The organism is Paraclostridium sp. (genome assembly GCF_051657365.1).
Lineage (GTDB): Bacteria > Bacillota > Clostridia > Peptostreptococcales > Peptostreptococcaceae > Paraclostridium.
The window spans coordinates 1-52,501 of record NZ_JBOFKN010000081.1; the positions used below are offsets into that span (position 1 = coordinate 1).

At 27.9% G+C, this 52,501-nt stretch carries 47 protein-coding genes and 2 other annotated features; of the genes, 35 read left to right on the top strand and 12 right to left on the bottom strand.

Going from position 1 to position 52,501, the window contains the following annotated elements:
- Nucleotides 1-273: 273 nt before the first annotated feature.
- From ACRCYC_RS05540 to ACRCYC_RS05595, 12 genes are all read left to right on the top strand, one after another.
- Nucleotides 274-1,665: a C40 family peptidase gene (locus ACRCYC_RS05540; RefSeq protein WP_438618108.1), complete on the top strand. Its 1,392-nt coding sequence runs from the start codon at nucleotides 274-276 to the stop codon at nucleotides 1,663-1,665.
- Between the two features lie 155 nt (nucleotides 1,666-1,820).
- Nucleotides 1,821-3,998: a hypothetical protein gene (locus ACRCYC_RS05545; protein ID WP_438618109.1), complete on the top strand. Its 2,178-nt coding sequence runs from the start codon at nucleotides 1,821-1,823 to the stop codon at nucleotides 3,996-3,998.
- 111 nt (nucleotides 3,999-4,109) lie between these two features.
- Nucleotides 4,110-4,526, top strand: coding sequence for a SoxR reducing system RseC family protein (locus tag ACRCYC_RS05550; protein ID WP_438618110.1), 417 nt, complete (start codon nucleotides 4,110-4,112; stop codon nucleotides 4,524-4,526).
- A gap of 121 nt (nucleotides 4,527-4,647) precedes the next feature.
- On the top strand, nucleotides 4,648-5,517 hold the full coding sequence (locus ACRCYC_RS05555; protein WP_438618112.1) for a methionyl aminopeptidase: 870 nt from the start codon (nucleotides 4,648-4,650) through the stop codon (nucleotides 5,515-5,517).
- A gap of 72 nt (nucleotides 5,518-5,589) precedes the next feature.
- A complete protein-coding gene (locus ACRCYC_RS05560) occupies nucleotides 5,590-5,976 on the top strand; it encodes a hypothetical protein (RefSeq protein WP_438618113.1) in 387 nt (128 codons plus the stop codon).
- Between the two features lie 120 nt (nucleotides 5,977-6,096).
- The gene (locus ACRCYC_RS05565) at nucleotides 6,097-6,729 is read left to right on the top strand and encodes a YitT family protein (protein WP_438618114.1); all 633 of its coding nucleotides are present in this window, start codon (nucleotides 6,097-6,099) and stop codon (nucleotides 6,727-6,729) included.
- Between the two features lie 138 nt (nucleotides 6,730-6,867).
- Entirely contained in the window at nucleotides 6,868-8,868 is a 2,001-nt protein-coding gene (locus ACRCYC_RS05570; RefSeq protein WP_438618115.1) for a penicillin-binding transpeptidase domain-containing protein, read from the top strand.
- 34 nt (nucleotides 8,869-8,902) lie between these two features.
- Nucleotides 8,903-9,697 carry a Cof-type HAD-IIB family hydrolase gene (locus tag ACRCYC_RS05575; protein ID WP_438618116.1) on the top strand — a complete coding sequence of 265 codons (795 nt, stop codon included), beginning with the start codon at nucleotides 8,903-8,905 and terminating at the stop codon, nucleotides 9,695-9,697.
- Nucleotides 9,698-9,776: 79 nt separating this feature from the next.
- Nucleotides 9,777-9,986: a hypothetical protein gene (locus tag ACRCYC_RS05580; RefSeq protein ID WP_438618118.1), complete on the top strand. Its 210-nt coding sequence runs from the start codon at nucleotides 9,777-9,779 to the stop codon at nucleotides 9,984-9,986.
- A gap of 183 nt (nucleotides 9,987-10,169) precedes the next feature.
- Complete coding sequence (gene gap / locus ACRCYC_RS05585) at nucleotides 10,170-11,207, top strand: type I glyceraldehyde-3-phosphate dehydrogenase (RefSeq protein ID WP_438618120.1); 1,038 nt, start codon at nucleotides 10,170-10,172, stop codon at nucleotides 11,205-11,207.
- A gap of 160 nt (nucleotides 11,208-11,367) precedes the next feature.
- The gene (locus ACRCYC_RS05590) at nucleotides 11,368-11,820 is read left to right on the top strand and encodes a CBS domain-containing protein (protein WP_438618121.1); all 453 of its coding nucleotides are present in this window, start codon (nucleotides 11,368-11,370) and stop codon (nucleotides 11,818-11,820) included.
- A gap of 133 nt (nucleotides 11,821-11,953) precedes the next feature.
- Complete coding sequence (locus tag ACRCYC_RS05595) at nucleotides 11,954-13,531, top strand: hypothetical protein (RefSeq protein WP_438618123.1); 1,578 nt, start codon at nucleotides 11,954-11,956, stop codon at nucleotides 13,529-13,531.
- Between the two features lie 50 nt (nucleotides 13,532-13,581).
- Here the strand turns inward: ACRCYC_RS05595 and ACRCYC_RS05600 are convergent, their stop codons facing one another.
- Both ACRCYC_RS05600 and ACRCYC_RS05605 read right to left on the bottom strand, forming a co-directional pair.
- Nucleotides 13,582-14,232, bottom strand: a complete 651-nt coding sequence (locus ACRCYC_RS05600) for a hypothetical protein (protein ID WP_438618124.1) — start codon at nucleotides 14,230-14,232, stop codon at nucleotides 13,582-13,584.
- A gap of 137 nt (nucleotides 14,233-14,369) precedes the next feature.
- Complete coding sequence (locus ACRCYC_RS05605) at nucleotides 14,370-15,461, bottom strand: AI-2E family transporter (protein WP_438618125.1); 1,092 nt, start codon at nucleotides 15,459-15,461, stop codon at nucleotides 14,370-14,372.
- A 143-nt stretch (nucleotides 15,462-15,604) separates the two neighbouring features.
- On the opposite strand from ACRCYC_RS05605, the gene cspBA reads away from it, so the two are divergent.
- From cspBA to ACRCYC_RS05625, 4 genes are all read left to right on the top strand, one after another.
- Nucleotides 15,605-18,916: a bifunctional germination protease/germinant receptor pseudoprotease CspBA gene (gene cspBA / locus ACRCYC_RS05610; protein ID WP_438618126.1), complete on the top strand. Its 3,312-nt coding sequence runs from the start codon at nucleotides 15,605-15,607 to the stop codon at nucleotides 18,914-18,916.
- 22 nt (nucleotides 18,917-18,938) lie between these two features.
- Nucleotides 18,939-20,624, top strand: a complete 1,686-nt coding sequence (gene cspC, locus ACRCYC_RS05615) for a bile acid germinant receptor pseudoprotease CspC (protein WP_438618127.1) — start codon at nucleotides 18,939-18,941, stop codon at nucleotides 20,622-20,624.
- Nucleotides 20,625-20,681: 57 nt separating this feature from the next.
- Nucleotides 20,682-20,879, top strand: coding sequence for a CDIF630_02480 family spore surface protein (locus ACRCYC_RS05620; RefSeq protein ID WP_438618128.1), 198 nt, complete (start codon nucleotides 20,682-20,684; stop codon nucleotides 20,877-20,879).
- 181 nt (nucleotides 20,880-21,060) lie between these two features.
- Nucleotides 21,061-22,170, top strand: coding sequence for a hypothetical protein (locus ACRCYC_RS05625; protein ID WP_438618129.1), 1,110 nt, complete (start codon nucleotides 21,061-21,063; stop codon nucleotides 22,168-22,170).
- Nucleotides 22,171-22,363: 193 nt separating this feature from the next.
- On the opposite strand, the gene ACRCYC_RS05630 is transcribed toward ACRCYC_RS05625, so the two are convergent.
- Nucleotides 22,364-22,759 (bottom strand): hypothetical protein, encoded by a 396-nt coding sequence (locus ACRCYC_RS05630; protein ID WP_438618130.1) that lies wholly within the window; start codon nucleotides 22,757-22,759, stop codon nucleotides 22,364-22,366.
- Between the two features lie 138 nt (nucleotides 22,760-22,897).
- Nucleotides 22,898-23,131 (top strand) — a binding site (T-box leader).
- A 57-nt stretch (nucleotides 23,132-23,188) separates the two neighbouring features.
- Between ACRCYC_RS05630 and asnS the strand changes: the two genes are divergently transcribed.
- Entirely contained in the window at nucleotides 23,189-24,589 is a 1,401-nt protein-coding gene (asnS, locus tag ACRCYC_RS05635; protein WP_438618131.1) for an asparagine--tRNA ligase, read from the top strand.
- Between the two features lie 174 nt (nucleotides 24,590-24,763).
- Nucleotides 24,764-25,339: a DUF3867 domain-containing protein gene (locus tag ACRCYC_RS05640; RefSeq protein WP_438618132.1), complete on the top strand. Its 576-nt coding sequence runs from the start codon at nucleotides 24,764-24,766 to the stop codon at nucleotides 25,337-25,339.
- Nucleotides 25,340-25,372: 33 nt separating this feature from the next.
- Here ACRCYC_RS05640 and ACRCYC_RS05645 read toward each other — a convergent pair whose 3' ends face one another.
- Together ACRCYC_RS05645 and ACRCYC_RS05650 are read right to left on the bottom strand one after the other, a co-directional pair.
- Entirely contained in the window at nucleotides 25,373-27,520 is a 2,148-nt protein-coding gene (locus ACRCYC_RS05645; protein WP_438618133.1) for a YhgE/Pip family protein, read from the bottom strand.
- A gap of 202 nt (nucleotides 27,521-27,722) precedes the next feature.
- Nucleotides 27,723-29,102 carry a YjiH family protein gene (locus ACRCYC_RS05650; RefSeq protein ID WP_438618134.1) on the bottom strand — a complete coding sequence of 460 codons (1,380 nt, stop codon included), beginning with the start codon at nucleotides 29,100-29,102 and terminating at the stop codon, nucleotides 27,723-27,725.
- Between the two features lie 85 nt (nucleotides 29,103-29,187).
- Nucleotides 29,188-29,399: a binding site (T-box leader), on the bottom strand.
- 161 nt (nucleotides 29,400-29,560) lie between these two features.
- On the opposite strand from ACRCYC_RS05650, the gene ACRCYC_RS05655 reads away from it, so the two are divergent.
- Nucleotides 29,561-30,121 (top strand): hypothetical protein, encoded by a 561-nt coding sequence (locus tag ACRCYC_RS05655; protein ID WP_438618135.1) that lies wholly within the window; start codon nucleotides 29,561-29,563, stop codon nucleotides 30,119-30,121.
- Between the two features lie 236 nt (nucleotides 30,122-30,357).
- On the opposite strand, the gene ACRCYC_RS05660 is transcribed toward ACRCYC_RS05655, so the two are convergent.
- Both ACRCYC_RS05660 and ACRCYC_RS05665 read right to left on the bottom strand, forming a co-directional pair.
- Nucleotides 30,358-32,274 carry an ABC-F family ATP-binding cassette domain-containing protein gene (locus ACRCYC_RS05660; RefSeq protein WP_438618136.1) on the bottom strand — a complete coding sequence of 639 codons (1,917 nt, stop codon included), beginning with the start codon at nucleotides 32,272-32,274 and terminating at the stop codon, nucleotides 30,358-30,360.
- A gap of 105 nt (nucleotides 32,275-32,379) precedes the next feature.
- Entirely contained in the window at nucleotides 32,380-32,673 is a 294-nt protein-coding gene (locus ACRCYC_RS05665) for a hypothetical protein (protein WP_438618137.1), read from the bottom strand.
- 182 nt (nucleotides 32,674-32,855) lie between these two features.
- Between ACRCYC_RS05665 and ACRCYC_RS05670 the strand changes: the two genes are divergently transcribed.
- Nucleotides 32,856-33,737: a YegS/Rv2252/BmrU family lipid kinase gene (locus ACRCYC_RS05670; RefSeq protein ID WP_438618138.1), complete on the top strand. Its 882-nt coding sequence runs from the start codon at nucleotides 32,856-32,858 to the stop codon at nucleotides 33,735-33,737.
- A 96-nt stretch (nucleotides 33,738-33,833) separates the two neighbouring features.
- Nucleotides 33,834-35,036, top strand: coding sequence for an alanyl-tRNA editing protein (locus ACRCYC_RS05675; protein ID WP_438618140.1), 1,203 nt, complete (start codon nucleotides 33,834-33,836; stop codon nucleotides 35,034-35,036).
- A 20-nt stretch (nucleotides 35,037-35,056) separates the two neighbouring features.
- Here the strand turns inward: ACRCYC_RS05675 and ACRCYC_RS05680 are convergent, their stop codons facing one another.
- A complete protein-coding gene (locus tag ACRCYC_RS05680; RefSeq protein ID WP_438618141.1) occupies nucleotides 35,057-35,701 on the bottom strand; it encodes a Crp/Fnr family transcriptional regulator in 645 nt (214 codons plus the stop codon).
- A gap of 85 nt (nucleotides 35,702-35,786) precedes the next feature.
- A complete protein-coding gene (locus tag ACRCYC_RS05685) occupies nucleotides 35,787-36,656 on the bottom strand; it encodes a LysR family transcriptional regulator (protein WP_438618143.1) in 870 nt (289 codons plus the stop codon).
- A 209-nt stretch (nucleotides 36,657-36,865) separates the two neighbouring features.
- Here ACRCYC_RS05685 and ACRCYC_RS05690 point away from each other — a divergent pair, with 209 nt between their 5' ends.
- The 10 genes from ACRCYC_RS05690 (at nucleotide 36,866) to ACRCYC_RS05735 (ending at nucleotide 47,179) form a co-directional block, all read left to right on the top strand.
- Complete coding sequence (locus ACRCYC_RS05690) at nucleotides 36,866-38,239, top strand: hypothetical protein (protein WP_438618144.1); 1,374 nt, start codon at nucleotides 36,866-36,868, stop codon at nucleotides 38,237-38,239.
- Between the two features lie 48 nt (nucleotides 38,240-38,287).
- A complete protein-coding gene (locus ACRCYC_RS05695; protein WP_438618145.1) occupies nucleotides 38,288-39,796 on the top strand; it encodes an acetyl-CoA hydrolase/transferase family protein in 1,509 nt (502 codons plus the stop codon).
- A gap of 318 nt (nucleotides 39,797-40,114) precedes the next feature.
- Entirely contained in the window at nucleotides 40,115-41,785 is a 1,671-nt protein-coding gene (locus ACRCYC_RS05700) for an acyl-CoA mutase large subunit family protein (protein WP_438618146.1), read from the top strand.
- Nucleotides 41,786-41,797: 12 nt separating this feature from the next.
- Nucleotides 41,798-42,199 carry a cobalamin B12-binding domain-containing protein gene (locus ACRCYC_RS05705; protein ID WP_438618147.1) on the top strand — a complete coding sequence of 134 codons (402 nt, stop codon included), beginning with the start codon at nucleotides 41,798-41,800 and terminating at the stop codon, nucleotides 42,197-42,199.
- Between the two features lie 12 nt (nucleotides 42,200-42,211).
- On the top strand, nucleotides 42,212-43,147 hold the full coding sequence (gene meaB / locus ACRCYC_RS05710) for a methylmalonyl Co-A mutase-associated GTPase MeaB (RefSeq protein WP_438618148.1): 936 nt from the start codon (nucleotides 42,212-42,214) through the stop codon (nucleotides 43,145-43,147).
- A 21-nt stretch (nucleotides 43,148-43,168) separates the two neighbouring features.
- A complete protein-coding gene (mce, locus tag ACRCYC_RS05715; protein WP_438618149.1) occupies nucleotides 43,169-43,579 on the top strand; it encodes a methylmalonyl-CoA epimerase in 411 nt (136 codons plus the stop codon).
- Between the two features lie 28 nt (nucleotides 43,580-43,607).
- On the top strand, nucleotides 43,608-45,155 hold the full coding sequence (gene mmdA, locus ACRCYC_RS05720) for a methylmalonyl-CoA decarboxylase subunit alpha (protein ID WP_438618150.1): 1,548 nt from the start codon (nucleotides 43,608-43,610) through the stop codon (nucleotides 45,153-45,155).
- Nucleotides 45,156-45,169: 14 nt separating this feature from the next.
- The gene (locus tag ACRCYC_RS05725; protein WP_438618151.1) at nucleotides 45,170-45,562 is read left to right on the top strand and encodes an OadG family protein; all 393 of its coding nucleotides are present in this window, start codon (nucleotides 45,170-45,172) and stop codon (nucleotides 45,560-45,562) included.
- Nucleotides 45,563-45,583: 21 nt separating this feature from the next.
- On the top strand, nucleotides 45,584-45,961 hold the full coding sequence (locus tag ACRCYC_RS05730; protein WP_438618152.1) for a biotin/lipoyl-containing protein: 378 nt from the start codon (nucleotides 45,584-45,586) through the stop codon (nucleotides 45,959-45,961).
- A 66-nt stretch (nucleotides 45,962-46,027) separates the two neighbouring features.
- Nucleotides 46,028-47,179 carry a sodium ion-translocating decarboxylase subunit beta gene (locus tag ACRCYC_RS05735; RefSeq protein WP_438618161.1) on the top strand — a complete coding sequence of 384 codons (1,152 nt, stop codon included), beginning with the start codon at nucleotides 46,028-46,030 and terminating at the stop codon, nucleotides 47,177-47,179.
- Nucleotides 47,180-47,249: 70 nt separating this feature from the next.
- Here ACRCYC_RS05735 and ACRCYC_RS05740 read toward each other — a convergent pair whose 3' ends face one another.
- Nucleotides 47,250-47,516 (bottom strand): DUF1294 domain-containing protein, encoded by a 267-nt coding sequence (locus ACRCYC_RS05740; RefSeq protein ID WP_438618154.1) that lies wholly within the window; start codon nucleotides 47,514-47,516, stop codon nucleotides 47,250-47,252.
- Between the two features lie 94 nt (nucleotides 47,517-47,610).
- A complete protein-coding gene (locus ACRCYC_RS05745) occupies nucleotides 47,611-47,796 on the bottom strand; it encodes a hypothetical protein (protein ID WP_438618155.1) in 186 nt (61 codons plus the stop codon).
- A 227-nt stretch (nucleotides 47,797-48,023) separates the two neighbouring features.
- Between ACRCYC_RS05745 and ACRCYC_RS05750 the strand changes: the two genes are divergently transcribed.
- Genes ACRCYC_RS05750 through ACRCYC_RS05765 form a run of 4 tightly spaced genes read left to right on the top strand, consistent with a single transcriptional unit; the run spans nucleotide 48,024 to nucleotide 52,034 of the window.
- Entirely contained in the window at nucleotides 48,024-49,217 is a 1,194-nt protein-coding gene (locus ACRCYC_RS05750; RefSeq protein ID WP_438618156.1) for an SIS domain-containing protein, read from the top strand.
- 26 nt (nucleotides 49,218-49,243) lie between these two features.
- On the top strand, nucleotides 49,244-50,119 hold the full coding sequence (locus tag ACRCYC_RS05755) for a tagatose bisphosphate family class II aldolase (protein WP_438618157.1): 876 nt from the start codon (nucleotides 49,244-49,246) through the stop codon (nucleotides 50,117-50,119).
- On the top strand, nucleotides 50,082-51,035 hold the full coding sequence (pfkB, locus tag ACRCYC_RS05760) for a 1-phosphofructokinase (protein ID WP_438618158.1): 954 nt from the start codon (nucleotides 50,082-50,084) through the stop codon (nucleotides 51,033-51,035). Before ACRCYC_RS05755 ends, pfkB begins: the two co-directional genes overlap by 38 nt.
- Before the next feature lie 24 nt (nucleotides 51,036-51,059).
- Nucleotides 51,060-52,034: an N-acetylglucosamine kinase gene (locus ACRCYC_RS05765; protein ID WP_438618159.1), complete on the top strand. Its 975-nt coding sequence runs from the start codon at nucleotides 51,060-51,062 to the stop codon at nucleotides 52,032-52,034.
- Between the two features lie 30 nt (nucleotides 52,035-52,064).
- On the opposite strand, the gene ACRCYC_RS05770 is transcribed toward ACRCYC_RS05765, so the two are convergent.
- A partial coding sequence (locus ACRCYC_RS05770) for a helix-turn-helix transcriptional regulator (protein WP_438618160.1) occupies nucleotides 52,065-52,501 on the bottom strand: 437 nt, incomplete at its 5' end.

Consider the following 52,501-nt stretch of genomic DNA (forward strand, 5'->3'; position numbering starts at 1 on the left):
TGTATTTATCTAATTTTGTTTATTTTTTTTATAAAAATTTAATATATGTATTAAAAATGACATTAAAATAAGTTATAATATAAAATATACGAGGAAAAATAGACTAAATATAGAAAAATATACATAAATTCACAAAAAATTCATATTGAAAGTATAAGATGTATATGAAATAAAAATATATGAGATTGATGTGATTTAAAGGTTACAAAAAAAATACAAATTTTGAAAATTTTTTAATAATTAGTATAGGTGATAAATGAAGGGAGATTAAGTATGTTTGATAGAAAAATTGCAACAGCTGTATCGGTAACATCATTAGGTATAGTACTATCAGGAACAGCTGTATTTGCTGATACAAAAACAGGAACAGTAACAGCTAGTTCATTAAATATAAGAAGCGGGCCATCAACTAGTTACTCAGTAGTAGGTAACGTTTATAAAGGAAATACATTACAAATATTAGAAACATCAAATGGGTGGTATAAAGTAAAATTATCAAATGGAAAAATTGGTTGGGGAAGTGGAAAATACATAAATGTATCAGGAGATTCAAACTCAAATACTTCATCAAATGGTAAAACAGGAACAGTAACAGCAGATGCATTACATGTAAGAAGTGGACCATCAACTAGTAATAGTAAAATAACTAAAGTTTATCAAGGTCAAACTGTAAATATATTAGAAAGTTCTAATGGATGGCATAAAATAAAAACTCAAAGTGGACATATAGGATGGTCAAGTGCAGAGTTTATAAGCTTATCTGGTGGATCAAATAATGGTGGAGATAATAATAACTCAAATTCAGATAATTCATTAGCAGGAAAGAAAGCAACAGTAACAGCTAGTGCATTAAACGTAAGAAGTGGACCATCAACTAGTAACAGTGTAATAGGAACAACATATAAAGGAAATACTGTTGAGATAATTACAAGTTCAAATGGATGGCATAAAATTAAATTATCAAATGGAAAAATAGGATGGGCAAGTGGAAAATATTTAAGCACATCAGGGGATTCTAACAATGGTGGAAACACAGAAACTCCATCAACAGGAAAAAAAGCAACGGTAACAGCTAGTGCATTAAACGTAAGAAGCGGACCATCAACTAACAATAGTATAGTAGGTAAAGTATACAGAGGAAATACTGTAGAAATATTAGAAAATTCAAATGGATGGTCTAAAATTAAGTTATCAAATGGACAAGTTGGATGGGCAAGTGCTCAATACTTAAGTACATCAGGTGACTCTAACAATGGTGGAGGAGATACAGGTAACGGTGGAACAGTAAATCCAAATAAAACTCAAGCTATAATTAACTTAGCTAAAGCTCAACTTGGTAAACCATATGTATGGGGAGCAGAAGGTCCTAGTACATTTGACTGTTCTGGATTAATTTACTATGTATATGGTCAAAATGGAGTGAATTTACCAAGAACATCAAGAGAACAAGCTAATGTAGGAACAACTGTAAGTCAATCTCAATTACAACCTGGAGATTTAATATTCTCAAGTACTGATGGTAGTGGTGGAGTTAACCATGTAGGTATATATATAGGAAATGGACAAATGATACATGCACCACAAGAAGGTGATGTTGTAAAAATTACTAATTCGAATTCATCATACTGGCAAAAAACATTTGTAAAAGCTAAAAGAGTTATATAAATATTAGGTTATAGGGAGATATTTTCGTGTGAAATATCTCCCTATAATATTTTACACAAATTTAACTTAGAATTTTTAATTTATTTAAGGTAATACTATAGTGTAAAACTTAAATATAATTTATAATGAGTTTATATATATTTGGAGGTGGAGAAGTGAAGAAGAAAATATCATCTTTAGTTTTGGTTTTCATAATGCTAATTTGCATAACACCAATAGATGCATTTGCAAATAATGATAATAAAACTATTGTTATAAATATGAACAGAAGTAATTTATCAGATTTTTTAGAAATACCAACATTAAAAAATGAACTTAAAAAACGTGGATACATTGGTCTTATGAATGTAAGAGGCGATCAAGGAACAGACGATAAACGATCATATGCAAGTATAGGTGCTGGAGGAAGAGTAAATACGTATAGCGATGATTTTAAAGATTTTAAAAATTTAAATGATGAAAATAAAATTTTATATGAAAGTGCTACAGATAAAGAAGCTAAAGGTGTAAATGACACGGCTATAAACTTATCTATAAATAGTAATGTAGATAGTGGAAAATATGGATCTACACTAGGTGCACTAGGACAAACTTTAAATGAAAAAAACATGAAAGTTTCTGTTTTAGGAAATGCAGATACTGGGTTAGAAGCTAAAGATTTAAATAGAAATATAGGTGCTATGGCAATGGATAGCTATGGCAGGATAGATAGCGGAAATGTTGATGATATAAATAAAGTTAACAATAAAATGCCATTTGGATTAGGTACGGATTACAATAAGTTAAAAAGCGAGACTCAAAAATACTTAAATGAAAGTGATGTATTATTTGTAGAATTAGGAGATACATATAGATTAGATTTATATAAACAATACTTAAACGAGAATACTTATAAAGATATGGAAAAGGAAATACATAAAAATATAAATTTATATTTAAAAGATTTATTTAATAATATAGATTCAAATGATAAAGTTTATGTAATTAGTCCTTTCCCTAAAGATATAGATTATAAAAACAAAAGAAGGTTATCTCCAGTAATAAAGTTTGATGGAGAAGGAAAAGGGATATTAACATCTGCTACGACAAGAAGAGATGGTATAATTGGTAATGTGGATATTGGCGCTGACATACTTGCAAATTACAATTTAACATCTGAATATATGGTTGGTAGAGAATTAGAAACTATAAAAATGGATGATAATATAGGATTTATGACTAGTGAGTATAGCAAAATTGTCAGTATATCTAATGTAAGAAGTAGCATAATACAATTTTTCACAAATACAGTTTCAATAATATTAGTTTTAGTGGTAGCTTTATTAGCATTAAAAAAACCACTACAAAGTAAATTTAAAGAGAATTATGATAAAGTATGTAATGGATTAAAAGAAGTTTCTAAGTTTGGATTAATACTTCCCCTTGCATTTTTATTAGCTCCTATATTAAATTTAAATACACCGATTGGTATATATGTATCAATTGGAATTATAGCAATAGGTATTTATATTATAAGTAAATGGATATTCAAAGATGACATAAAACAAATTGCATTTTATGCAACTATATCTATTGTAGTAATTATAGCAGACTCTCTTTTAGGTTCTTATCTTATGAAAAATAGTATAATGTCTTATGATGCAATAGTAGGAGCTAGATACTATGGTATAGGAAATGAATATCAAGGTATAACAATAGGTGCATCTATAATGGCTATGGCTATTTTAATTAAATTTAATAAGTTACCTAAAATAATGGTACCAATAATATCATGTGTAATATTATTTGTAAGTGCATCGCCAGTAATGGGAGCTAATGTAGGATCAGCAATATCTGAAAGTGTTGCATTAATATTATTTACAATGCTTATATTTGATATAAAAATAGATTTTAAAAAGGCTATATTAATACTGTGTGGAGCAGGGGTGGTAGTTATAGGTTTTGCAGCAATAGATATATTAAGTGGATCGGAGTCTCATCTATCTTTATTTATTAATCAAATATTAGTTAGTGGACCAAGCGCTATAATAGAAACATTTGCAAGAAAAATATCTATGAATATAAAACTAATGCAAAATAGTGCATGGGTTAATATAATATATATTGGTATTTTAGGAATATTAATAATTAGAATAATTTATGGTAATATATTTAAAAAATTAATGGATAATGATATATTCTTTAAAAAGGCTTTAATAGCTATAAGTGCTGGTGCAGTAGTAACTTTACTTGTAAATGATTCAGGTGTAGTTTCAGCAGCAACAACAATGCTATACATTATAATACCATTTTTAATTATTATGATTAAAAAAATAATTTCTAAAGTGAAATAAATATAAAATAGCGTACTTAGTACGCTATTTTTTTTATAAAGTAACAATTTTCATTAATAAACCATAAAATATAATAAAGGCAAGCACTAGCCAAAAAATGGGGGAATTGTTATGAAGAAACAACAAAAAGGATTTGTTATATACTCAAATGAAAATAGTGCTGAAGTAAAAATTAATCATAATAAAAAACATGAGTTTTATTATGATTGCCAAGGAAATAAGAAACATATAGTAAGTGTTAATAATGATTTAGGTGCAAATATTGGGCAAGAAGTTTATATAGAAGTAGATACAATAAAAATTATTAAGCTGATATATATTTTTTATATACAGCCAATATTATTTACCATAATTGGAATCTTATTTGGAAACTATATATCTATGATACTAAGTCAACAGAGTTTAGTTTATAAAGTTATTTTTGGATGTATTTCATTTACAATAGCTTTGATATATAAAGATTATTATAAAGAAAAAAATAAATCTAATAAAAAATATAACTACAATATAGTAAAGATAATACAATGAATTTTCAAAATAAAACAACCTTATGATTATACTTTATAAGGTTGTTTTATTTTGAAAATTATTAGCAATTATTAACTTAACGTAGTATAATTTAATGTAGACTATGTAAGGAGATGATTTTATGAATATAAATAGAAATGATGATTGTTGGTGCAAAAGCGGAAAAAAATATAAAAAGTGCCATATGGAATTTGATGCTAAATTGGTAGAGCTAAAAAGAGCGGGATATGAAGTTCCAACACACGATATTATAAAAAATAAAGAACAAATTGAAAATATAAAGGCAAGTGCTAAAATAAATAATGAAGTGTTAGATTTGGTAGGAAAAAATATAAAAGAAGGTATGACTACAGAAGATATAAACAAAATAGTTCATGAATATACTGTATCTCAGGGAGCTACACCAGCACCTCTTGGATATGGAGGATTTCCAAAGAGTGTATGTACATCTATAAACTCTGAAATTTGTCATGGTATACCAAGTGAAGATGTAGTTTTAAAAGATGGAGATATAATAAATGTAGATGTATCAACTATATATAATGGATATTATTCAGATGCATCAAGAATGTTTATGATTGGGAATGTAAGTGAAAAAGCTAAAAAATTAGTTGAAGTAACTAAGGAATGTTTAGAAGAAGGAATAAAAGCTGTTAAACCATGGGGGCATATAGGAGATATAGGATCTGCTATACAAACTCATGCTGAAAAATATGGATATTCAGTTGTCAGAGATTTTGGAGGTCATGGAATAGGACTACAATTCCATGAAGATCCTTTTGTATTCCATTATGGAAGCAAAAATGAAGGTATGATATTAGTTCCAGGAATGATATTTACAATAGAGCCAATGATAAATGAAGGTGGATATGATTTATATATAGATGCAGATAATGAATGGACTGCGTATACAGATGACAACTCACTTTCAGCTCAATGGGAACATATGATATTAGTAACGGAAGATGGCGTAGAAATATTAGCAAAATAAATATAAGTTAATAAAAATATTAAAATTTGCATATGTATAATATTACTAGAGGGTACTTTTAAGAGGTGATTTATGGAAAATAATCAAGATAAAGTCACTAGTTCAAATAATAAAATTGTTAAATCTAGTTGTAAAAATGATAAAAAAAACTTTGGTTTATCAAATTATACATATGCAGATTATGTGATACTATCTTCTACATTAGCATATGCTATATCGGAAGAATTAAATGATGATGATTTAGATTTTTTCTTAGTGTTTTTAAGTCAAGTATCATCAGATTTAGCATTACTTAGAACTAAACGTGGGTTTGAAAAAAAAGCTAACCAGGTAAACCAATCGCAAGAACAAATTATTGTAGATGAAGCTGCAAATGAAGATATTATAAATGATATTACGGTTGAACAATTAGGAAGAAATAAAAAAAGAAAAAGAAAAAAAGTAAAGAAACTTAGATAATTTATTTAAGTTTTTTTGCTTTTTTAGGATATGAAAATTTCTGAAAATGAGTGCATTATTTTAAGTAAAGTTATATAATTAATGTAAGAGTAAAATTTAATACAAAACAGGAGTGATATTTTGCGGTCAGAGTTAAAACGTATTGGGATTATAATTATAGGGGCCACAATACTAGCATTTGGAAGTTATAATTTTAATTATCAAAATAGTATAACCGAAGGTGGAGTCTTAGGTTTATTGTTATTAATTAAGAATGTATTTGATATATCTCCATCATTTACAAGCTTGGTAATTGATTTATCTTTATTTGCCTTAGGAATGAAATTTTTTGGGAAAAAATTTTTATTATATTCAATAATATCGACTATTACATTTTCAACAACATATAATTTATTTGAAAGTATTGGATTTATAATTCCAAATTTAGAAGAAAATATGTTGATTGCAAGTATATTGGCAGGAATAGCTGTAGGAATAGGTGTAGGATTGGTTGTAAGAGGTGGAGGAGCATCAGGTGGAGATGATGTAATAGCACTTATAGGAAATAAATTTACACCACTTAAAGTTAATCATATATATTTGATAAGTGATGGAATAGTTTTATTGATGTCCCTAGTATATTTAGATTTTAAACAAATATTATTTTCACTTATAGCTGTAACGATAAGTGGAAAAATTATAAGTATTATATATAATGACAAAGATGATGAAGACAATGAAAGTAAGGATGAAAGTGAACCAGTATTAGCTTAATTAAAATAAGTACTTACATAGTAAGTACTTATTTTTTTGAAATATATAAAGGGATAAATTTAATTACTAAAAGGAGTGGTAATTTGGGTATTAGTATATAAGTAATATGACAAAAAATAAGTGGATAGGGGAGTAAGTATGAAAAAAATTAATAAAAAATTGATATTTATTAACATTGCAATTGTAATGAGTTTTACATTGTTAGTTGGATGTTCATCGAAATCTAAAGCAGAGCAAACGTTTAATGAATATGTACAATATTGGAATAAAGAAGATTTTAACAAGATGTATTCTATGTTATCAACAGACTCTAAATCAAATATAAGTAAAGAAGAATTTGTACAGGAATATGAAAAAACATATAATCTTATAAAAGCAAATGATATAAGTGTATCTAAAGAGGGGGATGTAGAAGTAGATAAAGATTTTAATGTAAAAGTATCTATGGATACTATTGGAGGTAAAATAGAATCATCTGATAGCAAAATGAAAATCATAAAAGATGATGGTAAGTATAAAATAATATGGAATGAAAGCTTAATACTTCCTCAAATGAAAAAGGGAGATAAAGTAGGTATTGAAAATGATGCATATAAAGGTAAAAGAGGAACTATATATGATCGAAATGGTAATATATTAGCAGGGGAAGGTGAATTAAAGCAAGTACAAATAAACATAAACAAATTTAATGATGGGAATGAATCAAGCAAAATAGATGAAATGGCTAATATTTTAGATATAAGCAAGGAATACATAGAAGATAAAATAGCTCAAAATAAAAATCCTGAACATGCAATCTATGTTGTTAATTTACTAGATTCAGATACAGAAAAAATTGAAAAATTACTTCAAATACCAGGAATTCAAATTATTTCAGATAAAAACGAAAGAGTTTACAATGGTGGGGAAGCTATAGGAAGTTTAATTGGATATACAGGAAATATAACAGCACAGCAACTTAAAGAAAACAAAGATAAAGGATATAATGAGTTTAGTAAAATTGGTATAGGTGGAATAGAAGAAGTATATGAAAATAAATTAAGAGCTATAGATGGTGGTAAGATATATATATTAAAGCCAGATGGTAAAAAAGATGTTATAGCGGAGAAAAAAGCTAAAAATGGAGAAGATGTAAAATTATCTATAGACCTTGATTTACAAAAGAAAGTATATGAAGAAATGAAAGGTGAAAAAGGAGCAAGTGTAGCTACTAATCCAAAAACAGGAGAGGTATTAGCTATGGTAAGTTCACCATCATTTGATCCAAATAGTTATATTACATATATAACTAAAAGTGAAAAAGCTAAATGGGAAGCAAGTTCAAACTCTCAATTAGAAAGACGATTTAAAAATGCATATTCGCCAGGATCAACAATGAAACTTGTAACAGCATCTATTGGACTTGATAATAAAGCTATAGATCCAAATAAAGCAATAGATATAAAAGGTAAAACTTGGGATGAATACAATGTAACTAGAGTTACAGATCCAGGAAGACCGGTTAATTTAGAAGATGCAACTAAATTCTCAGATAATATATATTTTGCTAAAGCAGCAGTTGAAATAGGTGGAGCAAACTTTGTAAAAGGTGCTGAAAAATTTGGTATAGGAGAAGAATTAAAATTTGGATACCCTATACAAAAATCACAAATTTCTAATAATGGAAAGTTAGATGATAAATCATTACTTGCAGCTACAGGATATGGTCAAGGACAAGTTTTAACAACACCTTTAAATATGACTATGATATATTCAACTTTAGGAAATGAGGGTGATATAATGATGCCTAAACTAGATATAACTAAACCTTCTGAACCAAAGTTATATAAAGAAGCTATAAAAAAAGAAAACCTACCTGTACTTACAAATTGTTTTTCATCTGTTATAAATGATGAAGAGGGAACAGGTCATGTAGCTAAAATTGATGGAGTTAATATAGCTGGTAAAACCGGAACAGCAGAAATAAAAAATAGTAAAGATGATACAAGTGGAACTGAAAATGGATGGTTTGCTGCTGTTGATACAGATGAGGGTAAATTGGCAATATCTATGATTATAGAGGATGTAAAAGATAGAGGAGGTAGTCATATACCTACAGCTATGGTTAAAAATGTAATGGAATATTATTATAAAAAATAAATTTAAACTTAAAATGTTAAAATTGGGAGGTTATATGAGAAAATTATTGGCATCAGATGTGGATGGTACACTTTATGTAAATCAAGTTATACATGAAAAAAGTTTAGAGTATATAAAAAAGTTTAGAGAAGAAGGGAATGCATTTTTATTATGTACAGGGCGTAACTTAGGAGGAGTAAAGCACCTTTTTCAGGAATATGATATAGAAGTAGATGGATTCATACTTTGTAATGGATCTATAGTTTTAGATAAAGATTTCAATATAATACACAACCAAAACATAGATGACGACATTATCAAAGCTTTATTTGAAGAAGCAAAAGATAATACTGTATATAACTTCTATTTTGCGGATGGTGAAAATTTGTATATTATAGATGGATATAATACACACCCAGTTATAAGTTCTGCTGATATGTCTGAAAAAATGAATGTAATAAAAATAAAGGAAGAAGATTTTTATAAAAACAAATATTGTGCAAATTTAGTAGGTATCGATATTAAAGATGAATGCATAAATAAAGCTAATGATAAAAAAACTGATATAGAAAATAAGTTCTCAGATAAAGTATCTGTATATAGAAACTTATCATTTATTGATATAGTTCCTAAAAATACTTCTAAAGGCTCTGGAATTTCTAGGGTTTTAGAAAATTATGGAGTGAAAGAAGAAAATGTATTTGTAATAGGGGATTCATGGAATGACTTGAGTATGTTTGAGAAATATAATAATTCATATACATTTACTTATTCAGAAGAAGGTCTAAAACCACATGCTAATAATATTGTAGATTCATTTTATGATTGTTTAGAAGAAGTAATGAAGTAATAAAAATCTATTTTTAGTGGAAATAGTACAAAGAGAAACATATATATAGATATATACTATTTTCACAGGGGGAATAGATTTGAAAAAAAGATATGAAAGAATGCAAATTGCGTGTAAATCCTTATCAGAAGAAGCGTTTAAGTCTTATGCAGGAAAGAAAGATTATAAGAGAGCTATAGAGTGCTACACAATATTAGCAACAAGTGTTGGAGTACCAACAGACATAGCTAAATTTTCAAAAAACATGTTAGGAAGATTAAACAAAAAAATAGAAGAAAATTCTAAATGAAAAATATTGCTTGATTTTTATCAAGCAATATTTTTTTGTCATTATATAGATATTTTTCTTGAAAGTGTTGACCTATATAACATAAAGTGTTATATATATAAGTGAGAAGTGTTAAAAAGAGTACACTAAATAAATAAATAAAACATACTATAAATTAATATATAACATGAGGAGGACTCGATAATGAAGACAAGAGTTGCGATTAATGGATTTGGAAGAATAGGAAGAATGGTTTTAAGAATAGCTAAGGAAAACAATTTTAATAATTTTGAAATTGTTGCTATAAATGCTAGAAGTGATGCTAAAACATTAGCTCATTTATTTACTTATGATTCTTCATACGGTGTATTTAGAGGAGAAGTAGATACGGATGATAAAGAAAATATTATAATAAATGGAAGTAAGATAAAGGTATTAAAAGAAAATGATCCAGAAAATTTACCTTGGAAAGAATTAGGAATAGATATAGTTATAGAATCTACTGGAAAATTCACAAAAAAAGAAGATGCACAAAAACATATAGATGCAGGAGCTAAAAAAGTAATAATAACAGCACCGGGTAAAAATGAAGATAAGACTATAGTTATGGGAGTTAATGAAAATGAATATGATAATAATATACATCATATAATATCTAATGCTTCTTGTACTACAAATTGTATAGCACCAGTAGTTAAAGTTTTAGATGAAGAGTTCGGAATAAATAAAGGATTAATGACAACTATACATGCGTATACTAATGACCAACAAATATTAGACAAAACACATAAAGATCTTAGAAGAGCAAGAAGTGCAGGTATTTCTATGATACCAACTACTACAGGAGCAGCTAAAGCTGTGGCTAAAGTTTTACCTGATTTATCAGGAAAATTAAATGGATTTGCAGTTAGAGTTCCAAGTCCTAGTGTTTCTATGGTTGACTTAGTTTGTGAATTTAGTAGAGATGTAACAGAAGAAGAAGTAAATAAAGCTTTAGAAAGAGCTTCGAAGAAAGAATTAAATGGAGTTTTAGGATATTCAGATTTACCTCTTGTATCTATAGACTATAAGCAAACATCAGAATCTTCGATAATAGACGGATTGTCGACTATGGTTAATGATGGAAATATGGTTAAAGTAGTAGCTTGGTATGATAATGAGTGGGGATACTCATGTAGAACAGTTGATTTAGTTTCATATGTTGCAAATGCAATTTTAGTAGCAAATAAAGTTAGTGCATAAAATAATTAATAAAAAGCTCACAGTAAAAACTTGCTGTGAGCTTTTAAAATATAATTAGTATATTAAAATATAATAATTTCTCTAAAAATTCATATTGTATTCATAAACAATATATATAATTTATATGAATAATATAGTTAGGCAAATTGGAGGGAAAAATATGAATATACTATTTTTTATTACGCCTAAAAGTGAAGTTAAATATTTACATGATTGCTATACGATTAGACAAGCTATTGAAAAACTAGAGGACAACAGGTATACATCTATTCCAGTTATAGATGATCAAGGAAAATATGTATCAACAATAACAGAAGGCGATATACTTTGGAAAATAAAAAACGATTTTAAAAATGAAAAATATGAGTTAAATATTGATTCGCTAGAAACCATGAGCATAAAAGATATTAATAAATATAACAACTACGAAACTGTATCTGCTAGTTCAGACATGGAAAGTTTAATAGATTTAGCTAAACATCAAAATTTTATTCCTGTAGTAGATGATCAAAACATATTTATAGGAATAATAAAACGTAGTGATATAATAGCTTACTTTAATATCAGTTTAAATTCAAAAAAAACATCAAAATCAGTAAGTAAAGTAAGTTGATTTAAATAAAAAACAGAAAATATTTCTAAATAGTTTTAAAATTATTAATTATGGTATATAATTTTAGTAAGAAATTTTATATAAAGGACTGTCACATAAAGACAGTCCTTTATATTAATAAGGAAGTGGCTTTATGAATTTTTGGAGGGAGAAAAGAAAACGGATTTATTTTATTGTGATAGCTGTGTTTATTTGCTTTATAGGGCAATATTTTCTTTTCAAATATGGAGTTATAAGTCCACTAGTAAAGGGTATAGAGTTAAGCATATCAAAAGGAAATTACATTCAAAATATAGATGAATATGTAATCAAATTAGGAGATTCTATAAAAATAAGTAGTGGAAAATACATAATTATACCACCGTATGCATCAGATCCTAAGATAGAATATAAAGCATCACATAATGATATTTTAGATGTGAAAGGCGATACTATAACGGGTGTAAAAGAAGGATATTCAGCAATTATGATAACCAAAGATGGTAGAGCTATAAGAAAAGCTACTATAAGAGTTGTAAAGCCTAAGGTTGAAAGCCTAGATGTAGCTATTGGTGACCTTAAGTATGTAGGAGATAGTTCCCCAATAGATGTAAGTGTTGATGTTGACTTTGATTTTCATGATAAAGAAAAATACACATATGAAGTATCAAATGAAGACGTTTTAAAAATAGAAGATAACACACTCAAAGCTATAGGTGTGGGAAAATCAAAACTATATATAAGATCAGGAGACAAGGTAAAAGAGTATAATTTTAATATACAAGCTAAAGTTTCTGAAATATATGTAAATGATAGTATCAATATTAGAATAGATGAAGAAAAAAATATTGATGCTAAAGTTGAAACATCACCAAAAAATTTAAAACATCCTAAAATAACATATGAGTTAGTTGGATTTAAGATGCCAATAGCAAGAGCTATAAGTTTATCAACAAGTGATGGAACTATAAAAGGTATTAGAGAAGGAACTGAAAAAATTAAAGTTACTTGTGGTGGAAAAAGTAAAATTATAACTGTAAATGTATTAAAAGAAAGTGTTGAATCTAAACAAGTACAAAATTTAGATGCAACTTCAACTATAGTTGGAGATAACTTAGAAATAACTTTAAAATGGGATTACTTAGAGGATATAGAAGACTATGAAGTATACTTAAAAAATAATTCGCTTGGAGATAAAGACTTTAGTTTATCTAAATCTGTTAAGATAAACAAAGAAGAATTAGGTAAAGATAAGAAAATAAAAACTAAAATAACTGTAAACTTAAAAGATATACAAGATCCTAATATAGATATATATGTAGTAGGAAAAAGTGAAGGTAAGTATACTCAAAAGAGTAACATTATAAATATAAGTGAAAGCTATAAAAATCCAGATAAGATAGATAATTATCAAGTTGAAAACTTATCTGCTCATGTAAATGAAGATAATAGTATTGATATTTCATGGGATAAATTAAATGAATTTGACTGCACATATAGTATTTATATTAGAAATAATATAACATCGCCTGGAGGAGGATTTGAACTTTATCAATACGGTATAAGCGACAATAATATAAAGATTCCTATTAATGAAGGTGAAGAGATAAACTTAGATGTATATGTTGTAGCAAAAACAGGAGATGCTTCAAGTCAAAACAGTAAGGTTTTAAGCATAATTAAAAGTAAACCAGAAGTTAAACCAGAAACTAAACCGGAGGAAGGTTTATAAATAAAAATAGAGTGTATGGTAAAATCCATGCACTCTATTTTATTTGTTTATTATTTTATTTTCTCTAAATAACCACTTGGATGGAAGTAATACACATTAGATGTATTTTTATCTACAAAATATCCTAAGTCAGTATCTATGTTAGGTAAAAAAACATATCCAGAAAGACCTTTATCTTTTAAACTGGTAAATGTATTTTCATCACCTTTATAGTCATATGTTAAGTTTGGATTCATATCCATTAGTATTTTTAAGGCATCCTCTTTAGTTAATGATTTTACAACTATACTTTCATCAGTAGTAGTATCAGTAGTAGGAGATGGAGTTTCAACAATTTCTAAATTAATGTTTTCATTTTCTTTAACTTCAGTGTTATTTTCACTATTTATATTATTATCAGTAGTATTTTTTTCTACTGATACATCTTTTATGCTATCGCTATTTTTATTTTTGTCATTTTGATTATTTTCATTTTCATTTGTAGATGTTGTATCTTCAATATCTACATTTTTCACATCTGTAGTTGCATTATTAGTGTTTAATGTTTCTTCAGGTTTAACATTATCTTGAGATTTTTGAGGAATACTTACAACCTGTTTATTTTGGCTTGGTTCATTATTTGCAAATACTGACTTTAAAATTGGATTAGTAAAAAATAAACCACTACATAACACACATAAAACAACAACTAATTTTTTCATATCATTCCCTCTTTTCAAATATATAAATTGTTTATATATAAATATTACCATAAATCATTTATATTATAACAGTTACATACTTGTTACTTAAGGTTACTAAATTGTAATAAAAAAAGTATGCTATTTTAGCATACTTTTTATTTAGTTATATCATTATATTTACGATCAACAAAACTTCCTAAATATATTTTTATAACTCCCATAAATGGAGCTGAAAGAATCATACCTGGGATTCCAAAAAATCCTCCACCTATAGTAACTGCCAATATAGTTAAAAATGGACTAAGTCCAAGTTGACCTCCAACTATTTTAGGTTCTATAAAAGCAATTTCAACTTGTTGGACTAATATTAGATAAATTAAAGAAAATACTGCTATGCTTGGACTGTAAAATAAGTTGATAATAACGACAGGTGTCATACCTATTACGGGACCAAAATATGGAATCATATTCATAAATCCTATTAAAATTCCAAATAGAAGTGCATATTGAGATCCTATAAAGTAAAGACCGATACTTGATATAACTCCAACTATGAATGAATCAAATATTTTTCCTGCAAAGTATTTACCTATATTATCATTTAAAGTATGTCCAAGGTTTAAAATAAATTCAGTATTTTTTTTACCGAAAGATATACAAAGTGTTTTTTTATAAAAATTGAAAAACTTTTCTTTTTCAAGTATGATATAAAAACAAATAATAAATGATAATACAAATTGCACTAAAAACTTAGATATAGAAAATGTAGTTGAGAAAATTTGACCTAAATACCCTATAAGGAGATTGCTAATTTGAGGCATAGCTGAAAACATTTTATCTCCTATTTCCTTTAATGTTTTAGGATCTACATTTTTTAGAGTATCGCCCATTTGAGTGAAAAAATCTTGAGTTTTACTTGCATAAAGTGGGAATTCATTAACAATATCTGCTAAACTGCTTATTATAATAGGTACTGTGAAAAATATGAAAGAACCTATTGCAAATATTAAAATTCCATAAGTTATAAATAGAGCATAAACACGTTTTAATTTTACCTTAGATTCTAAAAAGTTTACAATAGGCGTAAAGATATAAGCCAATACAAATGCCATTATAAATGGTGTAAGTAATGAAAGTAACAATTCAAACGTATTAAAAAAATATTTGTAGTTATCTATAAATTTTATAATTATGTAAGAAACTGCAACAGTAAGAACTACATTCAAATAAATTTTTTTGTTTTTCAAAAAAACACATCCTTTCCAAAAATTTCAATAATAAAAAATTAAATTAATATATGTATTATACAATAAAAGTATTATGAATATATATATTAATAAAAATAAAAATTAAATAAATTTGAAAAAGTACATCTTTATTTTTAAAGGGGGTGTTTTTTATAGAATATGAAGTAATAGTCAGATATAATGGGGATGTTTTATCATTATCAAAGGAACTAGGTGTGTATGTAGAACTATTAGGATACAACTATGCAATAATAACATCTAATAATTTAGAAAACATAGATATGCTACTTAATTATCCTCAAATAGAGTATATAGAAAAACCATTTATACTAACAACTCAAGATGTACAAAGTTTTTCAAGAACAGGTATAACAAGATTTAAAAGCACAAATAAATTAACGGGAAAAGGAACAATTCTTGGAATTATAGACTCTGGAATAGATTACAGGTTAGATGAATTTAAAGATGAAAAAGGAAATTCAAAAATATTATATTACTGGGATCAATCAGTAGAAGGAAACCCGCCAAGTGGTTTTAAAGATGGAACATTATATACAAATGAAGATATAAATAAAGCTATAAAAGGAGAAATTAGCATACCAATATCTCCAACGAGTACACATGGGACTCATGTATCTGGAATAGCATGTCAAATTGCAAATGAAGCTAATTTGATAGTTGTAAGAGTTGGTAAAAGATTGACGGATGTATTTTCTAAAAGTACAGAGTTCATGAGAGCTATAAAGTTTATACTAGACAGAGCTTTAGATCTAAAAATGCCAGTAGCTATAAATATAAGTTATGGAAGTAATGAAGGTTCACATAGAGGGTTATCTTTATTTGAGCAGTATATAGATGATATGTGTTCATTTTGGAAGAATAATATAGTCGTAGCAGCTGGAAATAATGGAGATAAAGATGGTCATAAAAATATACAGTTAGAAGATAAAGAAGTTGAGGTTGAATTTGTAGTTGGAGAAAATGAAAAAATATTGAATTTAAATATATGGCCAGATTTTGTAGATAATTTTAGTGTTCAATTAGTTAGTCCATCAAATGTAAAAAGCCAACAAATATCATTAACATCAGGAGAGATTAGAAATGTGTTAGGAGGTACTAGGGTAAGGGGGTATTTTTATCCAATATCACCATATTCTCTTCTAAGAAGAGTTACTATTCAGATGAGTTCAAATATTAATATTAACCCAGGAATATGGAAGTTAATATTTACACCTATTAAAGTAGTCATGGGAAATATTAATATATACTTACCAACTTCAGAGGGAATAAGCAAAGATACTAGATTTTTAGCATCAAATAAGAATTTAACGGTAACTGTACCGGGAACAGCAAGTAAAGTAATAACCGTTGGAAGTTTTAATTCCAGAACAGATACTGTATCTATTTTTTCGGGAGAAGGAGATATAGATAAAAATGTATATAAACCAGATTTATTAGCACCAGGAGAAGATATATTATCAGTACTTCCTGGAGGAAGTGTAGGTGCATTAAGTGGAACTAGTATGGCAACTCCACATGTTACAGGTGTAGTTGCACTTTTAATGGAGTGGGGAATAGTGAATAAAAATGATTTGTTTTTTTATTCCCAAAAGATAAGGGCATTTTTAATAAAAGAAGCTAAGCGTAATCCAATGTATACTTATCCTAATAATTCAATGGGATATGGAATACTTGACTTATCAAATTCAAATTTAAATGATATATCTCAATCGAATCAGGGATATGATGTTCTGTATAGAAAAAAAATTAAAAAAAAAATTAAAAATACTAGATTAGAGTTACCTAATGATTTAGTTTTTAGATTTAAAATAACTCATGGAGCAAATTTTGTAGAAGAACTTAAAGAAAAAGGTATAGATTATCCATACTATGAAATAAATGATGATGAAGTAGTCATGATTTTACCTATAAAAGATCAAAAAAAATTTCAAAAACTTTTTTCTGTTAAATCTATAAAAATAATTGAACCAGCAATAGTTATGAATCAATTAGGTAGTATCAGTAGAGGAATTGAAGATGGAGTTACAGCTAGAGAAGAAATAGGCGCAAATTTTTTACAAAACAATTCTAATATACCAATAGCAGGAAGAGGAGTTTTAATAGCTGTAATAGATTCAGGGATAGATTATTTACATGAAGATTTCATATATCCAGATAAAACATCTAAAATAATGTTTTTATGGGATCAAACAAAAGATGGAAAACCTCCTAATGGATATAAATTTGGAGTAGAGTATAATAGAGATGAGATAAATAAAGCTATCATAAATAATGATAGTAGCTTATCAAAAGATGAAGATGGAAATGGGACTATGATAAGTGGAATATGCTGTGGATTAGGAAATATAAATAGAGAATATATAGGTGTAGCACCAGATTCTGAACTTATAATTATAAAGTTAAAAAAAATAAATGGATATTATGACAATGTTGTGGTAGAAGCTGCAATAAAATATGCTTATGAAAAAGCATATGAACTTAAAATACCAATAGTAATAAATCTATCACTAGGAAGCAATGGATTAACAGGTGCAACTCAAAGTGTATTAAAGAAAGAGCCATTATTTATAAGAGGGTTATGTATTGTTGCCGCAGTTGGAAATGAAGGAAATACTCAAACTCACACTTCAGGAAAGATAAACTTTATAGGAGAAGAAAAATATATTGAAATAGAATTACTAGAAGATGAAGAATTATTAGAAATTAATATATGGATAAATAAACCAGATAAAGCAAGTGCAGCTGTTATATCTCCAAGTGGTGAAGAAAGCAAGTTTATACAAGTTTCAAGCTATAATGAAGTATCTGGATTATTTGACCTGGAAGCAACTTGGTATGTAGTAACATATACATATCCAACTTTTTATTCAGGCCAGCAACAAATAACGATAATATTAAAAAATGCTACCAAGGGTATATGGAAAATAAGATTAAAGGGAGAGTATATAACCAATGGAATTTATAATGCATATTTGCCAAATAAGGCATTAATAAAGCCGGGAACTAAATTTAGAGATTCGATACCATCACAAACTATAAATTACCCTTCAACATACAATGATGTAATATCTGTAGGAGCGTATAATATTATTGATAGGAGTATATGGGCATCATCATCTAGAGGACCTACTATAAATGGATTATCCAGACCAGATATAGTAGCACCAGGAGTAAATATAATTTCGACATATCCAGGAAATACTTATGCGACAATGACTGGAACAGCAGCTGCGGGGGCATATGTTACCGGGGCAACAGCTTTGTATTTTCAATATACTTTAGCAGATAAATATTATCCTCAAAAAGCATTTACTACTATGGTTAGAACTTATCTTCACGCAGGAGCTAAAAGAAGTCAAGATATATTATATCCTAATGAAAGTTATGGATTTGGATTTTTAGATATAAAAGGGTCTTTTGATCAGCTAAAATAATTTAAAAGGAGGAAATTTTATTTTGGAAAAATCCTATCTTATAATTTATCAAGGAAATATAGAAATAGTAGAGGATGATTTGAAAAATAATGGAATAGAAAAATATATAATATTAAATGAAAACCTGCTAGTTATATATGTACATAACGATTTTAAAGAAGCAATTTTAACTACTATCACTACTGTAGCTTGGTGGCAAAGATCATCACCTATGAGTTCTTTAATTAGTGTTACTGACAATATTGCAGCAGGTGTAAGTGTAACAGACTCAGCAGGTACAGAATATATATATAAAAATCCATATATAACAAATACAGGAAAAAACGTATTAATAGCGGTAATAGATTCTGGAATAAATTATTTACATCCAGACTTTATAAATGAAAATGGTTCTAGCAAAATTATTTCAATATGGGATCAAGAAAGCAATAAAAAAGAACCTCCAAAAGGATTGTTATTTGGAAGTGAATTTACAAGAGAAGATATAAATAAAGCTATAATTGAAAATGATAATACATTAAGTAAAGATAATATCGGAACGGGAACAATAGCTGCAGGTATATCTTCTGGAAATGGAAAGTTAAATTCACAGTATAAAGGAGTTGCAGTAGACAGTGAGTTAGTAGTTGTAAAATTAAGAGAATATAAAGATACTTATTCAGTAGGAAAAATAAATTATCAGAAGTCTGATTTCCTAGCTGGTATAAAATATGTATTGGATATAGCTAAAAAAGAAAATAAATTTATTATAATAAATTTAACTATAGCATTAACATCTAAATCAATAATAGAACTAACTATGTTAGAAACATTTAATGATATAAATGAATCAGGTGTAATTTTTGTAAGTGGAGCAGGGAATGAAGGAAATACAGATATTCATTATGAAGGGAAATTTGAAGATAAAAATAAAACACAAGATATAATTATACAAGTAGGAGAACAAATAAATTTAGATATAACATTAGTAACTAGTGGACCTGATAAAATAGGAGCATCATTAATATCTCCTTCTGGAGAATTGAGCTATCAAATTATGTATTCTCCAGAATACTATGTGTATAGAGGTAAATTTAATTTAGAAGACACTGACTATGAAATGAGACTTATATATCCATGGTTAGAATCAGCACATCAAGAGTTAGATATACGTATGTATAATATAAAGCCAGGAATATGGACTTTAAGGTTGATACCAGAATTTATTTTAGGAGGAGAATATGATATTTACCTTCCAAATAAGAATTTAATTTCTAATGAAACTAGATTCTCAGATCCAGCATCTACATCTACAATAACTATGTATGCTGCAAGTGAAAGAGTTATAACTATAGGAACTTATAATGATAAAACAGATAGTATTTGGATAGGATCATCGAAAGGACCTGTAAAAAGAAGGGGTATAAAACCAGATATAGTAGCTCCAGGAATTGATATAATATCTCCATATATAAATAATGACTACAATACGTCTATAGGCACAGGGGTTAGTTCATCTATAGTTAGTGGTGTATTAGCTATCATTATGGAATATATAAAAGATCAGTATGAATTTTATGAAGAAGCATTGTATACACAACAATTGAAAACTTATTTGATGCTTGGAGCTACTAAAAAAGACATCTATGTATATCCAAACATATCTCAAGGGTATGGAATTTTAAATTTAAAAGACACTATGGTAGCAATTGCAAATAACTTTGAATAGTATGTATTTTATAATATAGAATGTAAAAACTAATACAAAAGAAAAGAGGTGATTGCTTTGAACAATGAAAAAAAATCTAGTGCTTTGACTGGAAAAGACAATAAAAGACTAAAATCTAATAGATCTGTAACTAGTGCATCTACAGCTGCTTGGGCTGGTACTAAAGATTTAAAAAAAGAAAGTAATGTATCTATACCGTCCTTAAAAAATGTAGAAGATGCAAAAGATTGGGTAGACAATGGAAGTAGGTTATAGGAAATAATAAAAGGGTTATCTCACTAAAAATAGTGCGATAACCCTTTTTAATATAAATAAATTAATCTTAATAAAAAAGTTAGATATCTAAATAATGATTGAAATTAAGTGTTATTTGTTATACTATATATATAACAGATTATGCTTAATTTTCATTAGATTACAATTGGGAGGGCTAAAAATGAGTAATATAGCGTATTTTATAATTCTATTACCATCTATATTTTTTATGTGGATAGCTTTAGAAAACTTTGAATACATAGGAAATAAAAAATTTTTCCATGGAGTTATTATAGAAGGATTAGATATTTGTGAAAAAGAATTAAACAATATATCTAAAAAATATAAAAAAAATTTAAGAATATCGTATTTAATATTTATACTATTACTTATAGGTTTGGCGTATATTGAAAAGAATAACTTTGAGTTTATAGCTAATATTATAATTGGGGTTTATGCATTGTATATTACAACTTTGCAAATTATAAATTATTTTAAAGTTAAAAGTTTAAAAGAAAAATATATAAAAGACATTAATTACAGTGAAGAGACAATTCTAAAAAGAAAAGTAACATTAGATACTCGTATGTTAAATGAAAAAATAAAAATTAAGAATAAGTTCAAATCTATATTTATAATAATATTATTTATATCAGCAATGGCAATACTATACTTAGCAATAAATTATGACAATTTACCTAATATGATACCTACAGATTTTGAGGGAGATTCAACTCCAACAGATTATGTAATAAAAAGCTTTAAAGTAGTATTTAAGCTGGAGTTAACTGGATTTATAATGATTAGCTTATTAAGCTTTATAGGTATAACTTGTTTAGGAAATATAGCATCTATAAAAAAAGAAAAGCTAGAAAATAGTAAAGATAAAATTATTAAATATATAAATAAAATAGGCAATTCATTTGTATTAATAGTAATATCAGTACAATTTCAAACAACTTTTATACCTATAGCTTTATTTAAGGAATTTAATTTACCTATGGTAACGCTTTTAATAGCTTGGTTTTTAATAGGGGTTGGAATTATTAATATAGCTTATGCTTACATAATGTTAAGTTCATATAAAGTTAAAGAAAAAATAGATTATAGTAGAGATGATGCAAAATGGATATTTGGATATTATTACTATAATAAAGAAGATCCAAGACTTATAGTAGAAAGCAGACGTTCAGCAGGGTGGAATATAAACTGGGGAAGTTCAGGTATTAAAGGGGTAGTAGCTTCGATTTTACTATATGTAGTTTTCAATTTTACAATGTTAAACATATAAATATGATATTGCATTAAAAATATTATTAAAATATTCAAACATATAGAGGTCTTAATTTTAAAATGTGAGAAAAAATTCAATATCAAGATTTTTTATGCCATTTTGGGTTTAATGGAAAAAGTACAAATTAGTAAAAATAACTTAAAAAACTGTCACATAATAATTAAAAATTATTCATGTGACAGTCTAATTATTACTCACTTGGAACCAGTATATATTCACCTGATTTTAAATTATAATCTCTTGATATTACATTAGGGTTTTTTCTGTGAACAACCTTTCTAAATTTTTCTATATTTTCTATATCCTTATTGTAAGTTTTAATTATATCATCAAGTGTTTGACCTTGTTTAACAAAATGCTTAACAAAGTATCTATTACTCATTATTTCTTCATAAGTTTTAATATATGGAATTTTAGTGATTTGATTAAATGCAGGCACGTTTTCATTTAAGTAATTAAACGATTTATCCAAACAAGTTATATAATTATAAATACCTGATTTAATAACTTGAGAAAAAGAAGTACAGTCACTAATATTCGGACTTATAAAAAATAATGTTAATATAAATATTAATAAATATTTCAATTAATCACCTCCTATTAAGGAGTATTGATAAATATATATATGTTAAACATATTTATTAAATTAAATTTATAAAATAAAACGTTGACTTAAAAAATATAAGTTGGTATAATTTTATTAAATAATTCAAATAATACAAAAATAAAGACAGTGAAGAGAAGAGTAAGTATAAAATGTAGGCACAGCGAATTGAGGATGGTGAAAGCTCAACACGAGGTTTATACTGAAGAACATCTCGGAGTCTCTAACCGAAATATTATATATAGTAGGCTTAGACGGAAGATCCCGTTATAGATCATTAAGCAATGCTTAGCTAAGAGGCCAAATTTGGCAATTAGGGTGGTACCGCGATAGTAATAGTCTTTCGTCCCTTTATATGGGAATGAAGGGCTTTTTTTATATTTAAATTTAAAATTTATAGGAGGATACAAAATGCAAAGAGAATTTATAGAAATTAAAGAGCTTTACAGAAACAAAGAAGAGCATATCGGAAAAACTGTAAAAGTAGCTGGATGGATAAGAACATCTAGAGCATCTAAAAACTTCGGGTTTATAGAATTAAATGATGGAAGTTTCTTTAAAAATATGCAAGTTGTAATATCTGAAGACAAACTAGAAAACTTTAAAGAAATAACTAAGCTTCCAATAAGTTCATCTATACTAGTAGAAGGTGAATTAGTAGCTACAGAAGGTGCTAAACAACCTGTAGAAATACATGCAAGTAAAATAGTATTAGAAGGTGAATCAGATAGTTCATATCCACTTCAAAAGAAAAGACATACATTAGAATATTTAAGAACTATAGCTCACTTAAGACCAAGAAGTAATACTTTCTCTGCTGTATTTAGAGTAAGAAGTTTAGCAGCATATGCTATACATAAGTTCTTCCAAGAAAGAAACTTTGTATATTCACATTCTCCAATAATAACTGGTAGTGACTGTGAAGGTGCAGGAGAAATGTTTAGAATAACAACTATGGATTTAAATGATATACCTAAGAATGAAGACGGGGCTATAGATTATACAAAAGATTTCTTTGGAAAAGAAGCTAACTTAACAGTTAGTGGTCAGTTAAACGCTGAAATAATGGCTCTTGCATTTAGAAATGTTTATACATTTGGACCTACTTTTAGAGCTGAAAATTCATTTACACAAAGACATGCATCAGAATTTTGGATGATCGAACCTGAAATAGTATTTGCAGACTTAGAAGATAACATGGAACTTGCAGAAGATATGATAAAATATGTTATAAACTATGTTATGGAAAATGCTCCAGAAGAAATGGAATTCTTTAATAGTTTCATAGATAAAGGATTATTAGAAAGATTAAACAATGTAGTAAACTCTGAATTTACTAGATTAACATATACTAAAGCTGTTGAATTATTACAAGAATCAGGACATGAGTTTGATTATCCAGTTAAATGGGGAGATGATCTTCAAACAGAACATGAAAGATACTTAACAGAGCAAGTATTTAAGGCTCCAGTATTTGTTACTGATTATCCAAAAGATATAAAAGCATTCTATATGAGAATGAATGAAGATGGAAAAACTGTTAGAGCTATGGATCTTTTAGTTCCAGGTGTTGGAGAAATCGTTGGTGGTTCTCAAAGAGAAGAAAGACATGATGTATTATTAGATAGAATAAAAGAAATGAATCTTAATGAAGAGGATTACTGGTGGTATTTAGAACTTAGAAAGTTCGGAACAGCTACTCATTCAGGATTTGGATTAGGATTTGAAAGAATAATAATGTACATGACTGGTATGTCAAACATAAGAGACGTTATACCATTCCCAAGAACTCCAAAAAATGCAGAATTCTAATAAATTGATTTAAATGAAAAATAAGTCAGGTGTATGCCTGCTTATTTTTTTATTGAAAATAAACTTTGAATTAAGTATAAATATAGAGTAGATTTCATAGTGTAGACATGTAAACGGTATTAGAATATAATAGTAATAAGATTAAAAGTTAAAGGTTAATCAGGAGGTAGCGAAATGTCAGACGATAGAATAATAGATTTTAATGAGTTGAAAAACAAAGTAAAGGATTCTGATGTTGATAAATTTGAACAATATATATATACTCTTTATAACTCTGTAATGACAGGTAGTTTAAGTATGGTTGAATTTTCTAAAAAAATAATGGATTATATGGATGAAAATAATATATCTCAAGAAAAATTTGTTAACATACAAAAGAAGTTTATGGAGAGATATGGAATGGATGCTAGTGAAATAGATAGCCAATTAAGAAACTTTGGTATAGATCCTAATAATATCGATTTTAACGATATTAAAAATACTAACTTTGAAGATATAAAAAAAAGTATTGGATTTTATGAAAAATATAGTAGTGATATAAAGCCAAAAGCTTCAATTGAAACTTATATAAAAAATGACCATAACGATATAAAAATAATTATAGATCAAGAAGACGTTATTATAATAAGTAAAGGAAGTATAAATTTAGTAGATGCAGAGTTGAATGAACTGTTGCTATCGTATAAAAAGGTATTAAATAAAACTATAAATATTACGATGTGTGAAAATACTACAAAATATGATTATTAAAAAAGAGATAGGATTTATCCTATCTCTTTTTGTTTAATGTTCAGAAAGATCACTTTCACTAAATTTATTATTAAATATGCTGTAAATTTTATTTATAGGTTTCTTTAATGGTAATGCGAATATTAAAGAAATTATTATATATATAGATAAAATTATTAGATCTTTATATAATACAGGGGAGTAAATTCCACCTATGGATTCACGTAACATTGAAATTCCGTAAGTAAATGGTAGATATGGATTTACCATTTGGAAAAACTTAGGAGTAACTTCTATAGGGAATGTTCCTCCAGATCCAGCTACCTGTATAACTAAAAGGATTATACCCATAGCTTTACCCATATTACCAAATACAGATACAAGAGAGTATACTATAAATGTAAACACTATACTTGTAAATATAGAGCCTAATACAAGTAATGTTGGATCTACAGCCTTAACTCCAAGTATATATATATCTCCTAAGCTAACTATTAATGCCTGAATTATGGCTATAGCAGTAAATGTAAGCCCTCTACCAAAGTATACTTCATAAGACTTATAATCCCCATGAACTTCTGCAGATAATAGAGAAGATAATAAAAGTAAACCTACCCATAAAGATAAAACAGTATAAAATGGAGTCATAGCTGATCCATAATTTTCTATAGGATATAATTTGTTTTCTTTAACTGTAACAGGTTCTTTTAAGAAGTTCTTTTCTGTTACTATATCATTTTTAAGTAAGTTAACAAGATCAGTTAAATCATCTTCGTTATTTACTTTCTTTATTGCATCTGTAAGCTCATTTACTATTTTTTCAGCTTTAGGTAACTGTTCTTTTGCATAACTTATGCCTTCAATACCTTTAGTTGATAATTTAGAAGTTGTATTTAATATATCTTCAACTTGAGGAAGTTTTGATTCGGCATCTTCTAAAGTTTTAATTATATCATCACTAACAGAAGAACCTTTTTCAAATATATTGTTTATAGGTGCAGAAATTGAAGAATCAAAATTATTATAAATTGAAGATGTAATTGATTTTATATCATTACCTATCTTTAAAACAGAATCTAATGCACTTGATGCAGGAGTTTGACCATTTTGAATTTGATCTTTTACTACATTTAAAGAATTAATTCCTTGAGTAACTTTTGCATCTACATCTTTTAATCTATTGATAGAATCTGTTAATGGATGATTAGGTGTAAGATTATTTAACTTAGTTAAAAATTCTATTACAGATTTATTTATATTTGATAAGTTACTTAACTTACCGGATAATCTATCAGCTAAAGCCAATGCATCATCAGATCCATTATTAACAGCATTAATTAATGTGTTTGTAGTATCAACAATAGAACTAGCTACATCATTCATTAATCCTATATCATTTTTAATAACTGGAGTAATACCATTTATACTACTTTGAGAACTATTTAAAAACTCTTTAACATCAGATGATAAGCTTTTTGATTTACTTATAGTATCCTTTATTAAAGGAAGATCATTTTGCATATCTTTAACTAAATTTTGAGCTTTTAATACACCATCATAGGCTAAATCTACAGTATCATCTACATCCTTAAATTTATTTTGAATTTCGACTAATGAATTTTCTATATCAGATAACTTTGGAATCTGACCTTCAAGTTCTATTCCTAATTCATTTGAAGCTTCAAACAAAACTTGACTAACTGTTTCAACAACAGTTTGGTTTATCTGAAGTTGTATTGTTGAAGCACCTTTATCTGTTATTTTAGGAGCAATAGCATTTATTTTTTCATTTACAGTATAAATTAACTCTCCTTTTTTAACATCTGAAGTTATAAGTGAAGTTAAATCTTTTGAAAAATTACTAGGTATTTCTATAGATGCATAGTATTTACCATCTTTAACACCTTTAAGCGCTTTTTCTTTATTTACAAACTTCCAACCTAAATCATTGTTTTCTTTTAAGTTGTTTACAAGTTCATCACCTATATTTATACGTTCATCTCTAACAGTTGTTCCCTTATCGTTATTTACCACTGCTACTGATATATTACTAGTGCTACCGTATGGATCCCAAGATGCTTTTATATTAAACCATGCATATAAAGATGGTAATATACAAAGTGCGGCTACAACTATAAGTATTGCATAATTAGTAAAAATGTCTTTTATGTCTTTCTTAAATATATCGAGTATATTTCTCAATACAATATTCACCTCCAAAAGTAAGATTTCTAACGAATTTAAATTATAATGTTTTTAAAGTAAAAAGTCAATATGAAAGTAAAAAATTTATAATATAATTTTACACATATACTAATTATAACCACAAAGTATTTAATATATTAAAATAAAATATATACTAATTACAATTAAAAAGATGGCCTTATGACCATCTAATAAATATCTAACTCAATATAAGATTAGCTAATAATGTTATAATTGGTAAAGCTATTATGGTTCTAGTTAAAAACACTATAAATAGATCTTTTAAATTAAGAGGAATATCAGATTTTAATATAACAGCACCAGTTTCTGTTAAGTATAAAAGTTGAGTTATAGATAATGCTCCTATTATAAATTTAGTTAATATGTCAAATTGATCACCAGAAACCATTATAGATGGAAGAAACATATCTGCAAAACCAACTAAAACTGCGGGAGCTGCCTCTATAGCATTAGGCACATTTAACAATTTAAGAACAAAGACTATCGGTAAAGAAATCCAATTAAATATTGGTGTAAACTCTGCCACCATAAGTGCTAAAGTTCCCCAGGCCATTACAAGAGGTAGTAGTGCTAAATACATATCTATAACCGTTTTTAATCCATTTTTAAATATAGTATTTAAAGATGGCGCATTTTTAGCTCTATTTAAAGCTTTTGATAATGCAAATTCTATTACATTTTCACCTTCAGGAATTATATCTTCCTTTAGGTGAGTTATATCATTATATGTTTTATCTTTAATTTTGGATAATGGATATATACGAGGCATTATAAGTGCACAAGCAAGTGATGCTATACAAACAGTACCGTAAAATGGAACAAATAAATTCATAAGACCTAATTGGTCTGCTATAACTGTAGAAAATGGTAGTGAAACTAATGAGAAACAAACTGAGATTATACAAGCTTCTCTTGCTGTATAGAATCCTTGCTTATATTGGGTATTTGTTATCATTATACCAAGAGTACCATCTCCGAGCCAAGATGAAATAGCATCCACTGCAGAACGGCCTGGAACTTTAAAAATTTTATACATAAATTTAGATATTAAAGTTCCTACAAAATCCATAAGACCAAAATCTACTACTAAAGGTAATAGAAAACCTGAAACTAAGAATATTGCAAGTAAGCTAGGCAAAACTCCTAGAATTGTTTGACCTGTAGATTCAGATGTTACAAAATTTGGTCCGAATCCTAATACTGTCATAGAAATAAATAAAGCACCTAGTATTCTAAATAACATCCAAAAAAGAGGTACATTTAAAACACTTTTTAAAAAATCATTTTTTATTTTTATGAATTTACTAGCTATAGATAAAATAGCAGAAGTAACAATTACTACAAGAGCTATATAATCTAAATAGTTAGCAAATGATATTTTTAGTATTTCAGCTAGGAATCCAATACCAATATTTATAGAAGATACACCTTCTATAGGAACAAACTTACCATAAGGTAGCGGTATTACAAATAAAAGTAGTCCCACCAGTGAAGGTATTAAAAATTTTAAAAAATTAATTGATTTATTTTCTGTACAAATATTAATGTTTTTCTCCATAAAACAATATCTCCTTTTAAGTTAAAATTGAAAAATTATATAAATGCATTTATATTAAAAATTAAAAAAGTCCCTTGGCTAAAAGCCAAGAGACGAAATTTCCGCGGTACCACTCTGGTTGATAGAAAAGTTAATATCTATCCACTTAATCTCTTAAGGCGAGAAAACCTATAGTCATACTTAGTTTCAAACTATATTCTCCAAAGTTCTCTTCACTTAAATTTCAATGTTAAGCTTCCACCATCCTTAACTCTCTATAAAATTCATTTAAGTTACTATCTTTTTCACAGAATTTTAAATATTTAATTTATTTAATGGTAATAGAAAAATTTAAATATGTCAATGAAAAATTGAAATAATTTGAAAAATAAAACATTTTTAAATATACTATAAGAATTTAAGTATATAATTAATCATAGTATATAAAAGTAAGTATCATGTGTTTTGGAGGGATTGATTTGGATAAATATAAAAAAAATATTGATTTTTTAGATAGTACAGAATTAGAACAATTAAAAAAAACAGAATACTACTTAAGAAAAATAAGAAAAGAACAAATGAATTTCCAAAAAAATGTGAATGATTTCAAGTACAAAACACTAAAAAGTAATTTAGGATATAGTATTGATATACCAATTCATTTTGAAACAATAGACACCATAAATGATAAGTGTTTTGGAACTATTACTATAGAAAAAGAGGAAGATTTTGAGTTGTACAATATAAAGACTCAAGGTTTTTTAATAGAAATACCAAATGGATGTATAGAATTAATTTCTATAGATTCAATTTTAAAGCAGTTATTAAACATAGAAAGCATATCAGAATATAAAAGTGAAAATACAGAAGGTAAAATTGTAAAAACAAGGGCTGTAGAGGGTGTTATAAATTACATTTTATTAACTATTGGAAAAAGGGGAATATATCAATTGAAATTATCTGTAGATGAATTTTTAGAAAATAATTATAAAGATGTAATAAATAATATATTTAGCAGTTTTTGTATAACTGATTTATAAATTTAAAAAGCTATATCTTTTGAAGTAAAAGTGAAGTATGTGATATATGTGAAGAATTAAATATTACAAATAGAGCACTTTATAGATGGATTAGTAAATATAATATAAATGATATTTATGTATATAGATATCATTTATTCTTACAATCAGTTATTGGCAATAAAAGGAAAAGTTAAAAGGTCTAAGTCAAATTGAATATCAGACTCAGACCTTAGTTACTTAATTTAAAAATTATATTAAATGTTATTTTTAGTTTTTTCTATTTCATCAGCTAAATTATTTAGGTATTCCCATCGTTCATATTTGTGTTCGAGTTCTTTTTCTAAACTGCTTTTTTCATTAAGCATTTCTTGTAATTTAGTAAAATCTGTTGAATATTTATCTAAATTACTATCTATACTTTCTATTTTTTGTTCAAGAGAAGCAATATCATCATCTATACTATCAAATTCTCTCTGCTCATTAAATGTAAATTTAAGTTTTTTATTGTTTTTAGGTTTTTCTTTTTTTATTGGATTTTTAACAAATTTAGTTTCAATAACATCTATTTTAACATCTTGAGTTTCTTTGTATACTAAATATTCACTATAATTTCCTGTATATATATTAATGTTTCCTAACTCTTCGTAAGCAAAAATTTTATTGCATATTCTATCTAAGAAATATCTATCGTGAGAAACAGATATTACTACACCTGGGAACTCATCTAAATAATCTTCTAATCGATTTAAAGTTTCTATGTCTAAATCATTAGTAGGTTCATCTAAAAGAAGTACATTAGGAGCGCTCATTAATGTTCTAAGAAGGTGTAGCCTACGTCTTTCACCACCAGATAGTTTTCTGATGTGAGTATATTGCATAGTTCCATCAAATAAAAATCTTTCGCATAGTTGAGATGCGGTTATTTTTTGACCATCAGAAGTCTCTATATAATCACTTACTTCTTTTACATAATCAATAGCACGCATATCTAGATTCATATGAGAATCATCCTGAGAGAAGCATCCGATTTTTACAGTTTCGCCGATTTCAATATGACCACTGTCCGGTTGAAGTTTACCATTAAGTATATTTATAAGCGTGGATTTACCTGCGCCATTTTTACCTATAATACCAATTCTATCAATTCTAGAAAGGGCATATTCTAAATTACTTATTACCTTTTTATCTTCGAAAGACTTAGATATATCATGTATTTCTATTATTTTTTTCCCAAGCCTACTTGATGCAGTAGTTATTTCTAAATTATCTTTATTAGAGATAGTATCAGAATTTACAAGTTCATCAAATCTTTGAAGTCTAGCTTTTTGTTTTGTTGTACGGGCACGAGCTCCACGTCTTACCCAAGCTAACTCAGTTCTTATTAAACTTTGTTTTTTTTGTTCCATGCTAGATTCTAAAGATAATCTTTCCATTTTTTTTTCAAGGAATATTGAATAGTTACCTTCATAACTAAATAATTTACCTTTATCAAGCTCTATTATTCTATTAGTAACTCTATCTAAAAAATATCTATCATGTGTTATCATAAGTAATGATAAATTTTTATTATTTAAGTATTCTTCTAACCAATCTATAGTATCATTATCTAAATGATTTGTAGGTTCGTCTAATATTAACAGTTCACAAGGTGTTATAAGTGCAGAAGCTAATGAAATTCTCTTTCTTTGACCTCCTGATAATTCAGAAATTTTTTGATTGAAATTAATAACTCCAAGTTTTGTCAAGACTGATTTGGCTTCACTTTCTAAATCCCAAAGATTAAGTGCATCTATTTTATCTTGTAATTTTATTAATTCATTATTTAAAGAATCATCATAATTAAGATTTAGTTTATCTAATACTTTTTGATAATCTCGAAGAAGTTTCATTTCACTTGAAGTACCTTTAAATACTTGTTCTAAAACCGTAGCAGTTTCATCATAGTGAGGATTTTGAGGAAGATATTCTATTCTTACTTTATTAGGTTTTATTATAGTACCGCTATCAGCTTCTTCTGATCCTGCTATGATTTTAAGTAAAGTGGACTTACCAGTTCCATTTACACCAATAAGACCTATTTTTTCCCCTTCGTTTATTCCTAAGGATATATTATTAACTAGTACTTTTTCAGAGTAACTTTTGGTTATATTTTCTAATGCAATTAAATTCATGTTACCACCCTTATTATTATTTTAATTTACTAAACTATTATACCAGTTTTTAGATTATAATAGTTTAGTAAATTAAAATAAGATATAGCTTCAATAAACTATACCTTATTTTTTATGAATTTTTCTTCTTTTCTTTTTTATGTATGATCTATCAAATGTATCTATAGCTTCAGTATCTAAATTATTTTCTTTTCCCGAAAGCTTAGATTTACAAGATATTCTAATTTCAGAAGCTAATGAAAGTTCTTCTCCTAGAGCAATTAGAAAAGAACCTAATATACCTAATTCTTCATCATCATCGATTTCTTGAGATAGTATTGATGCAAATATAGCTACTAAAATCATATATTGATTTGCAAATGTATTACAGTTATCGTAATAAATTGATTTTTTAGACATAGTACCTCCTTATATAATTATAATATGTGAATAAATTATATATGTTACAATAAAAAAATTATATAAATAGGATTAAGATAGAATAAGAAGGATAAATATATAATATATTTGATTATAAGTAAAGATAATATTAAAATAGATGTGAGGCTAAACAACATACATATTGAAAAGTGGTGATATAGATGAAAAAAATTAAGTTTATATATAATCCAAACTCAGGAGATAAAAAAATAGTCTATAAGTTAGATGGTATAATAGCTAAATTTCAAAAAAACGGATATATGGTTGTTCCGTATAGAATATCTAAAGATAATACAATGGAAAAAGGGTTAGAAGATATAGCTGATAATTATGAATATATTTTAATTGCAGGTGGAGATGGAAGTGTAGATAGGTTAGTAAACTATATGAAAAAAAACAATATAGATTTACCTATAGGCATACTTCCAACAGGAACTGCGAATGATTTTGCAAATGTACTTAATATACCTTTGGACATAGATAGGGCGATAGACAAAATAATTAACTCCGATCCTACTTATATAGATTTAGGAATTATCAATGAAGATTATTTTGTAAATATAGCTAGTACAGGAATGTTTACAGATGTGTCTCAAAGAGTAGATGAAAATTTAAAAAATTCTATAGGGAGGATTTCCTATATTATAAAAGGGTTAGAAGATGCACTTCACCTTAGAAAGTTTAGTGTATCTGTGAAATCAAAAGAGTTAGAATATGAAGGAAATATGTACTTGATATTAATATTAAATGGAAGAACTGCAGGTAATATAAACTTAGCTCATTATGCAATGTTAGATGATGGATATTTAGATGTTATAATATTTAAAGCAATGCCCATACCAAGATCTATACCTCTTCTTCTTGATATTATAAAAGGAGCACCAATTGATAAGTATAATGAAATAATTTATTTCAAAACTGACGATTTGTATATAGAGTGTGAGGAAAATATAGTAACTGATATTGATGGAGAAAGAGGACCAGAATTTCCACTTCATATAAAGTGTGATAAACGAGGCATTAAAATTTTAGGAATTGAATAAAATCTAATAAACTAAAATCCACATTGATGTATATGTGGATTTTAGTTTATACTGATATATAGTATTTAGTTTTAATACAATTAAAAGGAGAAAATAATGGAAAAATTATATTATAAAGATCAATATATAAAAGACTTTACAGCAGAAGTGGTAGATGTAAAAGAGATAGATAGTAAGTTTCATATACAATTAGATAAAACGGCATTTTTCCCAGGAGGAGGAGGCCAGTTTTGTGATACTGGTAAAATAGACAATCATGAAGTAATAGATGTTTATGAGGAAAATGGAATTGTTTATCATGTTACAAAAACTAAGCCAATAAAAATACATAAAGTTAAATGCTATATAGATTGGGAAAAAAGAGAAGATGGAATGAATCAACATTTTGGACAACATGTTTTATCAGGTTGTTTTTTTAAGTTATTTAATGCAAATACAGTAGGTTTTCACTTGGGTAAAGACTTTAGCACTGTTGATATACAAGGTATATTAAGTGAAGAGCAAATAAGAAGTGCCGAAGACTATGCTAACTCTATAATAACGGAGGATATACATGCAGAGTTTTTAACTCCAGATAAAAAAGAATTAAAAAAAATGGGGCTAAGAAGAGATTTACCAAAGACTAATGAGCAGATAAGAGTTGTAAAAATAGGTGAATTGGATATAAATGCATGTTGTGGGGTTCATCCAAGATCAACATTATCGCTTAGGATGATTAAGATAAAAAGGTTTGAAAAGTGCAAAGAGGCTACTAGAATAGAATTTTTAGCAGGAAAAAGAGCCATAGATTATAGCATAGAGAAAGAAAGATATTTAAATGAAATATGCAGATACCTAAGCTGTAGTGATAAAGAAGCTATACATGGAATTAAAAATTTACACAATAAATTGGAAGATGTGGTATCTACAAATAGAAAAATAGAAGATCAAATATCTAAATATCAAGTAAAAGAAATGATAGACTTATCAGAAAAAATAGGACAAGTTTCTTTGATTAAAAAAATATATGAAAATGAAAATGTGAAGTATGTATCTAAAGTAGTTTCAAAGTTAGTTGAAAATGAAAATACAATAGCTTTAATGGGTATTAAAGTTGATAATAAATCTAATTTTATATTTGCATCATCTAAAGATTTAAATAAATTAAATATGAATGATTTATTAAAAGATGCTATAACATTAGTTGATGGAAGAGGTGGAGGAAGCCAATTTTTAGCTCAAGGAGGAGGTAAAGACAACGGTAATGTTGATTCAGTACTAAGTTATGCTCATATGAAAATTGAAAATATATTAAAATAATTAATAGAGTAGGAAATTTCCTACTCTATTAATATTGCTTTTAATCTTTCAATATCAAGTAGCTTTACATAGTCATTGGTATAGTCGATTAAGTTATCGCTTTTCATATTAATAAATTCTCTTGATAGTGATGGCCTAGGTACCCCTAAACTTTCGGCCAATTTAGTTTTTGTCTTTGGCATTTTTATAAAATTACTTTTTTGTAAAATATGTTCGTCTAAAAGAAAACTTGCTATTTTTTGTCTAATACTTACAAATGAAACTGTTTTTACAGCTTTATTAAGTTCTATTATTTTATTAGTTATATCGTTTAAAAACGATACTAATATATCTTTGTGATTAGAGCAAAAATCTATAAAGTCATATTTATCTATAAACATTATTTCACTCTTTGAATTTGAGATAACAGTAGCGGGATACACATTAACATCTGAAAAAGTTATAACTTCTCCAAATAAATTACCTTTTGAGAATGAGGAAATAAGTATTACCTTATCTCCAGGCAAAAATCTTTTAATATCTACACCACCCTTAAGAACCAAACCTATAGAGATACAAGAATGACCTTCAAGTGCGATTATATCTTCCTTATCGTAATTTTTAATTGTATATTTAGAATCCTTAAATAAATCTAATATTTCAGCTTTAGTTGAATTTTTAAACATGATTTTCACCTTATATATTTATTATTATGAGTATATGTTATATCAAAATTAACATTTATATTCAATACGGTATATACAACCATCATTATAACATTGAATAGTAATTTACTGCAAATTCTCTGAAAATTTTAGCATATTTGTTCATATAATTATCTGGATGCCAAGATAGATTTAAATATCTTTTACAAATAGGATCTATAATTTTTAACAATTTTATAGATTCATCACTACATATATCCCAAGATATTTCAGGTATAAAGCTTATACCCAACCCTGCAATAATGAGTTGACGTACGATTGAAGGAACATCACTTTCAAAAACTATATTAGGAGAAAATCCTGCGTATTGACAAAGTGAATTAGAAATTTTTCTAAAGGGTTTATCAGATTGAAATCCTATAAAGTCTTCATTAGAAACTTCTGATAAAAATATAGAATCATTAATCGCTAATGGATGATTAGATGGTATACCTATGAATAGTTCTTCTTCAATTAAGTTAATATAGTTGGGGTTAGTTACTTTATCTAGTGTAGAAGATATGCAAAAATCAAAGTCACTATAGTCTAACTCACATGATGGATGTTGATGTAATTTAAAAGTAATATTTGGATATAATTTTCTAAAGTTTAATATTAAGTTACATAAAGTATTTGAACCAGCGAGTACTAAAAGTTTAATTTCTTGCTGTGACTTATCATTAATGTCAAAGAGTTCTTTAATTCCATTTTCTAGAACTGATATTGTTTGATCTACTGTTTTTAAAAATAATTGACCGTTAGAATTTAATTTTATTGATTTTCCGGTTCTATCAAATAGTTCAACTCCGAGTTCTTTTTCTAAAGATATGATAGTTCTACTTAAAGCAGGTTGTACTATATTTAATTGTTTAGCGGCATTTGTCATATGTTCGGTTTTAGCTACTGTTTGAAAATATTTGAGATGTAGCAATTCCATAGTAATAATCACCGTCCTATAAATAGGTATAACAAATTTGTTACTAATATATAACAAACTATGTATTATACATCTATTAATTAGTCATATAAAATATTCTTAAAGATTAAAATTTTCTAAACTCAACATGTTAGATCAATTGACATCACCACATGCAACCTCTAGGTATATAAATATAGAATGAAAATATTTGATAAGGGGGTATATAAATGAGTTTCAATTTTGCTGATGTTTTTTTAAGCCAATTCATGTTAATGTTTTTAGCTATAGTTACAGGACTTATATTTGGAAAAATCAAATTTGGAAAATTTAAATTTGGTATATCTGGAACATTATTTACAGGACTTGTAATTGGGTGGGGTTCTTTTAAATATGCATCATCCGTTCCTCAAGGTTCATCAAATTTTAATATTGCACAAAAACTATTATCAGTAGGCGTGGTTTCAAATGATTTTTTTAATATATTTTTAATATTATTTGTTTGTGCAGTAGGCCTTTTAGCTGCAAAAGATATGGGAATAGTATTAAAAAAGTATGGGTTAAAATTTGTGATTTTAGGGATGATTATAACATTTACAAGTGCAGCAGCTACATATGGAGCTACATTTTTTAGTAGTGATTCAAATCCATACGAAGTTTCAGGAGTATATACAGGAGCACTTACAAGTTCACCAGGGCTTGCCGCAGCTATAGAAACGGCAAGAGGTCATGCTGCTGAAAGGGTAAAAGAATATGACAGTATGAACTTAAAAGATAAACAAAAGTTTTTAGAGATGGCAGGAGTAAAAAGTATACCAAAAGATTTAGAGGCATTTCAATTAACAGATGAAATAAAAGAACAATATGTAATAAATGCAGAGGCAAGCATAGGTGCAGGTCATGCTATAGGGTATCCATTCGGAGTGTTAATAGTAATATTAGCAGTAAATTTCTTCCCAACAATATTTAGGATAGATGTAGAAAAAGAAAAATTACAATATAAAAAAGAGCTAGAGGATGCAAGAAAATTAAATAAAGTAGGTAAAGAAATAAAAGAAAGTAAATTTGATATATTAGGATTTGTAATAGCTTCCACATTTGGATATATTATTGGAAATATAAATATATATTTACCATTTGTAGGATATTTTAGCTTAGGTTCCACAGGAGGGGTATTAATAGGTGCATTAGTACTTGGATATATAGGCAAATTTGGAAGTATAAGTTTTAGAATGGATTCGAAAGTACTTGGTATTATTAGAGATTTTGCATTAGCATTTTTCTTAGCTATAGTAGGACTAAGATATGGATATAAAGCATTTGATTCGCTAGTAGGATCAGGAGCATATTTAGGTATTGTATCACTAGTTGTAGGCATTGTAGGTATGTTTGGTGGATTTTTAATAGGTAAATATATATTAAAAATAAATTGGCCGATGTTATCAGGGGCTATATGTGGAGGTATGACATCAACGCCAGGATTAGGAGCTGCTGTTGAAGCGTTAGGAAGTGATGAACCAGCAGCTGGTTATGGAGCGACATATCCTTTTGCACTATTAGGAATGGTTATATTTACAATCATACTTCATAAATTACCAATGTAATTATTTTTGTTAAAAATTAAATAAATATAAAGAAGGGATAAATACTTTATGGATAATAGATTAAGATGTATAGAATTAAAAAATAAAGTAATGACACCTAAAGAAGCAGCAAAATTATTTAAAGATGGTATGATAGTTGGAACTAGCGGGTTTACGCCTGCTGGTTATCCTAAAGCAATTCCATTGGAGATAGCTAATAGGGTTAAAGATGGTGAAAATATAGGTATAACCTTAATAACAGGAGCTTCAGTAGGACCAGAACTAGATGGGGCATTGTCTGAAGTTGGAGTTATAAAAAGAAGATACCCATATCAAACTAATAATAATTGTAGAAAATCTATAAATAACTCAGAAATAAACTATTCAGATATGCACTTAAGTCATACTCCACAATGGGTTAAATCTGGATTTTTAGGAAAAATAGATATAGCTTTAATAGAAGCAGTGGCTATAACTGAAGAAGGGAATATAATACCATCAACATCTATAGGAAATTCTAATGTATTTGTAGAGTGTGCAGATAAGATAATTGTAGAAATAAACACATCACAACCTATAGAATTAGAAGGGATTCATGATATTTATAATATAGATACACCACCAAATAGAACTCCAATACCAATAGTTAAAGTTGATGATAAGATTGGAACTAATTATATACCATGTGATAAAGATAAAATTATAGCTATAGTATTTACTGATTTAAAGGATAAAACTAGGGCGGTAGCACCTATCGACGATGTATCAAAAAAAATGGCAAATAATTTAATTGAGTTTTTATATGAGGAAGTTGCTAAAGGAAGACTTCCTAACAATTTATTGCCTATCCAATCTGGCGTGGGAAGTGTAGCCAATGCAATTTTAGGTGGGTTAGTAAATTCAAAATTCAAAGATTTAGTAGTTTACTCAGAAGTTATCCAAGATAGTGTAATAGATTTGATTGAAGCTGGTAAGGTTAAGTTTGCGTCAGGAACATCTATAACTATATCTCCAGAAAGATTAGATGACTTTTATAGAAAATTTAATGTATATAAGAACAAATTAATTCTTAGACCACAAGAAATAAGTAATAATCCAGAAGTGGCGAGACGATTAGGTGTAATAGCTATAAATACAGCTATAGAAGTTGATATTTATGGAAATGTAAATTCAACTAATATAATGGGAAGTAGAATGATGAATGGAATAGGTGGATCAGGAGATTTTGCAAGAAATGGATATTTAACTATATTTACTACTGAGTCAATAGCTAAAAATGGAGATATATCCAGTATTGTACCTATGGTATCACACCATGACCATACAGAACATGATGTAATGGTAATAGTTACAGAGCAAGGTGTAGCAGATTTAAGAGGGTTATCACCTAAAGAAAGAGCTGTAGCTATAATAGAAAATTGTGCACATCCAGATTATAAAGATGATTTATATGATTATTTTAATAGAGCGTGCGAAGGAAAATACAAGCATACACCTCATATTTTAAAAGAGTCACTATCTTGGCATGATAAGTTTTTAAAATTTGGAAGTATGATGGAAAAAAATAAAAATCTATAAAAAAAATTATTTATTAATGAAAAAATATAAGTAATAATTGCATTATACATTTTAAAAATTATAATAAACTGTAACTTTAGGTGTATTTACCTACATTAAAAAAAATATAATTTAATAGTATGAAAGTTTAAAATTTGAAAATTTCAAATTTTACAATCTATCAGATAAATTAAATAAAAGCATTATAAAAACGATTGCAATATGTAGTATAGATATGTAATAATTTTAGTGAAGGGATATTTAAATAGGGGAATTTTTAGAAAATATTTAAGTAAATATAAACAATTAGTTTAGGGTAAAAGAATAGGGGGATTTCACATGACGAGTAATAAGGAACAAGTTCAAGCTGGATTTGCTAAGTGGGAAGAAGGTAAAGTTAATAAATCATTAGCTAAGTTTCCAGAGAGAAAAGAAAGATTTGAATTTGATACAGGAGAGGAAATGAAAAGGCTATATACACCATTAGATGCTACTGTTGATTATGAAAATGACCTAGGGTATCCAGGACAGTATCCTTTCACAAGAGGGGTTCAACCTACTATGTATAGAGGAAAGTTCTGGACTATGAGAATGTATGCTGGGTTTGCTACAGCAGAAGAATCAAATCAAAGATATAAATATCTAATTGATCAAGGATCTATGGGACTTTCAGTAGCATTTGACCTTCCTACTCAAATGGGATATGATTCAGATGACTCTATAGCTGAAGGCGAAGTAGGTAAGGTTGGGGTTTGTATAGATTCATTAGCAGACATGGAAATATTATTTGATGGAATACCACTAGATAAGGTATCAACATCAATGACTATAAATGCACCGGCATCAGTTCTTTTAGCTATGTACATAGCTGTTGCAGAAAAACAAGGTGTTTCCTCAGATAAATTAAGAGGAACAATACAAAATGATATATTAAAAGAATATGTAGCAAGAGGAACCTATATATTCCCAGTAAAGCCATCAATGAGATTAATAACTGATATATTTGAATTTTGTTCAAAAGATGTTCCAAAGTGGAACACGATTAGTATATCAGGTTACCATATAAGAGAAGCAGGATCAAATGCAGTTCAAGAAGTAGCATTTACTTTAGCTGATGGTATAGCGTATGTTAATGCAGCTATAGAAGCTGGGTTAAATGTTGATGACTTTGCTCCAAGATTATCATTCTTCTTTAATGCTCATAACAACTTACTAGAAGAAGTTGCAAAATTTAGAGCGGCTAGAAGAATATGGGCAAAGATAATGAAAGAAAGATTTAATGCAACTAATCCAAAATCATGGGCACTTAAATTCCACACTCAAACAGCAGGATGTACATTAACAGCACAACAGCCTGAAAATAACATAGTCAGAGTTGCAATTCAAACACTAGCAGCAGTACTTGGAGGTACTCAATCACTACACACAAATTCAAAAGACGAAGCACTAGCACTTCCAACGGAAGATTCAGTAAGAGTAGCACTTAGAACACAACAAATAGTTGCACACGAAAGTGGCGTAGCAGATAGTATAGATCCATTAGCTGGTTCTTACTATATAGAGAGTTTAACTAATCAAATAGAAGAAGAAGCATTAAAATTAATAGGGAAGATAGATGAATTAGGTGGTGCACCACTTGCAATAGAAAAAGGATTTATACAACAAGAAATAATGGATAGTGCATATAGATATCAAAAGGAAATAGAAAATAAAGATAGAATAATTGTTGGAGTGAACAAGTTTGAAATAGAAGAGGAATCACCAAAAGGATTATTAAAAGTTGATCCTATGGTTGGGGAAAGACAAAAAGAAAAGATAGAAAAACTTAAAGAAATAAGAAATAATGAAAAAGTTAAAGAAAGTTTAGCTGCTTTAAGAAAAGCTTGTAATTCTACAGAAAATGTAATGCCATATATACTAGACGCAGTTAGAGAATATGCTACATTAGGAGAAGTATGTGGAGTTATGAGAGAAGAATTCGGTGAATATAAACAAACGGTTATGATATAGGGGGGAAGTTATATGAGACCAATAAGAGTATTAGTTGCAAAACCAGGATTAGATGGTCATGATAGAGGTGCTAAAGTAATTGCTAGAGCATTAAGGGATGCAGGTATGGAAGTTATATATACAGGACTTCGTCAAACACCAGAACAAATAGTGGCAGCTGCGATACAAGAAGATGTTGATGTTATAGCAATGAGTATATTATCAGGAGCTCATAATCACTTATTACCAAAGGTTGTAGAACTATTAAATATAGAAGAGGCTGATGATATATTAGTAATAGGTGGAGGGGTAATACCAGAAGATGATATTCCATATTTAAAAGAAAAAGGTATAGCTGAAATATTTACACCAGGAACACCAACATCAGTTACTATAGATTTTATAAGAGAAAATCTAAAAAAAGCATTAGCATAAAAGGAGATAATTATGAAAGGTATAGTGAATAGGGTAGTAGAAGGTAAAAAAAGGGATTGTGCTAGACTTATCACTATTGTAGAAAATGAGCAACCGGGATATGAAGAAGCTTTAATAGACATATATAAACACACTGGAAGGGCTTATGTTGTAGGTATAACTGGCCCTCCTGGTGCTGGTAAGTCTACTCTAACTGATAAGTTAGTAAAATTAATAAGAAAAGAAAATAAAAAAGTAGGAATTATAGCTATAGACCCAACCAGCCCATTTACAAAAGGAGCAATCCTTGGAGATAGAATAAGAATGAATGATTTAAATACTGATAAAGGCGTATTTATAAGATCTATGGGAACTAGAGGAAGCTTAGGGGGATTATCAAATGCAACTCAAGCAGCAATAAAGGTTTTAGATGCTTATGGTTGTGATTATATATTTATAGAAACTGTGGGAGTAGGACAGTCAGAAATTGATATAGTAAAAACAGCGGACACAACACTTATAGTAATGGTTCCAGGATTAGGGGACGATATACAAGCTATAAAGGCTGGAGTTATGGAAATTGCTGATGTATTTGCTATAAATAAGGCAGATAAAGATGGTGCTAAGAAAACATCTTTGGAAATAGAAATGATGTTAGACTTTAAAAAAGACTGGGATTTTAGACCGCCTGTAAGTTTAGCTACAGCTGAAAATGGAGATGGAATCGATAAGGTTTATGAAAATATATTAAAACATAGAGCTTTCTTAGAAGAAACTAATAAGCTAAATGAACAGAGATTAGAAAGAAATAGAATAGAGGTTAAAGAATTAGTTCAAAGAAAAGTATCTAAGCTAGTTAAAAACTTAGAGTATACTCCAGAAGTTGATGAGCTTTTAGTTAAGACTATAACTAAGGAAATAGACCCATATTCTATAAGCAATATGTTATTTGAAAAGGTTACAAAATAATTAATTATTAGGGGGATAATTATGGATGTATTAAGAGTTGATCATGTTGGTATAGCTGTAAATAATTTAGAAGAAACTTTAAAGTTTTATGAGGATGTATTAGGTCTTAAGTGTGAAGGAACTGAAGTTGTTGAAGATCAAAAAGTAAAAGTAGCATTTTTACCTGTAGGAGATACTGAATTAGAACTATTAGAATCAACTTGTGAAGATGGTCCAATAGCTAAGTTTATAGCTAAAAATGGTGGACGAGGAGGAATACAACACGTAGCAGTAAGAGTTGATGATATAGAAAAAGCTATAGAAGAAGTTAAAGAAAAAGGCTATAAAATGATAGATGAAAAACCAAGATATGGAGCTGGTAATGCTAAAATAGCATTTTGTCATCCAAAAGGAACTGATGGGGTATTATTAGAATTAAGTGAGAGAAAATAGCTAAATTAAAATCTTTGGGGGTGATTTTATGTCACAAGAAAAATTAAATTTACTTTATGAAAAAAGACGTAATATAGAGTTAGGTGGGGGGCAAAAGAGAATAGATAAGCAACATGCATCGGGTAAATTAACAGCAAGAGAAAGAGTTAGTAAATTATTTGATGAAAATACTTTTGTTGAATTAGATGCATTTGTTAAACATAGATGTACAAACTTTGGTATGGAAAAACAAGAAATACCAGGTGAGGGTGTAGTGACTGGATATGGGAAAGTAGATGGAAGATTAGTTTGTGCTTTTGCTCAAGACTTTACTGTGTTAGGCGGATCATTGGGAGAAATGCATGCTAAAAAAATAGGTAAAGTAATGGATACAGCTTTGAAATTAGGCGCTCCTGTTGTAGGACTTAATGATTCTGGTGGAGCTAGAATACAAGAAGCTGTAGATGCTCTTGCTGGATATGGTGAAATATTTTATAAAAATACAATAGCATCAGGAGTAGTACCACAAATATCTGCAATAATGGGACCTTGTGCAGGTGGAGCTGTTTATTCGCCAGCACTAACAGATTTTATATATATGGTAGATCAAACTAGTCAAATGTTTATAACAGGACCTCAGGTTATAAAAACTGTAACAGGGGAGGAAGTAACAGCTGAAGAATTGGGAGGAGCATCAACTCATAACACTACTTCAGGAGTAGCTCATTTCATAGCATCTAGCGATGAAGATTGTATAGCTCAAATTAGAAAATTATTATCATTTTTACCTTCAAACAATTCAGAAAAAGCACCTTTAGTTGAATCTTTAGATAATCCAAATAGAAAAAATGATGTTTTAAATAATATAATACCAGATGGATCTAATAAGCCATATGATATGAAAGAAATTATATATGAAATAATTGATGATAGTGATTTTTATGAAGTACAACCATTCTTTGCACAAAATATAATAACTGGATTTGCAAGAATAAATGGTGAAAGTATAGGTATAATTGCTAATCAGCCAAAAATAATGGCAGGATCACTTGATATAAATGCATCAGATAAATCATCAAGATTTATAAGAACGTGCGATGCTTTTAATATTCCTATACTGAGCTTAGTTGATGTTCCAGGATTTTTGCCAGGTACATCACAAGAATATGGTGGAATAATTAGGCATGGAGCAAAAATGTTATATGCATATAGTGAAGCAACTGTTCCAAAGATTACTCTAATAACTAGAAAAGCATATGGTGGATCATATCTTGCTATGTGTTCAAAAGATTTAGGAGCAGATATGGTGTTAGCTTGGCCAACTGCAGAAGTTGCAGTTATGGGTCCAAGTGGAGCAGCAAATATAATATTTAAAAATGATATTAAAAATGCACAAGATCCTAAAGAAATGAGAGAATTAAAAATAAAAGAATATACAGATGAATTTGCAACTCCATATAAAGCGGCTGAAAGAGGATATATCGATGACGTAATAGAACCTTCATTATCTAGAATAAGAATCGCAGATGCAATAGATACGTTATCTTCTAAACGTGAAGATAGACCGCCTAAAAAGCATGGAAATATACCTTTATAGGAAGGTGGTAAATTATGAATATTAGCCAATTACTAGAAGCGTTAAAAGATCCATCGGCAGTACTTTCATTAGGAGAAAAGCTATTAGCTGGGGTGAGCGTAGCGATACTTTCTATGGGAGTAGTTTTCATTGTTTTAGTTGTAATAGCATTAATAATAGCTATATTACAAAAAGATAGAAGCGATAAAAATAAAGAAGTTAGCGCGACTACCAACATAAAAGAACTTAGCAATGAACTTATTGAAGAAAGTAGTAATGATAATACTGAAGAGTTAGTATCTGTTATAACAGCAGCAATTGCAGCTGCAACTGGAAATAGTATTAACAATATAATAGTTAGAAAGATAGAGAGAAGCAATAATAATAAAACAAGTTGGGAAAGAATGGCTAAAAATACTACAAAGTAAGTAAAACGGGGGGAATTTACTATGATAAAAAAATATAATATAACTGTTAATGGCAATACATATGGAGTTGAGGTTGAGGAATTAGGTATGGAAGCATCTACTCCAAGACAACCAGTAGTAAATCAAACACAAAGACCACAAGCGGCACCAAAAGTTCAGACACAAAAGCCACAAGTAGCAGCAGGTGGAGGGAGTATAGTATCTCCAATGCCAGGAACTATAAATGACGTACGTGTAAAAGTTGGAGATAGTGTTAAAAAAGGTCAAGTATTAGTTATACTTGAAGCTATGAAGATGGAAAATGAAATAATGGCAAGTTGTGATGGTACAGTTAAATCGGTTAATGTATCAAAAGGTGCATCGGTAAGTGCAAGTGATGTTTTAGTATCTATAGGTTAATCAATTACAAAATTTTAAAAGGGGGACTTACCCGTGGGAGAAGTTATTAATAATTTTATTCAATCAATGGGTATTGTTAATATAGATTGGCGACAAATTGTAATGATTTTAATCGCTTGTGTATTATTATATTTAGCAATAGCAAAAGGATTTGAACCTTTACTATTAGTGCCTATAGCTTTTGGTATGTTACTTACAAATCTTCCATTAGCAGGTGCTATGAATACACCAATATCATCGATAAGTAATCTTGCATTAAATCCAGAGTCTATAAGTGGTGAAATTGCTACAAAAACACCGGGGGGGCTTTTGTACTACCTTTACCAAGGATGTAAACTTGGAATATTCCCTCCACTAATATTCTTAGGGGTTGGAGCTATGACTGATTTTGGACCTATGATAGCAAATCCAAAGAGTATATTGTTAGGAGCAGCAGCTCAATTTGGTATATTCTTTACATTTATAGGGGCATTACTTTTAGGGTTTACAGGACCAGAAGCTGCATCTACAGGTATAATAGGTGGAGCAGATGGACCAACTGCAATTTTCTTAACAACTAAGTTAGCACCACATTTACTAGCACCTATAGCAGTTGCAGCGTATTCATATATGGCGTTAGTTCCAATAATACAACCACCAATAATGAGAGCTTTAACTACTAAAGAAGAACGATGTATGGTAATGACACAGTCAAAGCCTGTATCTAAAAAAGTAAAAATAATATTTCCAATAGTAGTTACAATAGTTGTATCATTGTTATTACCATCAGCAGCTACATTAATTGGATTATTAATGTTTGGAAATTTACTTAAAGAATGTACGGTTACAGATAGATTATCAGATACAGCTACTAATGCTTTAATGAATATAGTAACTATATTTTTAGGATTATCTGTAGGAGCATCGGCACAAGCTGAGATTTTTTTAAGTGCTCAAACTATAAAGATATTTGCACTTGGAATAGTAGCATTTAGTATAGGAACAGGAACGGGAGTAATTTGTGCTAAATTAATGAATAAATTTACAAAGGACAAAGTAAATCCTCTTATAGGAGCGGCAGGAGTTTCAGCAGTACCTATGGCAGCTAGAGTTGCACATAAGGTTGCACAAGAGGAAAATCCATCAAACTTCTTGCTTATGTATGCCATGGGACCAAATGTTGCAGGGGTTATAGGATCAGCTGTAGCAGCTGGAATACTTTTAAGTTTATTTGGGTAGAAAATAAAAAGGATATGATTTTTGTACTGTACCCCAATTGTTGGATCAAAATCTAACAATTGGGGTATTTTTACATGAAATTTAATATAAAAAAATATGTTATTACGTTAAATAGTATAGTTAATGGAATTCCAATAGTAAACTTAGGATGTTTAGTTTTATGTTTAAACATATACATTCCTATATATGATCCAAGTCCACCACCTATTATAGATAAATTTATAAGTGTAGATTCAGATATTCGCCATTCACCTTTGATTGCTCTATGTTTATCTATGTACATAAGTGAAAATGTTAATATTGATATAATTAAAAAGTAAATTGATAAAATTTTCATAAAAACCTCCTGTATGTATTAACTTTTATTATAATATAAAAATTAAAGATATTTATGAAAATTTTAAAATAAGAACTAGATTTATTTTTATAATTTAGTTCTTATTTTTATTTACAAAATTAAGTTTGCTAGAATTACTTGAAAAATCAGAATCATCATTTATACAGTTAGTATTTAATGAAGTAGCTAGTATGTATTCAATTTTTTCTAGCAATTCATATCCAATAGCATAATTATTAGTAGGTCTAATTGATTTATTTGAAGTTAAAAGATAAAACATAAAAATCCTCCTAAAATAGTATTTAATAGGAGGATTGCCTAGTATATTGTTTATTATTCAATAAGTTTTAAGATATTTGAAATGGTTTAATTAAATATATTTATATAAATCAGTAGTATAAAACCTATAAACGTATAAAAATACAAAACGTGAGTATGAAATTGCAAATACAAGGAAGTCATAAATCCATACAATAGTAGTATAAAGATTAATAAGGAGGGGTATGAGTGGAAGCTATATCAAATAAAATATTGGGAATAGAAGTAAAAGATTTAGAAGCATGCAATGGCATAAATACAGCAAAGGAAATAATTAATCAGCCTGATGCATGGAAAGAAGCTGTGAGTAATTTATATCAAAATAAAGAAGATATAAATATATTTTTACAAAAATTTTTACAAAAAGAAAAGTATAGAATTATATTAACAGGAGCAGGGACTTCGGCATTTGCAGGAGAAACATGTGAACCATATTTAACTAAAGTATTAGGTGAAAAAGTAGAGGCTATAGCTACAACTGATTTAGTAGCATGTCCTGAAAATCATTTCATAAAAGGAATACCAACACTTTTAGTATCTTTTGCAAGATCAGGAAACTCTCCAGAGAGCGTTCATGCAGTAAAACTAGCAAATGAACTTGTAGATGATCTTTACCAACTTGTAATAACTTGTAATGAAAATGGAAAGTTAGCACTAAATACTAAGGAAGATAAAAAAAGTTTATTACTACTTATGCCATCACAAACTAATGATTTAGGATTTGCAATGACAAGTAGTTTTACTACTATGGTATTAAGCTGTATAGGTAGCTTTAATATAAACAATATAGATAGTTTTATTGAAGATACAGATAAGTTAGCCAATTCAGTTGAATTATTTATACAATCTAATATAAAAAAGATAACGGAACTAGCAAATGAAGATTTTAAAAGAATAATTTATTTAGGCTCATCAACATCAAAAGGAATAGCTAGAGAAAGTGCATTAAAGGTATTAGAATTAACTGCAGGAATTGTTAATGCAAGTTATGATACTCCTTTAGGCTTTAGACATGGACCTAAATCAGTTATAGATGATGAGAGTATTACTATAATTTATATATCAAATAATAAGTACACTAGATTGTATGATATAGATTTAGCTAAAGAAATGTTGTCTCATAGGAAGAAAGATAAAGTTATATTAGTAGGATGTAATATAGAACATGAATTAAAAGAGTGTGCAGATTATACTTTTGATTTAGAAAATATTGAATATAGTTTAGACAATGAGGCATTACTACCACTGCAACAAATAATATTTGGTCAAATATTATCATTTTTAAAATCAGATATATTAGGAATAACACCAGATAATCCATGCCCAACAGGTGAAGTTAATAGAGTAGTTCAAGGGGTAATACTTCACGATTTAATTAAATAATATAAATTTAACAGGGGGTATATAATATGAGTTTAGAATCAACTAAGGAAATTTTATTAAAAGCTCAAAGAGAAGGATATGCAGTTCCAGCATTTAATATTCACAATTTAGAAACTATACAAGTTGTACTTCAAGCAGCGAGTGATTTAAAATCACCAGTAATATTAGCCGCAACACCATCAACAGTAAAGTATGCAGATGAAAATTATTTAATAGCAATAATAGATAAAGCTAATGAACTAAATGATATACCTTTAACATTTCATTTAGATCACCATGAAAACATAGATGATATAAAAAAAATAATAAAACTTGGATGTAAATCTGTAATGATAGATGCATCTAAGTATGAATTTAGTAAAAATGTTGAGATAGTTAAAGATATAGTTGATTTTGCACATAAATATGGAGCTACTGTAGAAGCGGAACTTGGAAAACTAGGTGGAGTAGAAGATGATTTAGAAGTGGATGAAAAAGATGCTTTTTTAACGAATCCAAATGAAGCTTATGAATTTGTTAAATTAACAGGTGTAGATTCATTAGCTGTGGCAATTGGAACCGCTCATGGACTTTATAAAAGTGAACCTAAGTTAGATTTTGAAAGGTTAGAAAAAATAAAAAATATTGTTGATGTACCTTTAGTACTTCATGGAGCATCAGGGGTAGCATATGAATCTGTTCAAAAATCTATAGAAAAAGGAATATGTAAAGTTAATATAGCTACAGAATTAAAGATTCCTTTTTCTAATGCAATAAAAGAGTATTTTAATGAAAATCCTAAAGCATCGGATCCTAGACAATATTTAGTACCTGCAAAATCTGCAATGTATAATGTAGTAGTTGAAAAAATAAAGATGTGTAAAAGTGAAAATAAAGCATATGATAACAGTTATAACATTTAATCCATCTATAGACAGATTATATAATGTTGATACATTTGAAATTGGCTCTGTTCAAAGAGCCAATTTTGTTAATCCAACGGCAGGTGGTAAAGGGTTAAATGTTGCTAAAGTACTAAATAAGCTTGGAGAAGATATAAACTGTATAGGATTTTTAGGTGGATTTAATGGTGAGTATATAAAGTCAGAGCTAACTAAAATAGGTATTAAAAATAAATTTACTCAAATAGAAGAAGAAACTAGAATATGTTTAAACATAATAGACTCAGAAAATAAAAGTACTGAAATTTTAGAAAGTGGACCAAATATAAGTAAACAAGAATTAGAAGAGTTTGAGAAAAATTTAGATAAGGTTTTATGCACAACTAAGGTATTAGTTGCATCAGGAAGTTTACCTAACGGATTACCTAAGGACTACTATTTTAGAATTGGAAATTTATGTAAGGAAAAAAATATAAAATTTATATTAGATAGCAGTGGGGAAAGTTTAAAGTTAGGACTTAACTCAAAACCATTTTTTATAAAACCAAATACTGACGAACTTGAAGCTTTGAGTGGAGTAAAGATAAAAAATATAGATGATATAATAAATATAGCTAAGAGTATATTACTTACGGGAACCGAGAATATATGCGTATCTATGGGTAAGTATGGAATGGTTTTAGTTAATAAAGAATTTATTTATAAAGTAGAAATACCTAATATAAATATTATAAATACAGTTGGAAGTGGAGATTCTAGCATTGCTGGGATAGCACTAGGTATTTTTAATGAATATGATTTAATCGATACTTTAAAGTTAGCTAATGCATGTGGAATGTCAAATGCAATGCATATGTCAACGGGTGATATTGAATTAGAAGATATTAAAAAATTTATAGATGAAATAAAAGTATATAAGTATATTTGTAAAAGTTAATATATGTGTATAGGGGGGGATTCTATGTACTATATAGGAGTAGATGGAGGTGGAACCAAAACTACTTTTACTATGATTGATAAGAATGGATATAAGGTAGCTCAGTATATAACACAAACAACTCATTACGAACAAATAGGATTTGATGGTGTTGAAAATATTTTAAATGAAGGTTTATGTGAAGTTATAAAAATTGCTAATATAGAAAAATGTGATATAAGAAGTGCTGTTTTAGGTTTACCAGGATATGGGGAAGTGAAAAATGTAGCAATCAAAATAGATAGTATAGTCAGTAAAGTATTTGAGGGTATATATTTTAAAGTGGTTAATGATGTAGAAGTTGGATTGGAAGGATCTTTAGCAGGTAAAGAAGGCATAAATATAGTAAGTGGAACTGGATCTATTGCTCTTGGAAAAAATGAAAAAGGTAATACTATAAGATGTGGTGGATGGGGAGATTACATAGGAGATGAAGGATCTGCTCATTGGATAGGTAAAAAAACCATTGAGGTATTTTCAAAAGAAGCTGATAAAAGATTAAAAAGAGGATTAATTTATAAAGGTATAAAGGAAAAATTAAATATAAGTGATGATTTTGATATAATTGATTACGTTTTGAACAATATAAAAAAAGATAGGACAAAAGTTGCACAGTTTTCCAAAATTTGTTTTGAGAGTGCGATGCTAAATGATAAAAATGCTTTAGAAATATTTAATGAAGCAGGATATGAACTTAGTTTATTAGTAAAAATGATAATAACTGAATTAGACTTTAAAAAAGAAATACTTATATCTTATTCAGGAGGAGTATTTAAAAGTGAAAAATTAATACTTGATCCACTTAAAAAATACTTAGAAGATTATAACATAAAGTTTACAAAACCTATTTTAGAACCAGATATGGGAGCTTGTTTAGCAGCCTATAAAATGATTAATAAAAATTCAGATGAAGAAATTATAAATAATATGATTAACAATTTAGACTATAACTTTGCATAAATAAGGTGGGTAAGTATAAACTTATCCACCTTATTTATATATAGATTTAGAGTATTCAGAAGGAGAGATACCAAATTGAGATTTGAATTTTTTAGAAAAATAATGTATGGAAGAAAAGCCTAATATTTCTGAAATTTCACTAAGTGTGTATGATGAACTAGAAATTAACTCTTTACTTTTATTTAACTTAATATTATTAATATAGTTTTTGAAAGTTACATTCATATTTTTTTTAAATAAGGAATGAAGCATAGTACTACTTATGTTAAATTTAGAACAAATTGTTTCTACATATATTTTATTATTAATATGTTCATTTATAAATTTCAAAATGTTATTTAATAAATTATTTTCATAAGTTTGCTGCATATGAGTAGTGGGTGTATTTTGATTAAATGAATTTTCAAGTCTTAAAGTATTTATAATTAACTGCTTTAAGTAACAAAGAGATAATTCATTTGAATATA

Bases quoted from the DNA above. Each gene is read 5' to 3' on its own strand.
- mce (WP_438618149.1), top strand. From the start codon at position 43,169: ATGGATGTATTAAGAGTTGATCATGTTGGTATAGCTGTAAATAATTTA.
- ACRCYC_RS05730 (WP_438618152.1), top strand. From the start codon at position 45,584: ATGATAAAAAAATATAATATAACTGTTAATGGCAATACATATGGAGTT.
- ACRCYC_RS05735 (WP_438618161.1), top strand. From the start codon at position 46,028: ATGGGTATTGTTAATATAGATTGGCGACAAATTGTAATGATTTTAATC.
- ACRCYC_RS05650 (WP_438618134.1), bottom strand. From the start codon at position 29,102: ATGGAGAAAAACATTAATATTTGTACAGAAAATAAATCAATTAATTTT.
- ACRCYC_RS05595 (WP_438618123.1), top strand. From the start codon at position 11,954: ATGAATTTTTGGAGGGAGAAAAGAAAACGGATTTATTTTATTGTGATA.
- ACRCYC_RS05560 (WP_438618113.1), top strand. From the start codon at position 5,590: ATGGAAAATAATCAAGATAAAGTCACTAGTTCAAATAATAAAATTGTT.
- ACRCYC_RS05675 (WP_438618140.1), top strand. From the start codon at position 33,834: ATGGAAAAATTATATTATAAAGATCAATATATAAAAGACTTTACAGCA.
- ACRCYC_RS05685 (WP_438618143.1), bottom strand. From the start codon at position 36,656: ATGGAATTGCTACATCTCAAATATTTTCAAACAGTAGCTAAAACCGAA.
- mmdA (WP_438618150.1), top strand. From the start codon at position 43,608: ATGTCACAAGAAAAATTAAATTTACTTTATGAAAAAAGACGTAATATA.
- asnS (WP_438618131.1), top strand. From the start codon at position 23,189: ATGCAAAGAGAATTTATAGAAATTAAAGAGCTTTACAGAAACAAAGAA.
- ACRCYC_RS05700 (WP_438618146.1), top strand. From the start codon at position 40,115: ATGACGAGTAATAAGGAACAAGTTCAAGCTGGATTTGCTAAGTGGGAA.
- gap (WP_438618120.1), top strand. From the start codon at position 10,170: ATGAAGACAAGAGTTGCGATTAATGGATTTGGAAGAATAGGAAGAATG.
- ACRCYC_RS05765 (WP_438618159.1), top strand. From the start codon at position 51,060: ATGTACTATATAGGAGTAGATGGAGGTGGAACCAAAACTACTTTTACT.
- ACRCYC_RS05670 (WP_438618138.1), top strand. From the start codon at position 32,856: ATGAAAAAAATTAAGTTTATATATAATCCAAACTCAGGAGATAAAAAA.
- ACRCYC_RS05705 (WP_438618147.1), top strand. From the start codon at position 41,798: ATGAGACCAATAAGAGTATTAGTTGCAAAACCAGGATTAGATGGTCAT.
- ACRCYC_RS05740 (WP_438618154.1), bottom strand. From the start codon at position 47,516: ATGAAAATTTTATCAATTTACTTTTTAATTATATCAATATTAACATTT.
- ACRCYC_RS05680 (WP_438618141.1), bottom strand. From the start codon at position 35,701: ATGTTTAAAAATTCAACTAAAGCTGAAATATTAGATTTATTTAAGGAT.
- ACRCYC_RS05695 (WP_438618145.1), top strand. From the start codon at position 38,288: ATGGATAATAGATTAAGATGTATAGAATTAAAAAATAAAGTAATGACA.
- ACRCYC_RS05575 (WP_438618116.1), top strand. From the start codon at position 8,903: ATGAGAAAATTATTGGCATCAGATGTGGATGGTACACTTTATGTAAAT.
- ACRCYC_RS05590 (WP_438618121.1), top strand. From the start codon at position 11,368: ATGAATATACTATTTTTTATTACGCCTAAAAGTGAAGTTAAATATTTA.
- ACRCYC_RS05745 (WP_438618155.1), bottom strand. From the start codon at position 47,796: ATGTTTTATCTTTTAACTTCAAATAAATCAATTAGACCTACTAATAAT.
- ACRCYC_RS05640 (WP_438618132.1), top strand. From the start codon at position 24,764: ATGTCAGACGATAGAATAATAGATTTTAATGAGTTGAAAAACAAAGTA.
- ACRCYC_RS05600 (WP_438618124.1), bottom strand. From the start codon at position 14,232: ATGAAAAAATTAGTTGTTGTTTTATGTGTGTTATGTAGTGGTTTATTT.
- meaB (WP_438618148.1), top strand. From the start codon at position 42,212: ATGAAAGGTATAGTGAATAGGGTAGTAGAAGGTAAAAAAAGGGATTGT.
- ACRCYC_RS05725 (WP_438618151.1), top strand. From the start codon at position 45,170: ATGAATATTAGCCAATTACTAGAAGCGTTAAAAGATCCATCGGCAGTA.
- ACRCYC_RS05550 (WP_438618110.1), top strand. From the start codon at position 4,110: ATGAAGAAACAACAAAAAGGATTTGTTATATACTCAAATGAAAATAGT.
- ACRCYC_RS05755 (WP_438618157.1), top strand. From the start codon at position 49,244: ATGAGTTTAGAATCAACTAAGGAAATTTTATTAAAAGCTCAAAGAGAA.
- ACRCYC_RS05540 (WP_438618108.1), top strand. From the start codon at position 274: ATGTTTGATAGAAAAATTGCAACAGCTGTATCGGTAACATCATTAGGT.
- ACRCYC_RS05625 (WP_438618129.1), top strand. From the start codon at position 21,061: ATGAGTAATATAGCGTATTTTATAATTCTATTACCATCTATATTTTTT.
- ACRCYC_RS05660 (WP_438618136.1), bottom strand. From the start codon at position 32,274: ATGAATTTAATTGCATTAGAAAATATAACCAAAAGTTACTCTGAAAAA.
- ACRCYC_RS05690 (WP_438618144.1), top strand. From the start codon at position 36,866: ATGAGTTTCAATTTTGCTGATGTTTTTTTAAGCCAATTCATGTTAATG.
- ACRCYC_RS05570 (WP_438618115.1), top strand. From the start codon at position 6,868: ATGAAAAAAATTAATAAAAAATTGATATTTATTAACATTGCAATTGTA.
- ACRCYC_RS05665 (WP_438618137.1), bottom strand. From the start codon at position 32,673: ATGTCTAAAAAATCAATTTATTACGATAACTGTAATACATTTGCAAAT.
- ACRCYC_RS05555 (WP_438618112.1), top strand. From the start codon at position 4,648: ATGAATATAAATAGAAATGATGATTGTTGGTGCAAAAGCGGAAAAAAA.